Source organism: Massilia sp. CFBP9012 (assembly GCF_034045115.1).
GTDB lineage: Bacteria > Pseudomonadota > Gammaproteobacteria > Burkholderiales > Burkholderiaceae_D > Telluria.
The window spans coordinates 34,386-92,056 of record NZ_JAXCWM010000002.1 but is presented as its reverse complement, the minus strand read 5'-3'; the positions used below and the strand labels follow the sequence as shown (position 1 = coordinate 92,056).

Annotated in this window: 49 protein-coding genes (1 of these 49 only partly in view); 44 read left to right on the top strand and 5 right to left on the bottom strand. The window is 64.1% G+C overall.

Features of this window, described 5'->3' with window-relative positions; translation table 11 throughout:
* On the bottom strand, positions 1–266 hold the start of the coding sequence (locus SOM61_RS03070) for a cyanophycin synthetase (RefSeq protein ID WP_320472728.1). The gene continues 1,903 nt to the left of window position 1, outside the view; 266 of the gene's 2,169 nt are visible here — the first part of the coding sequence; its start codon is at positions 264–266; its stop codon lies beyond the left edge, outside the window.
* 295 nt (positions 267–561) lie between these two features.
* Here SOM61_RS03070 and SOM61_RS03065 point away from each other — a divergent pair, with 295 nt between their 5' ends.
* The 17 genes from SOM61_RS03065 to SOM61_RS02985 all read left to right on the top strand — a co-directional run bounded on the left by SOM61_RS03065 (position 562) and on the right by SOM61_RS02985 (position 25,902).
* Entirely contained in the window at positions 562–2,841 is a 2,280-nt protein-coding gene (locus SOM61_RS03065) for a cyanophycin metabolism-associated ABC transporter (protein WP_320472727.1), read from the top strand.
* 8 nt (positions 2,842–2,849) lie between these two features.
* Positions 2,850–3,329 (top strand): cyanophycin metabolism-associated DUF1854 family protein, encoded by a 480-nt coding sequence (locus SOM61_RS03060; RefSeq protein WP_320472726.1) that lies wholly within the window; start codon positions 2,850–2,852, stop codon positions 3,327–3,329.
* Between the two features lie 134 nt (positions 3,330–3,463).
* Positions 3,464–4,000, top strand: coding sequence for a pyridoxamine 5'-phosphate oxidase family protein (locus SOM61_RS03055; protein WP_320472725.1), 537 nt, complete (start codon positions 3,464–3,466; stop codon positions 3,998–4,000).
* Positions 4,001–4,022: 22 nt separating this feature from the next.
* Positions 4,023–5,270, top strand: a complete 1,248-nt coding sequence (locus SOM61_RS03050; RefSeq protein ID WP_320472724.1) for a glycosyltransferase — start codon at positions 4,023–4,025, stop codon at positions 5,268–5,270.
* 108 nt (positions 5,271–5,378) lie between these two features.
* Positions 5,379–7,913: an excinuclease ABC subunit UvrA gene (gene uvrA / locus SOM61_RS03045; protein ID WP_320472723.1), complete on the top strand. Its 2,535-nt coding sequence runs from the start codon at positions 5,379–5,381 to the stop codon at positions 7,911–7,913.
* Positions 7,914–8,087: 174 nt separating this feature from the next.
* Positions 8,088–11,576 carry a response regulator gene (locus SOM61_RS03040; protein ID WP_320472722.1) on the top strand — a complete coding sequence of 1,163 codons (3,489 nt, stop codon included), beginning with the start codon at positions 8,088–8,090 and terminating at the stop codon, positions 11,574–11,576.
* 35 nt (positions 11,577–11,611) lie between these two features.
* Positions 11,612–12,403, top strand: coding sequence for a CheR family methyltransferase (locus tag SOM61_RS03035; protein WP_320473062.1), 792 nt, complete (start codon positions 11,612–11,614; stop codon positions 12,401–12,403).
* On the top strand, positions 12,400–13,005 hold the full coding sequence (locus tag SOM61_RS03030) for a chemotaxis protein CheB (RefSeq protein WP_320472721.1): 606 nt from the start codon (positions 12,400–12,402) through the stop codon (positions 13,003–13,005). Before SOM61_RS03035 ends, SOM61_RS03030 begins: the two co-directional genes overlap by 4 nt.
* The gene (locus SOM61_RS03025; protein ID WP_320472720.1) at positions 13,002–14,213 is read left to right on the top strand and encodes a hybrid sensor histidine kinase/response regulator; all 1,212 of its coding nucleotides are present in this window, start codon (positions 13,002–13,004) and stop codon (positions 14,211–14,213) included. Before SOM61_RS03030 ends, SOM61_RS03025 begins: the two co-directional genes overlap by 4 nt.
* Positions 14,214–14,803: 590 nt before the next feature.
* On the top strand, positions 14,804–15,367 hold the full coding sequence (ahpC, locus tag SOM61_RS03020; RefSeq protein WP_123071406.1) for an alkyl hydroperoxide reductase subunit C: 564 nt from the start codon (positions 14,804–14,806) through the stop codon (positions 15,365–15,367).
* 108 nt (positions 15,368–15,475) lie between these two features.
* A complete protein-coding gene (ahpF, locus tag SOM61_RS03015; protein ID WP_320472719.1) occupies positions 15,476–17,044 on the top strand; it encodes an alkyl hydroperoxide reductase subunit F in 1,569 nt (522 codons plus the stop codon).
* A 474-nt stretch (positions 17,045–17,518) separates the two neighbouring features.
* The gene (locus tag SOM61_RS03010) at positions 17,519–19,231 is read left to right on the top strand and encodes a RecQ family ATP-dependent DNA helicase (RefSeq protein WP_320472718.1); all 1,713 of its coding nucleotides are present in this window, start codon (positions 17,519–17,521) and stop codon (positions 19,229–19,231) included.
* A gap of 9 nt (positions 19,232–19,240) precedes the next feature.
* Positions 19,241–20,278 (top strand): ligase-associated DNA damage response exonuclease, encoded by a 1,038-nt coding sequence (locus tag SOM61_RS03005; protein WP_320472717.1) that lies wholly within the window; start codon positions 19,241–19,243, stop codon positions 20,276–20,278.
* A complete protein-coding gene (locus SOM61_RS03000) occupies positions 20,271–21,905 on the top strand; it encodes an ATP-dependent DNA ligase (protein WP_320472716.1) in 1,635 nt (544 codons plus the stop codon). The genes SOM61_RS03005 and SOM61_RS03000 overlap by 8 nt, the downstream gene beginning before the upstream one ends.
* The gene (locus SOM61_RS02995; protein WP_320472715.1) at positions 21,902–24,373 is read left to right on the top strand and encodes a ligase-associated DNA damage response DEXH box helicase; all 2,472 of its coding nucleotides are present in this window, start codon (positions 21,902–21,904) and stop codon (positions 24,371–24,373) included. Before SOM61_RS03000 ends, SOM61_RS02995 begins: the two co-directional genes overlap by 4 nt.
* A complete protein-coding gene (gene pdeM, locus SOM61_RS02990) occupies positions 24,370–25,020 on the top strand; it encodes a ligase-associated DNA damage response endonuclease PdeM (protein WP_320472714.1) in 651 nt (216 codons plus the stop codon). The genes SOM61_RS02995 and pdeM overlap by 4 nt, the downstream gene beginning before the upstream one ends.
* A 120-nt stretch (positions 25,021–25,140) precedes the next feature.
* A complete protein-coding gene (locus SOM61_RS02985) occupies positions 25,141–25,902 on the top strand; it encodes a hypothetical protein (protein WP_320472713.1) in 762 nt (253 codons plus the stop codon).
* 220 nt (positions 25,903–26,122) lie between these two features.
* Here SOM61_RS02985 and SOM61_RS02980 read toward each other — a convergent pair whose 3' ends face one another.
* From SOM61_RS02980 to SOM61_RS02970, 3 genes are all read right to left on the bottom strand, one after another.
* Complete coding sequence (locus SOM61_RS02980; protein WP_320473061.1) at positions 26,123–26,917, bottom strand: Crp/Fnr family transcriptional regulator; 795 nt, start codon at positions 26,915–26,917, stop codon at positions 26,123–26,125.
* 421 nt (positions 26,918–27,338) lie between these two features.
* Complete coding sequence (locus SOM61_RS02975; protein ID WP_005662702.1) at positions 27,339–27,983, bottom strand: response regulator; 645 nt, start codon at positions 27,981–27,983, stop codon at positions 27,339–27,341.
* 91 nt (positions 27,984–28,074) lie between these two features.
* Positions 28,075–28,542, bottom strand: a complete 468-nt coding sequence (locus tag SOM61_RS02970; protein WP_320472712.1) for a universal stress protein — start codon at positions 28,540–28,542, stop codon at positions 28,075–28,077.
* A gap of 388 nt (positions 28,543–28,930) precedes the next feature.
* Here SOM61_RS02970 and SOM61_RS02965 point away from each other — a divergent pair, with 388 nt between their 5' ends.
* From SOM61_RS02965 to SOM61_RS02870, 20 genes are all read left to right on the top strand, one after another.
* A complete protein-coding gene (locus SOM61_RS02965) occupies positions 28,931–29,800 on the top strand; it encodes a protein phosphatase CheZ (protein WP_320472711.1) in 870 nt (289 codons plus the stop codon).
* Positions 29,800–31,704, top strand: coding sequence for a chemotaxis protein CheA (locus tag SOM61_RS02960; RefSeq protein ID WP_320472710.1), 1,905 nt, complete (start codon positions 29,800–29,802; stop codon positions 31,702–31,704). Before SOM61_RS02965 ends, SOM61_RS02960 begins: the two co-directional genes overlap by 1 nt.
* 235 nt (positions 31,705–31,939) lie before the next feature.
* Positions 31,940–33,340 carry a 3-isopropylmalate dehydratase large subunit gene (leuC, locus tag SOM61_RS02955; RefSeq protein ID WP_320472709.1) on the top strand — a complete coding sequence of 467 codons (1,401 nt, stop codon included), beginning with the start codon at positions 31,940–31,942 and terminating at the stop codon, positions 33,338–33,340.
* A gap of 43 nt (positions 33,341–33,383) precedes the next feature.
* Entirely contained in the window at positions 33,384–33,506 is a 123-nt protein-coding gene (locus SOM61_RS02950) for an entericidin A/B family lipoprotein (protein WP_147937122.1), read from the top strand.
* A gap of 96 nt (positions 33,507–33,602) precedes the next feature.
* Complete coding sequence (gene leuD / locus SOM61_RS02945; RefSeq protein WP_320472708.1) at positions 33,603–34,250, top strand: 3-isopropylmalate dehydratase small subunit; 648 nt, start codon at positions 33,603–33,605, stop codon at positions 34,248–34,250.
* Between the two features lie 17 nt (positions 34,251–34,267).
* Entirely contained in the window at positions 34,268–35,338 is a 1,071-nt protein-coding gene (leuB, locus tag SOM61_RS02940) for a 3-isopropylmalate dehydrogenase (protein WP_320472707.1), read from the top strand.
* A 26-nt stretch (positions 35,339–35,364) separates the two neighbouring features.
* Complete coding sequence (gene asd, locus SOM61_RS02935; protein ID WP_320473060.1) at positions 35,365–36,492, top strand: aspartate-semialdehyde dehydrogenase; 1,128 nt, start codon at positions 35,365–35,367, stop codon at positions 36,490–36,492.
* A 222-nt stretch (positions 36,493–36,714) separates the two neighbouring features.
* Positions 36,715–39,759, top strand: coding sequence for a motility hub landmark protein FimV (locus tag SOM61_RS02930; protein WP_320472706.1), 3,045 nt, complete (start codon positions 36,715–36,717; stop codon positions 39,757–39,759).
* Positions 39,756–40,556, top strand: a complete 801-nt coding sequence (gene truA / locus SOM61_RS02925) for a tRNA pseudouridine(38-40) synthase TruA (protein WP_320472705.1) — start codon at positions 39,756–39,758, stop codon at positions 40,554–40,556. Before SOM61_RS02930 ends, truA begins: the two co-directional genes overlap by 4 nt.
* 19 nt (positions 40,557–40,575) lie before the next feature.
* Positions 40,576–41,286, top strand: a complete 711-nt coding sequence (locus SOM61_RS02920) for a phosphoribosylanthranilate isomerase (protein WP_320472704.1) — start codon at positions 40,576–40,578, stop codon at positions 41,284–41,286.
* Positions 41,252–42,508, top strand: a complete 1,257-nt coding sequence (gene trpB / locus SOM61_RS02915; protein ID WP_320472703.1) for a tryptophan synthase subunit beta — start codon at positions 41,252–41,254, stop codon at positions 42,506–42,508. The genes SOM61_RS02920 and trpB overlap by 35 nt, the downstream gene beginning before the upstream one ends.
* Before the next feature lie 76 nt (positions 42,509–42,584).
* Positions 42,585–43,385, top strand: a complete 801-nt coding sequence (gene trpA / locus SOM61_RS02910; protein WP_320472702.1) for a tryptophan synthase subunit alpha — start codon at positions 42,585–42,587, stop codon at positions 43,383–43,385.
* Positions 43,386–43,662: 277 nt separating this feature from the next.
* Positions 43,663–43,935 (top strand): hypothetical protein, encoded by a 273-nt coding sequence (locus tag SOM61_RS02905; protein WP_320472701.1) that lies wholly within the window; start codon positions 43,663–43,665, stop codon positions 43,933–43,935.
* 345 nt (positions 43,936–44,280) lie between these two features.
* Positions 44,281–45,153, top strand: a complete 873-nt coding sequence (gene accD, locus SOM61_RS02900) for an acetyl-CoA carboxylase, carboxyltransferase subunit beta (protein WP_320472700.1) — start codon at positions 44,281–44,283, stop codon at positions 45,151–45,153.
* A gap of 79 nt (positions 45,154–45,232) precedes the next feature.
* Complete coding sequence (gene folC / locus SOM61_RS02895; protein WP_320472699.1) at positions 45,233–46,531, top strand: bifunctional tetrahydrofolate synthase/dihydrofolate synthase; 1,299 nt, start codon at positions 45,233–45,235, stop codon at positions 46,529–46,531.
* Between the two features lie 27 nt (positions 46,532–46,558).
* A complete protein-coding gene (locus tag SOM61_RS02890; RefSeq protein WP_320472698.1) occupies positions 46,559–47,539 on the top strand; it encodes an SPOR domain-containing protein in 981 nt (326 codons plus the stop codon).
* Between the two features lie 15 nt (positions 47,540–47,554).
* On the top strand, positions 47,555–48,043 hold the full coding sequence (locus SOM61_RS02885; RefSeq protein ID WP_147937134.1) for a CvpA family protein: 489 nt from the start codon (positions 47,555–47,557) through the stop codon (positions 48,041–48,043).
* A gap of 63 nt (positions 48,044–48,106) precedes the next feature.
* On the top strand, positions 48,107–49,633 hold the full coding sequence (gene purF / locus SOM61_RS02880) for an amidophosphoribosyltransferase (protein WP_320472697.1): 1,527 nt from the start codon (positions 48,107–48,109) through the stop codon (positions 49,631–49,633).
* Between the two features lie 3 nt (positions 49,634–49,636).
* Entirely contained in the window at positions 49,637–50,878 is a 1,242-nt protein-coding gene (locus tag SOM61_RS02875; protein WP_320472696.1) for a cystathionine gamma-synthase family protein, read from the top strand.
* 120 nt (positions 50,879–50,998) lie between these two features.
* Positions 50,999–51,715 (top strand): tetratricopeptide repeat protein, encoded by a 717-nt coding sequence (locus SOM61_RS02870; RefSeq protein WP_320472695.1) that lies wholly within the window; start codon positions 50,999–51,001, stop codon positions 51,713–51,715.
* 132 nt (positions 51,716–51,847) lie between these two features.
* Here SOM61_RS02870 and lexA read toward each other — a convergent pair whose 3' ends face one another.
* Entirely contained in the window at positions 51,848–52,477 is a 630-nt protein-coding gene (gene lexA / locus SOM61_RS02865) for a transcriptional repressor LexA (RefSeq protein ID WP_320472694.1), read from the bottom strand.
* Between the two features lie 283 nt (positions 52,478–52,760).
* Here lexA and rpsF point away from each other — a divergent pair, with 283 nt between their 5' ends.
* The 7 genes from rpsF to SOM61_RS02830 all read left to right on the top strand — a co-directional run bounded on the left by rpsF (position 52,761) and on the right by SOM61_RS02830 (position 57,534).
* Entirely contained in the window at positions 52,761–53,159 is a 399-nt protein-coding gene (gene rpsF, locus SOM61_RS02860; RefSeq protein ID WP_123070735.1) for a 30S ribosomal protein S6, read from the top strand.
* 42 nt (positions 53,160–53,201) lie between these two features.
* A complete protein-coding gene (priB, locus tag SOM61_RS02855; RefSeq protein WP_320472693.1) occupies positions 53,202–53,492 on the top strand; it encodes a primosomal replication protein N in 291 nt (96 codons plus the stop codon).
* Between the two features lie 29 nt (positions 53,493–53,521).
* Positions 53,522–53,812 carry a 30S ribosomal protein S18 gene (rpsR, locus tag SOM61_RS02850; protein ID WP_005666071.1) on the top strand — a complete coding sequence of 97 codons (291 nt, stop codon included), beginning with the start codon at positions 53,522–53,524 and terminating at the stop codon, positions 53,810–53,812.
* 31 nt (positions 53,813–53,843) lie between these two features.
* A complete protein-coding gene (gene rplI, locus SOM61_RS02845) occupies positions 53,844–54,296 on the top strand; it encodes a 50S ribosomal protein L9 (protein WP_320472692.1) in 453 nt (150 codons plus the stop codon).
* Between the two features lie 109 nt (positions 54,297–54,405).
* Complete coding sequence (locus SOM61_RS02840; protein ID WP_370660656.1) at positions 54,406–55,803, top strand: replicative DNA helicase; 1,398 nt, start codon at positions 54,406–54,408, stop codon at positions 55,801–55,803.
* A 70-nt stretch (positions 55,804–55,873) separates the two neighbouring features.
* On the top strand, positions 55,874–56,500 hold the full coding sequence (locus SOM61_RS02835) for a DUF47 domain-containing protein (protein WP_005666076.1): 627 nt from the start codon (positions 55,874–55,876) through the stop codon (positions 56,498–56,500).
* Between the two features lie 23 nt (positions 56,501–56,523).
* Complete coding sequence (locus SOM61_RS02830; protein WP_147937142.1) at positions 56,524–57,534, top strand: inorganic phosphate transporter; 1,011 nt, start codon at positions 56,524–56,526, stop codon at positions 57,532–57,534.
* Positions 57,535–57,671: the final 137 nt, after the last annotated feature.

Below are 57,671 nucleotides of genomic sequence, written 5' to 3'. Positions count from 1 at the left end.
ACGATGTGTTCGAGGATGTGGCCGGCCCAGGTGCCATCAACCAGGCGCTCCAGGAAGCCGCCGCGGTAGCCGACGCCGCAGTGGTGCTCGACCAGTCCGGGCAGCCAGGCGGTCAGGCGCTCGGTGAAGCCGGGAAGAAGGTTCGAAGGATAGTCTTCCAGCTCGCCGATGTCGAGCCAGGCCTCAAGGACCGGACGGTAGGTCCAGATATTCGGTCCGCGCAGATAGCTGATGCGCAGGAATTTGATGTCATTCTTCTTGGTCATGTAATCACTTTTGTCGCCGATCGCCTCTCTTGCGCTGGCGACTTGTCCTTGTCTGCCTGACTTCCAAAACGGTGCCGAAAGCGGCCGCGTACCGATCGACTCATGTACACTTGCCGGCCTGCTGCGCCGCAACATTCCTACTAACACGTTTCTCGTGTCATCCAAACGATACGCACAAACGTTCTAGCGCTCTGTGGAGCGTTTCACGCAACGGCGTAACGACGATCCTTGTGCATCGCCGAACCGGCGCCATGTCCACCCTTAGAGAACAAAAGCCTGTTATCGGGCGCAATACATGACAACTCAACAACCTGCTATTCCATCGTCGCTTGCGTTAGCCGCCAGTTCCGTACCTGAACGGTGGCAAAGTGACGTCGCGAAACAGCTTGCACCAGGGGAAAACGTTTTAAGCAGCGTGGAGGTTGACCTCGACGCGAAATTACATTTTTCAAAAGGCCTGGTGCTGGTGACGAATCGCCGCCTGCTGGCGCGCGCACCGGGCGAGACCGACTGGCGCGACTGGTCGCACCGCGCCGGCACTGAACTGCGCCACCATGACCACGCCGGCGTCGGCCACCTGGAGCTGATCGACGATGGCGGGCTGCTGTCCGCCTGGCGCTTTACTCTGGGCCAGAACCTGCACGCGATCCGCGTCGCCGACAATTTCCGCGACCAGGTCCAGAGCGTGGCCACGGGAGTCCCCGTACAAGCGCCGGACCAGCACACTTGTCCAAGTTGCAAGGCGCCGCTCGAACCGGACCAGGAAGATTGCCCGATTTGCGAGAAAGTGCTGCATACGCCGCCGTCGACCTGGACCCTGTTCCGCCTGTGGCGCTTCGCCCAGCCCTATAAAGGGCAATTGTTGCTGGGATTCTTGCTGATGCTGGGCTCGACCGGCGCGCACATGATTCCGCCGTACCTGACGATGCCGCTGCTGGACAATGTGCTGATTCCGTACCAGAACGGGCAGCAAATCGATACCAATCTGGTCTATATGTATATGGGCGGCCTGTTCGCGGCCGCGCTGCTGGCCTGGCTGCTCGGCTGGGCCAAGACCTATGTGCTGGCGCTGGCCTCCGAGCGCATCGGCGCCGACCTGCGCTCGACCACCTATGAACACCTGATGCGGCTGTCGCTGGAATTCTTCGGCGGCAAGCGCACCGGCGACCTGATGGCGCGGATCGGCAGCGGTTCGGACCGGATTTGCGTCTTCCTGTCGCTGCACCTGCTCGACTTCCTGTCGGACGTGCTGATGATCGTGATGACGGGCATTATCTTGTTCACGATTAATCCCTGGCTGGCGGTGGTGACCCTGCTGCCGCTGCCGTTCATTGCCTGGATGATCCACATCGTGCGCGACAAGCTGCGCACCGGCTTCGAAAAAATCGACCGCGTCTGGGGCGAGGTGACCAATGTGCTGGCTGACACCATTCCCGGCATCCGGGTGGTCAAGGCCTTTGCCCAGGAAAAGCGCGAGGCGGCCCGCTTCCGCGAAGCCAACAAGCACAACCTTGCCGTCAACGACAAGCTGAACCGGGTGTGGTCGCTGTTCTCGCCCACGGTGTCGTTCCTGACCGAACTGGGCCTGCTCGTGATCTGGTGCTTCGGCATCTGGCAGGTCTCGCGCGGCGACATCACGGTCGGTACCTTGTCGGCCTTCATCGCCTATAGCGGCCGCTTCTATGTGCGCCTGGATTCGATGAGCCGCATCGTGTCGGTGACGCAAAAATCGGCTTCGGCCGCCAAGCGCATCTTTGACATCCTCGACCACGTCTCGAGCGTGCCGGACCCGGTCAATCCGGTGAAAGTCGACAAGATCGAGGGCAATATCGAGCTGCGCGAGGTTGGTTTTCGTTACGGCAATCGCGCTGTCAACCGTGGCATTTCGCTCAAGATCAAGGCCGGCGAGATGGTCGGCCTGGTCGGCCACAGCGGTTCGGGCAAGAGCACGCTGGTCAACCTGATCTGCCGCTTCTACGACGTGGCCGAAGGCGCGATCCTGCTCGACGGCCAGGATATCCGCTCGTTTGCCGTGGCCGACTACCGCCGTAATATCGGCCTGGTGCTGCAGGAGCCTTTCCTGTTCTTCGGCACCATTGCCGACAACATCGCCTACGGCAAGCCGAACGCCACGCGCGAAGAGATCATCGCTTCGGCGCGCGCCGCCCATGCCCACGAATTCATCCTGCGCCTGCCGCAGGGCTACGATTCGATGGTCGGCGAGCGCGGCCAGGGCCTGTCGGGCGGCGAGCGCCAGCGCATCTCGATCGCGCGCGCCTTGTTGATCGATCCGCCGATCCTGATCCTGGACGAAGCGACCTCGTCGGTGGACTCGGAAACCGAAAAAGAAATCCAGAAGGCGCTCGACAATCTGGTGCAGGGCCGTACCACGATCGCCATCGCGCACCGCCTGTCGACCCTGCACCGGGCCGACCGCCTGGTGGTGCTGGACCGCGGCGTGGTGGTCGAGGAAGGCAATCACGACGAGCTGATGGCGCGCGAAGGCGCTTACCACCGACTCTACGAAGCGCAGGCGCGCAACGTGGACCAGGATCTGGACGACAAGGACGCATGATGACGCAAATGAGGAGCATTCAAACTATCCCCTTCCAGCTGCGCCGCGACAGCTTTGGCAAACTTATTATTACCCTGGAAAACGGCGAGGAATGGGTCGGCGTGACGCCGGTGCGTGCCTTCCCGATCCAGGCGCCGACCAAGGGCATTTCACTGGTGCGGGAAGGCGGCAAGGAGGTTGCCTGGATCGACGACCTGGCCGATATGCCGGACACCATCCGCACCCTGATCCGCGAGGAAATCGAGGGCCGCGAGTTTATTCCCGAAATCCTGGCCATCCTGGACGTGTCGAGCTTTGCCACGCCCTGCACCTGGACCGTGCAGACCGACCGAGGCGACACCGCCTTCGTGCTCAAGGTGGATGAAGACATCCGTCGCATCGGCGAAGCATCGCTGCTGATCGCGGACAACCACGGCATCAACTTCCTGGTGCGCGATATGTTCAAGATAGACAAGCACAGCCGCAAGATTCTGGACCGCTTCCTGTAAATCTCCTGTGAACCTGTGTTGAACCGGGCGCCGGGCAATTCGATTGCCCAGCGTTCGGCCCCCCACATACCGGCGGTAGCGATCCGATTACAGTCTTCTCATCGGCCACATGGCCATCCTCAGAGGAGAAGACTATGGATTCCATCAACCGCAACCAAGCCGAAGAAAACCGCCGCGACCTGGCCGGCGTCGATGCCATCGAGCGCATCAAGGACATGATCGACGACGCCGACTCGTGCTTCTTCTGCACCGGCGACGGTCAAGGCCCGAGCCGTGGCGTGCGCCCGATGAGCGTGCGCGAGACCGACGATGCCGGCGCCATCTGGTTCTTGAGCAGCATCGACAGCCACAAGAACCAGGAATTGCAGGCCAATCCAACCGTCAAGCTGTTTTTCCAGTCGGGTAAGCATTCCGGCTTCCTGGAGCTGGACGGCCACGCCGAGGTCTCGCAAGACAAGGGGCGCATCAAGCAGTTGTGGAACTCGATGCTCAAGACCTGGTTCACCGGGGGTGAGGACGATCCGCGCATCACCGTCATCAAGATCACGCCCAAGACCGGCTATTACTGGGACAACAAGCACGGCGATGCGGTGGCCGGCGTCAAGGTCGCGGTCGGCGCTGTGATCGGCAAAACGCTTGACGATTCGATCGAAGGTACACTGTCCTTCTAATTGAGAAAGGGGAGGCAGGCGGGTGCATTTCATCCTGGCGACGATCGGCTCGGCCGGCGACCTGTTTCCCTTCCTATGGATCGGCCGTGCACTGCGTGAGCGCGGCAACCGGGTCGATTTTCTCGGCCCGGAACAGCATGCGCAATACGTCGAGGCGGCCGGACTGGCCTTCCATGGCTTGCCGGCCGATATGGCTGTGCTCGACCATCCCGATCTGTGGCATGCCACCCGCGGCCTGGCCGTGGTGTGGGACGCGACGCGGCCGGCGATGGCGCAGCTGCCGCGGGTGGTCGAAGCGCTCGCCCGCAAACAGCCGAACGAGCGGCGCGTGCTGCTGGTCCATCCGCTGGCGCTGCCCGAGGCCGACCTGTGCCGCCACGCCTGTCCCGGCCTGAAGATCGCGGCGGCCTGGCTGGCGCCATCCAATCTGCCGACCGTGCACGACCCGCTGCTGCTTGGCCCCTGGCCGGTGCCGGCCTGGATGCCGCATGGTGCGCGCCGCTGGCTGTGGCGCGCATTGGCGGCGCGCTTCGTCGATCCGGTGGCCTTGCCCGGCCTGAACAGGGCGCGCGTGGTGCGCGGCTTGCCGCAGGTGGGCAGTATGGTCGACTACATTCCTTCCATTCCCGACCTGTCGCTGGCATTGTTCCCCGACTGGTTCGCCGCGCCGCCGCCGGATTGGCCGCGGCCGCTGTATCAGGCTGATTTCCCGCTCTACGACCCCGATCCGAATGCCGCACCGAGCTTTGAGCTGCGCGCCTTTCTCGATGGCGGCGCGGCGCCGGTCGTGTTCACGCCCGGCACTGGCAACCGCCAGGCACGTGCCTATTTCGAGGCGGCGTCGCAGGCGGTGACTGAACTCGGCCTGCGCGCGGTGTTCCTGACGCCGCACCTCGAACAGTTGCCGGCCACACTGGCCCCAAACATTTGCTGGCAGGAATACGTCCCGCTGAAGGCCTTGCTGCCCCACGTCGCGGCCCTGGTCCATCACGGCGGCATCGGCACCACGGCCGAAGCCCTGCGGGCCGGCACGCCGCAACTGGTGGTGCCGCTGGCGCACGACCAGTTCGACAACGCGGCGCGGGTGGTGGCGATGGGGGCCGGCGCCAGCCTGCATGCGGCGCGCGTCACGCCGGCGCGCATGACGACGGCCTTGCAAGAGGTGGTCGGAAACACGCAGGTCGCGGCGCGTAGCGCCGGGCTTGCCGCGCGGTTCGCCGGGCAGGGCGGCGTCGATGGGGTGTGTGCGCGCCTGGAAACCCTGGCTTGACTGCACTGTTGGCAAGCGCACCGACGTCTGGTGCCCGCAAGCGTCCAATGAGGCATTCTCGATAATGCCGGAGGGCAGATGCCCAGCAAAACTTCCAACAAGAAAAGCATGGCCAAAGACAGGGCCAAAAACATGGCCGAAGACGGTTACGTCCACGTGCGCGGCGCGCGCGAACACAATCTGAAAAACGTCGACCTCGACATCCCGCGCGGGCAGCTGGTGGTGTTCACCGGCGTCTCCGGCTCGGGTAAATCCTCGTTGGCCTTCGGCACCCTGTACGCCGAAGCCCAGCGGCGCTACCTGGAATCGGTCTCGCCCTATGCGCGCCGCCTGTTCCACCAGATGCCGGTGCCCGAGGTCGACGAGATCGAAGGCTTGCCGCCCGCCGTCGCCCTGCAGCAGCAGCGCGGCACGCCGACCGCGCGCTCCTCGGTCGGCAGCGTCAGCACCCTGAGCAATTCCCTGCGCATGCTGTACTCGCGCGCCGGCGATTATCCGAAAGGGCAGGAGCTGCTGTATGCCGAATCGTTCTCGCCCAACACCCCGCAAGGCGCCTGCCCGCGCTGCTCGGGCCTGGGCCGCATCTACGATGTGACTGAACACTCGATGGTGCCGGACGACAGCCTCACAATCCGCGAGCGGGCGATCGCCGCCTGGCCGCCAGCTTGGCACGGCCAGAATCTGCGCGACATCCTGGTCACCCTCGGCTACGATGTCGACACTCCGTGGCGCGAGCTGCCCAAGAAGGACCGTGACTGGATCCTGTACACGGACGAGAGCCCGACGGTGCCGGTGTATGCCGGCTTCACACCCAAGGAAACGAAAGCGGCCCTCAAGCGCAAGGAAACGCCCAGCTATCAAGGTACCTTCACCGGCGTGCGGCGCTACGTGATGCAGACCTTCGCCAATACCGAAAGCGCCTCGATGAAGAAGCGCGTGGCGCGCTATATGGTCAGCAGCGCCTGCCCGGAATGCGAAGGCAAGCGCCTGCGGCGCGAGTCGCTGTCGGTCACCTTTGCCGGCCACGACATCGCCGAGATCTCGCGCCTGCCGCTGGCGCGGCTGGCCGAACTGCTCCTGCCCTATGCGCAGGGCAAGGACAAGGATGAGGACAAGCGTCACCTGCACAACGAGCAGCTGATCGTACGCCGCCGCATCGCCGCCGACCTGGCCGCGCGCCTGGAGGTGCTGCTGGCGCTGGGCCTGGGCTACCTGGCGCTCGAACGCAGCACGCCGACCCTGTCGCCGGGCGAGTTGCAGCGCCTGCGCCTGGCCACGCAAGTGCGATCGAGCCTGTTCGGCGTGGTCTACGTGCTCGATGAACCGTCGAGCGGCCTGCATCCGGCCGACACCGAAGCCCTGCTCGACGCGCTGGCCCAGCTGAAGGCGGCCGGCAACTCGCTGTTCGTGGTCGAACACGCGCTGGACGTGATACGCCAGGCCGACTGGCTGGTCGACGTCGGCCCGCTGGCCGGCGAGCGCGGCGGCCAAGTGCTATATAGCGGCGTGCCGGAAGGGCTGCGCAAGATCGAGGCGTCGCAGACCCGGCGCTACCTGTTCGGCGAAGCGCCGTCGCCACAGCGCACGCCGCGTGAACCGGGCGGCTGGCTGAAGCTCGCGGGCGTCCACCGCAACAACCTGAAAGACCTGGAAGTCGCTTTCCCGCTCGGCGTGCTGACGAGCGTGACCGGCGTGTCGGGCTCCGGCAAATCGAGCCTGGTGAGCCAGGTGTTGGTCGAGCTCGTGAGCCAGGCCCTGGGGCAGGGCGGCGCGGCGCAGGATGAGCAGCCGGACGAGCCAGACCTTGAACGCGACGAGGAACTGCCTTTGGCCGGCCACATCGTGTCCGGCATGGAGGGCGTGCGGCGCCTGGTGCGGGTCGACCAGAAACCGATCGGCCGCACGCCGCGCTCGAACCTGGCGACCTACACCGGCCTGTTCGACCAGGTGAGAAAGCTGTTTGCCGCGACCAAGGATGCGAAGAAGCGCCGCTACGACGCCGGCCGCTTCTCGTTCAACGTCGCCAAGGGCCGCTGCGAGCATTGCGCCGGCGAGGGCTTCGTGATGGTCGAGCTGCTGTTCCTGCCCAGCGTCTACGCGCCATGCCCGACCTGCGAAGGAGCGCGCTACAACGCCGAGACGCTGGAGGTGACTTATCGGGGCAAGAACATCGCCGAAGTGCTGGGCATGACGGTGGGCGAGGCGATCGACTTCTTCAAGGACGAAGGCGCCGTCGAGCGCTCGCTGGAAGTGCTCAACGAGGTCGGCCTGGACTACCTGCGCCTGGGCCAGCCGGCCACCGAGCTGTCTGGCGGCGAGGCGCAGCGCATCAAGCTGGCCTCCGAACTGCAGCGCGCCACGCGCGGCGACGCGTTGTACGTACTGGACGAGCCGACCACCGGCCTGCACCCGGTCGACGCCGACCGCCTGATGGTGCAGCTGAACCGCCTGGTCGATGCCGGCAACACCGTGATCGTGGTCGAGCACACGATGCGGGTGGTGGCCGGCAGCGATTGGGTGATCGACGTCGGCCCTGGCGCCGGCGACGAAGGCGGTTCGGTGGTGGCGTCCGGCCTACCCCAGGATGTCGCGCGCAACAAGAAAAGTCGCACTGCACGCTACCTGGCGGCGCAGATGAATTAGTAAAAGTCAGAAAATCCGGAGCATCGAACAGTGCGCCGGATTTGGTTGCTTTTTGATAATATCGTTCCTTCGCCAGCCGGGACGTGCTTGCGCACGACCGTGCCACTTTGGTGTGCGCGCAATTTCACATTTGCGTTACACTTAGGATATTTTTTTTCTAACAGAACAACAGGCATGGCCGGTCCAACCATAGAAAACAGCGAGTTTCGCCGCATCCTCTCCCGCAATGTCGCGCTGCCGCTGGGCATGAGCATTGTTAGTGCGATTGTGTTTGTGGGCATCATCGCCTACCTGATCAATAGCCTGACCTGGGTCGAGCATTCCCAGAAGGTGATCGGGGGCGCCCATGAAATCCGCAAGCTGTCGGCCGAGATGGAATCGGGCATGCGCGGCTACCTGCTGGCGGGCGACGAGGAATTCCTGTCGCCCTACGTCCTGTCCAGGCAACGCATGTCGTCCAGCCTGGATGCGCTGGGCGACCTGGTCAAGGACAATATCGCCCAGACCGAACGGGTGACCCGGATCTCCCAGATCCAGAAGCAGTGGGAAGCCTTTGCTCAGGAGATGATCGACCGCCGCCGGGCCAATGACCTGAGCTATCTCGATGCCGTGAGAAGCGGCCGCGGCAAGTCGCTGACCGACGAGATGCGGCGCAACTTCGATCTGGTGCTGGCCTCCGAGATGCGCCTGCTGCAGGAGCGCAGCGACGGCGCGCGCAGCACCACCTTCTGGTCGGTGGCCGCCTTCCTGATCCTGTCCGCGGTCGTCGGCGGCAGCCTGGCCGCCTTCGGCCGGCGCCAGCTGGTGCGCCTGTCGGATACCTATAACGAGGTGCTGGGACACGAGGCCGAGCACAATGACAAGCTGCGCCACCAGGACTGGCTGCGCACCGGCCAGAACGAACTGAATGTTCGCAGCGCCGGCCAGATCAACCTGGAGCCGCTGGCCGATGCATTGTTGCCCTATGTCGTGAAGTACCTCGATGGTGCGGTCGGCGCCATGTACGTGCGCAGCGACGATGGCGCCATGCGCCGCATCGGCGCCTATGGCTTTACCCATACCGAGACCGAACGCGCCGAGATCATCGCGCCGGGCAGCACGCTGGCCAGCAAGGCCGCCGAGGAAAACCGCCTGATGGTGCTCGACCAGCTGCCGCCCGACTATATCAAGGTCAGTTCGAGCCTGGGCGACACGCCGCCGCGCGCGCTGATCATCGCGCCGTTCCATAACCACGGCAAGGTCAAGGGCGTGTTCGAGATCGCCTTCCTGCGTCCGGTGGAACAGCGCGACCGCGAGTTCCTGGGCTTTATCGCGCAGTCGGTGGGCGCCGCCATGGCCGCTGTGCTGTACCGTCAGCGCCTGCAGGACGCGCTGGAAGAAAGCCAGACCCTGAACGAGGAATTGCAGGTGCAGCAGGAAGAGCTGCGTACCGCCAACGAAGAGCTGGAAGAACAGTCGCGCGCGCTGGAAGAGTCGCAGTCGGCGCTGGAAAACCAGCAGGCCGAGCTGCGCACCACCAACGATCAGCTGGCCGAGCAGGCGCTGAACCTGGACATGAAGAACTCGGCCTTGCAATCGGCCCAGGAGCAGCTGCACCAGCGCGCAGTCGAACTCGAAAGCGCGAGCCGCTACAAGTCCGAATTCCTGGCCAATATGTCGCACGAGCTGCGCACGCCGCTGAACAGCTCCCTGATCCTGGCCAAGCTGTTGTCCGATAACAGCGGCGGCAACCTCTCCGACGAGCAGGTGCGCTTCGCCCAGACGATCTACTCGGCCGGCAACGACCTGCTGCAGCTGATCAACGACATCCTCGACATCTCGAAAGTAGAGGCGGGCAAGCTGGAGCTGGTGCCGGAAGACGTGCCGTTGCGGCGCGTGGTCGAGGGCCTGGCGCGCACCTTCGAGCCGCTGGCGCGCCAGAAGCAGCTCGAGTTCAAGATCGCCGTCGATCCGGGCGTGCCGGCCAGCCTGCACACCGACCGCCAGCGCATGGAGCAGATCCTCAAGAACCTGCTGTCGAATGCCGTGAAGTTCACCGAAATCGGCTCGGTCAGCTTTACCGTGTCGACCACGCCCGAGGGCGACATCGCCTTCCGCGTGCAGGACACCGGCATCGGCATCGCGGCCGACCAGCAGGACAAGATCTTCGACGCCTTCCACCAGGCCGACGGCACCACCAGCCGCCGCTTCGGCGGCACGGGCCTGGGCCTGTCGATCACGCGCGACCTGACCCGCCTGCTGGGCGGCAGCGTGGCCGTGTCGAGCGCGCCGAACGAAGGCAGCGTGTTCACCCTGGTGCTGCCGCGCGGGATCCCGGCAGTGCCGTCGCCGGCCGAACCGCCGGCGACGATGGCGCAGCTCCCGCATTACACGCCGGCGCCGGCCGCTCCCGCCATGCCGGCCGCGGCCAGCGCACCCGCTGCCAGCGCGGAACCGATCAACAGCTTCCCGGACGATCGCGACAAACCGGCCGGCGGCCGCCGCACCGTGCTGGTGGTGGAGGACGAGACGCCGTTCGCACGCATCCTGTACGACCTGGCGCACGAACTCGATTACCGCTGCCTGGTGGCGATGAGCGCCGACGAGGGCCTGGCGCTGGCCGTCAGCCAGCGTCCGGACGCCGTGCTGCTGGACGTGCGCCTGCCGGACCGCTCGGGCCTGACCGTGCTGCAGCAACTGAAGGACAATCCGTCGACCCGCCACATCCCGGTACACGTCATCTCGAGCATCGAGAACGGCGGCGAAGCCTTGCACCTGGGCGCCATCGGCTATGCGCTCAAGCCCACCAGCCGCGAAGAGCTGGAAGACGTGTTCCGCAAGCTGCAGGAAAAATCGAGCCAGAAGATCAAGCGCGTGCTGCTGGTCGAGGACGACGAGCGCCAGCGCGAGAGCGTGGTGGCCCTGATCGCCGACGACGACGTCGAGATCGCGGCCGTGGGCACCGCCAGCGAGGCCTTGACCCACCTGAAGAACGAAGTCTTCGACTGCATGATCATCGACCTCAAGCTGCCCGATATGCAGGGCGGCGAGCTGCTCGAGCGCATGTCGCATGAAGAGCTGTGCTCCTTCCCGCCGGTGATCGTGTACACCGGCCGCAACCTGACGCGCGACGAAGAGGCGGAACTGCTGCGCTATTCGCGCTCGATCATCATCAAGGGCGCGCGCTCGCCCGAGCGCCTGCTGGACGAAGTGACGCTGTTCCTGCACAAGGTGGAATCCGAGCTGTCGACCGAGCGCCAGAGCATGCTCAAGGCGGTGCGCGGACGCGACCGCGTGTTCGAAGGCCGCACCATCCTGCTGGTCGACGACGACGTGCGCAATGTGTTCGCATTGACGTCGGCGCTGGAGCAGCGCGGCGCGAAGGTCGAAGTCGGCCGCAACGGATTCGAAGCGATCGCGAAACTGGATGAAGTGCCGGGGATCGACCTGGTGCTGATGGATATCATGATGCCGGGCATGGATGGCCTGGAAGCGACGCGCCGCATCCGTCTAGATGCCCGCTTCGACCGCCTGCCGATCATCGCCATCACCGCCAAGGCCATGAAGGACGACCAGGAGCAGTGCCTGGCCGCCGGCGCCAACGATTACCTGGCCAAGCCGATTGACCTCTCCCGCCTGTACTCGCTGCTGCGGGTCTGGATGCCTACCCTGGAGCGAATTTGAGCCAACCCCCGAGCGACTTCGACATCGAGCTGCGGATGCTCGTCGAAGCCGTCTACCTGAAGTACAACTACGATTTCCGCGACTACACCGGCGCTTCGCAAAAGCGCCGGGTGCTGGTCGCCATGCGCGAGATGGAATGCGAGACGGTGTCGGAACTGCAGTCGAAGGTGCTGCATGAGCCGAACGGTTTCGCCCAGCTGCTGCAATACCTGACGATTCCCGTCACCGAGATGTTCCGCGACCCGGAGTACTTCCTGGCGGTGCGCGAGCAGGTGGCGCCTTTCCTCAAGACCTACCCGTCGCTCAAGATCTGGGTGGCCGGCTGCAGCACCGGCGAAGAGGTGTATTCGCTGGCCATTCTGCTCAAGGAAGAAGGGCTGCTCGAGCGCAGCATCATCTATGCGACCGACATCAATCCCGAGTCGCTGGACGCGGCCCGGCGCGGCGTGTTCCCGCTGGACCGCATGCGCCTGTATACCGAGAACTATCAGAAGTCGGGCGGAAAGGGCGCGTTTTCGGACTATTACACGGCCGCCTATGGCGGCGCGCTGTTCGAGCGCAGCCTGATGGAAAACGTGACCTTCGCCGACCACAGCCTGTCGACCGACAGCGTGTTCTCGGAAACCCATTTCGTCAGCTGCCGCAACGTGCTGATCTACTTTAACCGGCGCCTGCAAGACCGCGTGCTCGGCCTGTTCCACGACTCGCTGTGCCACCGCGGCTTTTTGGGCCTGGGCAGCAAGGAGAGCATCGACTTTTCCAGCTATGCCGAGCGCTTCGAGGCGCTGGCCAGGCGCGAGCGCCTGTTCCGCAAGGTGTCGCCATGACCCCCGCTCAGCAACTGGCCGCGGCCATGGGGTCGCGTCGGATCGAGATGGTCGTCATCGGCGGCTCCGCCGGCGGCGTCGACGCCCTGGTCGGCCTGGTGCCGGCGCTGCCGGCGGGGTTCGGGCCGGCCGTGACCTGCATCCTGCATGTGCCGCCGGACCGCGACAGCCGCCTGGCCGAGCTGTTCGCCATGCGCGCTGCGCTGCCGGTGCGCGAAGCGCAGGACAAGGAACCGATCCAGCCGGGAACCGTGTATTTCGCCGGTTCCGGCTACCACCTGTCGATAGAACAGGACCGCAGCTTTTCGCTCAGCTGCGAGCCGCCGGTGCAATTTGCCCGGCCGGCGATCGATATATTGATGGAGTCCGCCGCCGACGTGTATGGTCCGGCGTTGGCGGGTATACTGCTGACTGGCGCCAACTATGACGGCGCCGAAGGCATGTGCCGCATCCGCGAATGCGGTGGCCTCACCATCGTCCAAGACCCTGAAGAAGCACAAGCCCGGTCCATGCCCGAAGAGGCGATCCGGCGCTGCGCCCCGCACATGGTGCTGCCGCTGGCCGGCATCCGTACCGTGCTGCCCCTGTTGGAGACCCCATGAGCCCGGACCCAAGCAAGATTCTGATCGTCGACGACCTGCCGGAAAACCTGCAGGCGCTCGAGGCACTGCTGCGCCATGAGCAGCGCGCCATCTACCAGGCCGCGTCGGGCGAACAGGCGCTGGCGCTGCTGCTCGAGCACGAGTTCGCGCTGGCCATTCTCGACGTGCAGATGCCCGGGATGGACGGCTTCGAGCTGGCCGAGGTGATGCGCTCGACCACCCGCACCCGCCACATCCCGATCGTGTTCGTCTCGGCCGCCGGGCGCGAACTCGATTACGCCTTCAAGGGCTACGAGAGCGGGGCGGTCGACTTCATGTACAAGCCGCTCGACGCCGACGCGGTGCGCAGCAAGGTCAACGTCTTCGTGGCGCTCGACCAGCAGCGGCGCGAAACGCGGCGCCAGATGCTGGCGCTGGAACGGAGCCGGCACGAGCAGGAAGTGCTGCTGCGCGAGCTGAACCAGACCCAGCAGGAGCTGCAGCGCTCGCTCAAGATGCGCGACGAGTTCATGTCGCTGGTGGCGCACGAGTTGCGCACGCCGCTCAACACGCTGTTCCTGGAAACGCAGATGCGCAGCCTGCAGCTCAAGCGCGGCAACACGGCCGCCTTCGCGCCACAGCCGATGGAGGCGATGATCCAGCGCGACGAGCGCCAGATCAAGTCGATGATCCGGCTGATCGACGACATGCTCGACGTCTCGCGGATGCGCAGCGGCAAGCTGTCGATCCGCCCGGCCCAGGTCGAACTGATGAACCTGCTGGAGCGGGTGGTGAGCGACCTGTCGCTGCAGGCGGCCACCACCGGCAGCTCCCTGACCCTGCGCCCGCACGACGGCGTGACCGGCTGCTGGGACGAATTCCGCGTCGAGCAGGTGATCGTCAACCTCTTGACCAACGCCTTGCGCTATGGCTGCGGCCAGCCGGTCGAGGTCAGCGTCGAGCGCTCTGGCGACCTGGTGCGGATCGACGTGCGCGATCAGGGCAAGGGCATCGCGCCATCCGACCTGGAACGCATTTTCGAGCCCTACGAGCGCGGCGCCCGCAACGGCGAGCCGAAGGGCCTGGGCCTGGGCCTGTACATCTCGCGCCAGCTTGCCATCTCGCACGGCGGCGAGCTGCGCGTAACGAGCAAGCCTGGCGAAGGCTCGGTTTTCAGCCTGGTATTGCCGTGCACCGACGTCCCCATTTGCGCCGAAGCCGACGTCTGACCCCCACCACCCACCCCAGACCCCAATTAGGGTCAGAGTCGAATTGTTTGACAACTTTTGCGGATGAGCCGCTAATTCGACTCTGACCCTAGTTATCCGCCGAGCAATTGGCCAACAATTCGACTCTGACCCTAATTATTTTGGCCGCCAAAATGAGCGATTCTGCATGCGCAAGGCAATTGATCGGGCGAGGCGGTGGATGAGCACGCTATATCAGGCGGCCTCAAGCACAAAAACACCCCAAAATTAATTAGGGTCAGAGTCGAATTGTTTGACAACTTTTATGGCTGAGCCGTTAATTCGACTCTGACCCTCGCTGGCAGTAGGGCAATTGGCCAATAAATCTACTCTGACCCTAATTGTTGGGCTATTGCTTGGAAGGGGCTAGCGAGACGGCGGTTGCACCCGCTTGCCATTTGCGACACACTGTCCGGGTTTGTTCGAGACCCTTCTTTGCCCAGGACGGCAGAGCTGTACTTGACTGATAGCTAAAATCAATCAAGAATATCGAATCAATCAATTTCACAAACGACGAGCAGGGCGGTAAACTGCTTGTCATACGTTTCATCAACCCCCAAACAGGAGATTACATGTCCCTCATCAACACCCAGATCAAGCCGTTCAAAGCAACCGCTTACCACAACGGCAAGTTCATCGACCTGACCGAAGAGAACTTCAAGGGTACCTGGTCGGTGGTGATGTTCTACCCGGCCGACTTCACCTTCGTCTGCCCGACCGAACTGGAAGATCTGGCCGCATTCCAGCCGGAATTCGAAAAGCTGGGCGTCAATGTGTACGGCGTGTCGACCGACAGCCACTTTGCCCACAAGGCATGGCACGACACCTCGGAAGCGATCAAGAAAGTGAACTACCCACTGATCGGCGACCCAACCGGCGTCCTGTCGCGTAACTTCGAAGTCATGATCGAAGAAGAAGGCATGGCACTGCGCGGTACCTTCGTGATCAATCCAGAAGGCCAGATCAAGATCATGGAAGTGCACGACAACGGCATCGGCCGCGACGCGTCGGAACTGATGCGCAAAGTCAAGGCAGCCCAGTACGTCGCTTCGCACCCAGGCGAAGTCTGCCCAGCCAAGTGGACCGAAGGCGCAGAAACCCTGACCCCGTCGCTGGACCTGGTCGGCAAGATCTAAGCAGTAAGTTAGTAGTCAAGTAGCACCCGTGAACGGGCCGCTGCGGCGGCCCGTTTTACGCCCGGCCTGTATAGAAGTTAAGTCAAATAGAATCAAAGGAAAAACATCATGCTGGACGCAACCCTCAAGAAACAGTTGCAAGCCTATCTGGAAAAAGTGGTGCAGCCGATCGAGCTGGTTGCAGCGCTGGATGATTCGCCGAAATCGCGCGAAATGGACGAGCTGCTCAATGAGATCGCAGCCCTGTCCGACAAGATCACCGTTCGCCAGGAAGCCAACGAGCGCACCCCGTCGTTCGCCATCAACCGCGTCGGCACCGATATCGGCGTGCGCTTTGCCGGCATCCCGCTGGGCCACGAATTCACCTCGCTGGTGCTGGCCCTGCTGCACGTCGGCGGCCACACCATCAAGCTGGAACAATCCGTCATCGACCAGATCGCAGCCCTGGACGGCGACTACGTTTTCGAGACCTACATCTCGCTGTCGTGCCATAACTGCCCGGAAGTCGTGCAGGCACTGAACACGATGTCGGTCATCAACCCGCGCATCAAGGTCGTGACGATCGATGGCGGCGTCTTCAAGAAAGAAGTGGAAGACAAGCAGATCCTGGCCGTGCCGATGATGTTCCTGAACGGCCAGCATTTCGGCCAGGGCCGTACCAACGTCGAAGAGATCCTGTCGAAGATCGACGTCAAGGGCGGTGAGCGCAAGGCTGCCGAACTGAGCCAGAAAGACCCATTCGACGTGCTGATCGTCGGCGGCGGCCCCGCCGGCGCGGCAGCCGCGATCTACGCCGCCCGCAAAGGCATCCGTACCGGCGTGCTGGCCGACCGCTTCGGCGGCCAGGTGCTGGACACCCTCGCGATCGAAAACTTCGTGTCGCTCAAGGCCACCGACGGCCCCAAGTTCGCCGTCGCCCTGGAAGAACACGTCAAGGAATATGACGTCGACATCATGAACACCCAGCGCGCCAGCAAGCTGGTGGGCGGCAAGCTGATCGAGGTACATACCGAGACCGGCGCGGTGCTCAAGTCGAAGTCGGTGATTATCGCCACCGGCGCGCGCTGGCGCGAGATCAACGTGCCGGGCGAGAAAGAGTACAAGAACCACGGCGTGGCGTACTGCCCGCACTGCGACGGCCCGCTGTTCAAGGGCAAGCGCGTGTCGGTGATCGGCGGCGGCAACTCCGGCGTCGAGGCGGCGATCGACCTGGCGGGCATCGTCAAGGAAGTGACCCTGATCGAATACGGCAATGAGCTGCGCGCCGATGCGGTCCTGCAGCGCAAGCTGTACTCGCTGCCGAACGTCAAGGTGATCAAGTCGGCTCAGACCACCGAGATCCACGGCGACGGCAAGATCGTCAACGGCCTGAGCTACAAGCACCGCACCACCGGCGAGCTGCACAAGCTGGACCTGGAAGGCGTGTTCGTGCAGATCGGCCTGGTGCCGAACGCCGAATGGCTCAAGGGCACGATCGACCTGTCGGCGCATGGCGAGATCGAAGTCGACGCTCGCGGCCACACTTCGCTGCCGGGCGTGTTCGCCGCCGGCGACGTGACCACGGTGCCGTTCAAGCAGATCGTGATCGCCGTGGGCGAGGGCGCCAAGGCATCGCTGGCCGCCTTCGATCACCTGATCCGCCTGCCGGTCGAAGAGGAAGAGCAGAAAGCTGCTTGATGTGTCTGAAGCGGGCCACGCGGCCCGCTCAATCGAAGAAATAAACGCCGTCTTCCACTGGAAGGCGGCGTTTTTTTATGCGGTCGAAGTCAGGAAAACGATCAGTGGAACGAGAACAGCAACGCCGACGACAGCGCGCCGGACTCCAGGAGAAACCAGGTGGCCGCGCTGGCAAGGGCCAGGTGGACTGCGGTCCAGGTCATAGGGCGGCGGGACATGATGGTTCTCCTGAAGATGGCGGGGCTGTGATTGATAGTCACAATAGTAAATGTCTAGCTGGACACCCGGCATCGGTCAAATATCCGTCTAGTTGTAGGACTAAACCTTGTCGAGAATTTGTGTCGCACAATTGACACAGTCAGCTTAGCACCCTGCCCATAACGTGACGACCCCGCCAAAAGTTGACCTCCTACGCCTCTAGTAGGTGGCGTCCTATAGTCGAGTTGTCGCCGTACTAATAAAGTCGGCGTCATCATGACCCGACACGACCCCACCCTCATGCACCGCGGCCTGCTCGCCGTGCGCCGCAATACCATCCGACGCCTCCTGAACGCCGTGTTCGGCATTGCGCAGCTGCGCGAAGGCCAGCAGCGCGTAATCGACAGCGTACTCGACGGCAAGGACACCCTGGCCATCATGCCCACCGGCGGCGGCAAGTCGCTGTGCTACCAGATCCCGGCCAAGATGCTGGAGGGGATCACGGTCGTTGTCTCCCCGCTCATCTCCCTCATGAAGGACCAGCTCGAGAAGCTGGAAGAGATCGGCATCCGCTCGGTTCAGGTCAACAGCAGCCTGTGCGCCGAAGAAGAACACGCCGCGCTCGAAGCGATCGCCAGCGAATCGTGCGAGATCGTGTTCTGCACCCCAGAACGCCTGGTCTCGCCCGAATTCATCGCCGTGCTGCGCAAGGTCACGCTCGACATCGTCGTGATCGACGAGGCCCACTGCATCTCGCAATGGGGCCACGATTTCCGCCCGGCTTACATCGGACTGGCCGCCGCGATCGAGGCGATCGGCCGCCCGCCGGTGCTGGCGCTCACCGCCACCGCCACCGACGAGGTGATCGCCGACATCGGCAAGCAGCTGGGCCGCAAGCTGAACGTGATCAATACCGGCATCTACCGGCCCAACCTGCATTACCGCGTGCGGCAAGTCACCAGCGCCAAAGAGAAATTCCAGGAGGCGCTGCGCCTGGTGCAGGAGACACCGGGCGTGGGCATCGTGTATGCCGCCACCGTCAAGGTGGCCGAGGAGATGCTGGCCGTGCTCGAGGAAGCCGGCGAATCGGTCACGCTCTACCACGGCAAGCTGTCGTCCGCCGAACGAAAAATGAACCAGGACCTGTTCATGGAAGGCGAGCGGCGCGTGATGGTGGCCACCAATGCCTTCGGCATGGGCATCGACAAGAGCGATACGCGCTTCGTGATCCACCTGCAGATCCCGGCCAACCTCGAATCCTATTACCAGGAATCGGGCCGCGCCGGCCGCGACGGCCTGGACGCCGAATGCACGCTGCTGTTCCTGCAGGACGACAAGCGCATCCAGCAGTTCTTCCTGGTCAAGCACTACCCCGATGCGCAGGAGCTGCAACTGGTGCACGAAACCGTGCGCACCCTGGCCGAGGAAGGCGCCGTCACCGGCCATCGCCTCGAGGACGCGCTGGAAGACATCGCCGACGCCAATATCAAGGTCTGCCTCAAGCTGCTCAAGGACGCCAAGCTGGTGCGCCAGAACCGCAAGCTGGACTACCTGCCCAGCGCGGCCGAGCCGCGTCCGGGCGTGTACGCGCGCCTGGCCCAGGTGTATGTGCAGAAGCAGGAGCGCGACAAGGACGCGCTGGAGCAGATGGTCAGCTATGCCGTCAGCGGCTTTTGCCGCTGGAAGCTGCTGCTCGATTACTTCGGCGACCGGGCGCCCGGTTTTGAAAGCTGCTGCAAGTGCGATAACTGCCTGAACCCGCCGGCGCTGAGCCTCTCCGAAGACATCGTGATCCGCGACGACGAATTCGACCGCGAGCCGGCTGAAGAAGGGTCCAAGCCGAAGTTCGAGGTCGGCGCGCGCGCCAGGTCGGCCAAGTATGGCGATGGGGTAGTGGTCGCCATCGCCGGCGAGCAGGTGACGGTCGACTTCCCCGACGGGGAAAGCCGCAGCTTCATGGCCGATTTCCTCGATCAGGTAGCCACGTAAGGGATGCCGATGGGAGACATGGTCGTCGTCCGCAAGGAGGGGCTGTACTGCGTGCCGGGGGATTTCTATATCGACCCATGGCGGCCGGTGGCGCGCGCCGTGATCACCCATGCCCATGGCGACCACGCGCGCGTCGGCCACGGCCACTACCTGGCGGCGGCGCCCGGCATCGGCGTGCTCAAGTCGCGCCTGGGAGACATCTCGGTCGATGCGCTCGGGTATGGCGAAAAGATCGTCCACAACGGCGTGACGATCTCGCTACACCCGGCCGGCCATGTGCTGGGATCAAGCCAGGTGCGCATGGAATGCGGCGGCGAAGTATGGGTCGCATCGGGCGACTACAAGGTCGAACCGGATAAAACCTGCGCGCCGTTCGAGCCGGTGCGCTGCGACACCTTCATCACTGAATCGACCTTCGGCCTGCCGATCTACCGCTGGCAGCCTGAAGCCCAGCTGATGGAAGAGATCAATGCCTGGTGGCGCAAGAATGCGGACGAGGGACGCTGCAGCGTGGTGTTCGCCTATTCCTTCGGCAAGGCGCAGCGCATCCTGGCCGGACTCGATCCGTCGATCGGTCCGATTGTCTGCCATGGCTCGGTCGAGCCGCTCAACCGTGCCTACCGCGCGGAAGGCGTCGACATCCCGCCGACGGTGCTGGTCACCGATATCGAGAAGGCGGCGCTGCGGCGCGCGCTGGTGGTGGCGCCGCCGTCCGCAAGTGGCTCGACGTGGATGAAGCGCTTCGGCGACTACAGCGATTCCTTCGCCAGCGGCTGGATGCTGCTGCGCGGCGCACGGCGCCGGCGCGGCGTCGACCGCGGCTTCGTGCTGTCTGACCACGCCGACTGGCCGGGCCTGATGAGCGCCATCAAGGCAACCGAGGCCCAGCGCGTGATCGTCACCCACGGTTCGATCCCGACCCTGGTGCGATGGCTGTGCCAGAACGGGCTGGATGCGTCGGGCTTCGAGACCGAATACGGCGACGAGGAAGACGACGACGCAGTGGAGAAGCCATCGCCACCGGCAGCAGGAGACGCCAATGCGTGAATTCGCGCGCCTGTACGCCGACCTCGACGAGACCACGTCGACCACCCGCAAGCTCGATGCGCTGCAGGGCTACTTCGCCAATGCCGCTCCCGAGAACGCCGCCTGGGCGGTCTACTTCCTGGCCGGCGGCAAGCCACGCCAGGCGGTGCCGACCAAGCTGCTGCGCCAGTTCGCCATCGAATACGCGGCACTGGACGAATGGCTGTTCGACGAGTCCTATCATGCGGTGGGCGACTTCGCCGAGACCATCGCCCACATCCTGCCGCCGCCCACCGAACGTTCGGACGTGGGCCTCGCCGAGTGGATGGAACAACGCATCGGACCCTTGCGCGGCGCCGATCCCGGCCGCATCCGCGAAGCCTTGTTCACCTACTGGAACGAGCTCGATTGGCGCGAGCGCTTCCTGCTGGTGAAACTGATCGGCGGGGGCTTTCGGGTTGGCGTGTCGAAGCTGCTGGTGACGCGTGCGCTGGCCGCGATCGCCGCGGTCGACAGCAAGCTCATTGCCCAGCGCCTGATGGGCTGGACCGACGGCCGCGTGAAACCGACGGCGGCAGGCTTCCTTCAGCTAATCGCCGAGCAATCGGACGAAGAACACAAGCTGCGCGGCGGCCAACCTTATCCCTTCTTCCTGTCGCACCAGCTCAATGGCGACCCGGCCACCCTGGGCGAGCTGGATGACTGGCTGGTCGAGTGGAAGTACGACGGCATCCGCGCCCAACTGGTGCGGCGCGACGGCCAAAGCTTTTTGTGGTCGCGCGGCGAAGACCTGATCACCGAACGCTTTCCAGAGCTGGCGGCGGCGCGCCTGCCGGACGGGATGGTGCTCGATGGCGAGGTGCTGATCTGGCAGCCGGATTCCGACCTGCCTTCTCCTTTCGCCGACCTGCAAAAGCGCATCGGCCGCAAGACCTTGTCTGCCAAGCTGTTGGGCGAGCTGCCAGCCGTGCTGTGCTGCTACGACCTGCTGGAGCTGGACGGCGTCGACCTGCGCGGCCTGCCGCAGCATGAGCGGCGTGCGCTGCTCGAAGTAGAGGTCGCGAAGCTCGACCAGCCGCAGCTGCGCCTGTCGCCGCTGGTCCACGCCGACAGCTGGGACGAACTTGCCACACTGCGCGCCGGTTCGCGCGCGCGCAGCGTCGAGGGCATGATGCTCAAGTCGCGCACGGCGCAATATGGCGTCGGCCGCACCAAGGACGTCGGGACCTGGTGGAAGTGGAAGATCGACCCGTATGCCATCGACGCCGTGCTGCTGTACGCCCAGCCGGGCAGCGGCCGGCGCGCCTCGCTCTACACCGACTACACCTTTGCCGTGTGGGACGGGGCCGGAGCAGAGCGCAAGCTGGTGCCGTTCGCGAAAGCGTATTCCGGCCTGACCGACGCCGAGATCGCCCAAGTCGACAACGCGATCCGGCGCACGACCATCGAGAAATTCGGGCCGGTGCGTTCGGTCAAGCCGACCATGGTGTTCGAGATCGGCTTCGAGGGCATTGCGCTGTCGCCGCGCCACAAGGCGGGGATCGCGGTGCGCTTTCCGCGCATCCTGCGCCGGCGCACCGACAAGCCGGTGGAGGAAGCCGATACGCTCGACACGCTAAAGGGCTTGCTGGAGGCGGCCACCGCATGAGTCGTAATCCGGTAAGCACCCGCATCGACGCATGGTTGTCCAGCCGCGGCTGGACTGCCTTTCCATTCCAGCGTGCGGTATGGAAGGCCGCGCTGAAGGGCGAATCGGGCCTGCTGCATGCGAATACCGGCGCCGGCAAGACCTTTGCCGTCTGGTTCGCGGCCCTGCAACGCGCCGGCCTCGAGGCGGGGAGGGCCAAAGCGGGCCTGCGCGTGCTGTGGATCACGCCGATGCGCGCGCTGGCGGCCGACACTCAGCGCGCGCTCGAGGATTCGGTCGCCGAGCTGCTGCCCGAATGGCGCATCGGCGCCCGTACCGGCGACACCAAGCCGGCCGAGCGGGCGCGCCAGGCGCGCAGCATGCCGGCGGCGCTGGTGACGACGCCCGAGAGCCTGTCGCTCATGATCAGCAATGCCGCCGCTCTCGAACAGTTTCGCCATCTCGACATGGTCATCGTCGACGAGTGGCATGAACTGATGGGCAGCAAGCGCGGCGTGCAGGTGCAGCTGGCGCTGGCGAGATTGCGGCGCTGGCGTCCCGAACTGCTGGTATGGGGCGTGTCGGCCACGATGGGCAACCTCGACCTGGCGCGCCAGGTGCTGCTGGGAGGCGAGGAAGGCGCGGATTCGGGCGTCCTGGTCGAAGGCGACACGCGCAAGAAAATCGTGGTCGACAGCCTGATCCCCGAGAACGTCTCGCGCTTTCCCTGGGGCGGCCACCTGGGCCTGCAGATGCTGCAGCCGGTGATCAATGAAATCGAGGGGCACGAGGCGACCCTGGTGTTCACCAACACCCGCTCGCAGGCCGAGATCTGGTACCAGAACATCCTGGAGGCGCGGCCCGACTGGGCCGGCGTGATCGCGCTGCACCACGGCTCGCTCGACCGCGAGGTGCGCGAGTGGGTCGAGCTGGGCCTCAAGAGCGGCATATTGAAGGCGGTGATCTGCACCGCCAGCCTCGATCTTGGCGTGGACTTCCTGCCGGTCGAACGCGTGCTGCAGATCGGTAGCGCCAAGGGCGTGGCGCGGCTGCTGCAGCGCGCCGGCCGCAGCGGCCATGCGCCGGGCCGGGTCTCGCGCGTGACCCTGGTGCCGACCAATAGCCTGGAATTGCTGGAGGCGGCCGGCGCCAAGAAGGCGGTGGCGGCGCGCCGCATCGAAGGCCGCTACGTGCCGAATAAACCGTTCGACGTGCTGGTGCAGCACCTGGTGACGGTGGCGCTGGGCGGCGGCTTCCGTTCCGAAGAGCTGTATGAGGAAGTGCGGCAGGCCTGGTCCTACCGCCACCTGACGCCGGAAGAATGGCAGTGGGCGCTCGACTTCGTCGCGCGCGGCGGCCAGAGCCTGACCGTGTATCCCGAATACCGGCGCGTGCTGCCGGACGACGAGGGCGTGTATCGCGTGCCCGACAGCGCCATCGGCCGCCGGCACCGGATGGGCATCGGCACCATCATGTCGGACGCCACGATCCAAGTGAAGTTCATGACTGGCGGGCGCATCGGCAGCGTGGAAGAGTCGTTCATCTCACGCCTGAAGCCCGGCGACCGCTTCCTGTTCGGCGGGCGCATCCTGGAGTTCGTGCGGGTGCACGAGCTGACCGCTTTTGTAAAGCGCGCCAGCGGCACCCGCGGCGCGATCGCGCGCTGGCAGGGCGCCAAGATGCCGATGTCGAACGAGCTGGCCCACGCCGCGCTCGAAGAGCTGCGCCTGGCCGACGGGGGCGTGTTCGACGGCCCCGAGATGCGCGCCATCGAGCCTTTGATCGCGATTCAACAACGCTGGTCGGCGCTGCCAACGAGCGAAGTATTGGTGCTCGAGTCGATGAAGAGCCGCGAGGGTTACCACCTGTTCGTGTATCCGTTCGCGGGCCGTTCGGTGCATATGGGCCTGGCGTCCCTGATCGCCTTTCGCGTCGGCCGCGTGCAGCCGATCACGTTTTCGATCGCCATCAACGATTACGGTTTCGAGCTGATGGCGCCCGAGCCGGTCGACTGGGCGCGTATATTCGACGCGCCGACCGGCGCCGGCGTGGAGCTGTTCGATACCGACCGCCTGCTGGAAGACGTGATCGACAGCCTCAACGCGACCCAGCTGTCGCAGCAGCGCTTTCGCGAGGTGGCGCGGATCGCCGGCCTGGTGTTCTCGGGCTACCCGGGCCAGCCGAAGTCGAACCGCCAGTTGCAGGCCTCGTCTTCGCTGTTCTTCGAGGTGTTTCGCAAGCACGATGCCGGCAACCTGCTTCTGACCCAGGCGGGGCGCGAAGTGATGGAGCAGGAGCTCGAGCTGACGCGCCTGCGCGACACCCTCACCGAGCTGCACGCGCGGCGCGTCGCCTATCGCGAGATAAAACGTGCGACGCCATTCGGGTTTGCCCTGATGGTCGAACGCTTCCGCGAAAAGGTCAGCACCGAAAAACTCAATGACCGCGTGGCGCGCATGCTGCGCGAGCTCGAGAAGGCGGCGGCATGAGCGGCGTCATGGTGGAGGTGGCCGGCGAATCGCTCCTGCTGCTGCCGGAGAAGGCCATCTATTGGCCGCGCGAGCGGATGCTGATCATTGCCGACATCCACTTCGGCAAGGCGGCCGCCTTCCGCGCGCTCGGGGTGCCGGTGCCGCGCGGCACGACCTCTGAAAACCTGGCCGGCCTCGACGCCCTGGTGGCGGCGCACGACGTGCGCCAGGTCGCCTTCCTGGGAGACTTCTTGCATGCGCGCGCCGCCCACGCCAGCTCGACCCAGCTGGCGATGCTGGCCTGGCGCGGACGCCATCCCGATCTGGCCTTGATGCTGGTGCGCGGCAACCACGACCTGCACGCGGGCGACCCGGCGGCGGCGCTGGGAATGGGGCTGGTGGACGAGCCGCATGCGATCGGGCCGTTTGCCTTCTGCCACCATCCCGGCGTCGACGCGCCAGGCTATGGCCTGGCCGGCCACGTGCATCCGGTGTATGTGCTGGCGACCCGTTTCGATGCGCTGCGCCTGCCGTGTTTCGTCGTCGGTGAGCAGGGGTTGATCCTGCCATCCTTCGGCGCGTTTACCGGAGGCCACGCGGTCAAGCCTGGGCCGGGCGACCACATCTATGTGACGTCGGGCGACGCCGTCCACGCCGTCTGCTAACCCATGCTTGCCGTTGGTTCGTAACCGTACGGACCTTGCTTTTTCACCGGGGTACTGTCTACATGGATCGAAGGCGGCGTCATGCCGTCCCGCTAATTTGTAGGATATTGGGAGATTGCCATGAAAAAACGCATCCTGATGTGTTCCCTGGTGGCGGCCCTGGCCCCGGCCGGCATGCTGCTGGCGACGAGCAGCACGGCCCTGGCGCAGACGGCGCCGCAGAGCCGCACCGTGACGCCCGCCATCGAGGGCTTCCATGTCGAAAAAGTGCCGCGCCTGGAGCAGGGCGCCGCCTTGCATTTCCATGTGTATGGGACCCGGAACGCCACGGTGAACGTGACTATTGACGGCGCTACCCGCAGCGTCCAGATGCAGGAAACCGACCCCGGCCGCTACAGCGGCAGCTATGTGATCGGCAACCACGACCGCTTCCAGCCCGACAGCCCGGTGACCGCCGAGATGCGGCTGGGCAGCCAGATCGCGACCACCGTGTTGCGTGACGGCCTGGTGAGCGGGGCTGGGGCTGCGGCGTCGGCGCCGTCGCAAGAGTCGGTGCGGCAACTGGCATCGAAGGACGCTGGCGTCGCCAGCGCGGCCCCGGGCGCCGCGCCGCCGCCACCGCCGCGCACGACCGAGCGTCCACGTGTGGCGCGCTATTGCACCAGCTGTGCAGTCGTCGAGAAGGTCGAGATCGTGCGTGAGGCAACCGGGGGAGCACGGCCGCTGGCCAGCGACGTGCAGGCCGCCCAGCGTTACCGGGTAACCGTCCGCTTCGATACCACCGAAGCGACCCAGGCGATCGAGTACGACAACAATCCGGGATACCGCAAGGGCGATCGGGTACGTGTCAACGATGGGGTGTTGTCGCTGGATAAAGAATAGCGGCGGAGTCAAGAACGGCCCGCAGCAACACCACGTCATTGCTTCCACTGGCAGCAATGACTTCCCGCGCAGGCGGGAACCTAGGGTTGCAAGCGTTTCGATAACGCCAGCTTACTTAGGTTCCCGCCTGCGCGGGAACGACGGTCTTGGGGCTAACTTACGAAGGGTTTGGGGCTAACTAACGGCGGCTAGGGGCTAATTAGTACGTTGACGCTGACGATCAAACCGTTGCCAGCACCTGGTCATCACCAGGCTGATCGAGCTCGGCCTTCTGCTTGGCGGCGCCCTTGGTGCGCGAACGTGACGGTGGCAGGCGGCGCAGGGTCTTGAGTGCGTCGGCGTCCTTGATGCCGATGGTGCGCTGGTCGACGGTGATCAGGCCGATTTCGTTGAAAGCCGACAAGGTACGGCTGACGGTCTCGAGCGTGAGGCCGAGGTAGCTGCCGATCTCGTGGCGCGTCATGCGCAGGTTGAACAGCTTGCTGGAATAACCCATCGCGGCGAAGCGGTCGGCCAGCGAGACCAGGAAGCGGGCCACGCGCGCCTCGGCCGACAGGGCGCCGAGCATGCCGATCATGGTCTGCTCGCGCACCAGTTCGCGGCTCATCACGCCGTACATCATGTTCTCGAGTTCGCTGTGGACGCGGCCCAGTGCGGTCAGTTTCTTGAACGGCAGCAGGATCAGGTCGCAGTCGGACAGGGCCACGGCCTCGGAGGCATAGTGGCGGGTGTGGATGCCGTCGACGCCGAGCATATCGCCCTTCATGGGGAAGCTCAGCACCTGTTCGTTGCCGAACTCGTCGATCAGCACCGTCTTGAGGAAGCCCGAGTTGACGATGTACAGGGTGTCGAAGGCCTGGCCGATCGTGTGCACGCGCTGGCCAGTCTTGAACTGCACGTGCTGGAACAGCAATTCTTCGGAGCTCACCGACACGCTGGTAGGAATACGGAGCAGGTCGCACACTTCTTTCAGGTTGGACCAGAGGCGACCCTGGCGCTGCCGTCCCGCTTCCATCGGGGAATGCAGGGTAGGCTGGGTAACGTTGCGTTGATCTGACGGTGGCTGGGACTGCATGCTCATCTCCGGTAAGGGAATTCAGGTTTCACGCGATCCCGGCGGCACGGCAGCGTGCGGTAGCGCGTCTGCCATGCCATGGTTTTATATGGCTGACGCCGTGACTTGGATCGCAAGCAAGTCGAAACGCTGAATTCAGTATGCCAACACGAGTCCGGCACGAATATCAGCGTTGCCTGAATATGTAGGTAGGACAGATGGTGCAGTCGTAGGAAAACTCCTACCACCAAGAACGCTGCACGAATGGCGGAAAGTGGCAGAGTGGAAACAGAAGGGGTGTGACGCGGTGGCGGAGCCAGCCGGGGAAATGGGGCGTGCGCCGCACGAAAACGACGCGCGGCGGTCAAAGAAAATCAGTGCATCACGCCTTCAGTGGCGACAACAGGCGGTGTGCGACGGCATATTGCACCATCTCGGACAGCGAGCTCATGCCCATTTTCTGCATGATGCGGGTCTTGTGGGTGCTGACGGTTTTCACCGACAGGTGCAGGCCGTTGGCGATCTCGGTGATCGACTTGCCGCTCACCAGGAGCGAAAACACCTCGAATTCGCGGTCTGACAACTGCTTGTGCAGCAGTTGCTCGCTTGGCGCCATGATGTTCAGCGCCAGTTGCTCGGCCACTTCGGTACTGATGTAGGGCCGCCCCGAGGCAACCTTGCGGATCGCCCCCACCAGTTGCGTGCCCGCGCTTTCCTTGGTGAGATAGCCCTGGGCGCCGGCCCGGATTGCGCGCACCGCGTACTGCTCTTCCTCGTGCATGGTGAGGATCAGGATGGCCAGCTTGGGCGCCTCGCTGCGCACCTGCCGGATCAGGTCGACGCCGCTGCGGCCGGGCATGGACAGGTCGAGCAGCAGCAGGTCGAAGCCGCCCTGGCGTACCAGCGACAATACTTCGAAGCCATTGGTGGCTTCGCCCACGATGTCGACTTCCTCGGCGCCGTCCAGGATGCGCTTGAGGCCCTCGCGCATGATCGTGTGGTCATCGGCGATGACGATTCTTACCATTATCGATTCCCTCGAACCTGAAGCGGTTTCCTACCCTGGATCAGCAAAAAATCTATTGTAGCTGTAAATACATGAACGCGTGGTGGCGGGGTCAAGAAGCCGCCGGTTCGGCGATCAGGCGGTGCACCAGCACCGGCTTGGTCGTGTGCGACAAGACCTTGTTGGTGACGCTGCCCAGCAGTAGCTGGTTCCAGCCGCTGCGGCCGTGCGAGCCCATGAAGATCAGGTCGCAGCCTTCCTGCTCGGCGACATCGACGATCTTGAGCGCCGCCGAATCGGAAAACGCCGTCATGCACTGGCACTGGAGGAGAGCGCTGGCGCAGGAGCGCGTGATCCTGCCCATGTATTCCTCGCCCATGCGCCGCATCTGGGCGATGTATTCCTCTTCGCTGGGGTAGGCGGGCGGGATGATTTCGACGTACACGGGATACTGGTACTCGGGGGCGACGAACAGGGCCAGCACCTCGGCGCCCATCTGTTGCGCGAATTTGACGCCGGCGCAGGCGGTGTGCTGCGACACGGCCGAACCGTCGGTGGTGATCAGGATCTTGCGGTACATTGTGGTTCCTCCCACTTGGCCACGCACATTCAGACAACTCAGTGCAGGATGGCGATTTCTGAGACGCAAACAGTTGAGTTCCATCAAATGAACGCAACCTGCCGCGATGCGACACTAAACCTGGAAAACTGACCTGCGATTACAAAATACAACACCGACCTTATGAAAAGCATCAGGAACCCCCGCTTTTAATTGTCGCGGAATTAAGTTTCCTTGTCCATTTTGTTGCATTGCCCTCTCTGAGATTTACCTGCGGCAACCACGCTGCTACACTCGCTTTAATTACTCCACCGAAACTTAACCGGCCGAGCCGGCCCGGTGGACGCAGCAGAACCCCCCGGATTGCAGAGCTGATTGCTCATTTATACATTATGGAGAAGCAGGGATTATGACCGACGCCGCTGACGATTTCGACGCACTATTCGAGGAAGTGGCGGCGCAGCGCACCAGCGCACCGCCCGGCCCCTCCGCAGCGACCGAGCCGGCCCCGGCCGCCGCCAGCAACGACGAGGACGACCTGGAATCCTTGTTCGACCAAGTATCCGCCACCGCTGCCCCGGCCGTCGCCGCCGTGGCTGCCACCGCTGTCGTGGCGACTGTCGCGCCGGCGGCGCCCGCAGCCTCACCGGCCGAGGAAGGCCACGAAGGCGGCATGTTCGAACGCCTGGGCGGCATCGTCCGCCTGTTGCACGACTCGCTGCGCGAGCTGGGCTACGACAAGGCGCTGACCGAGGCGTCGTCGCAGATCGTCGACGCCCAGGACCGCCTGGAATACGTCGCCACGCTGACCGAACAGGCCGCCAACAAGGTGCTCAACACCCTGGACGAGGGCATGCCGGCGCAAGACCAGCTGCAAAAGCAGGCCAAGGACATGGAAACCCGCTGGGCCGACCTGTTCGAAGGCAGGATGAGCCTGGATGAATTCAAGGCCCTGGCCGGCGATTCGCGCCAGTTCGCGGCGCGCGTCAATGAAGCGACCGAAGCCGAGCGTGCACGTCTGCTCGAGATCATGATGGCCCAGGACTTCCAGGACATCACCGGCCAGCTGATCAAGAAAGTCGTCAAGATCACGCAGACCGTCGAGAGCGAACTGGCCCAGCTGCTGCGCGACAACGCGCCTCCTGACGTCAAGGAAAAGCTGGCCAAGAAAGAACAGGAGCAGCCTGCGCCCGTGCAACTGATGCAGGGCCCATCGGTGCCGGATGCGGCGCTGAACCAGGACAATGTTGACGATCTACTTGCCGATCTGGGATTCTAATGGACGATATGCTGAAGGATTTCGTCGTCGAGGCGATGGATCTGGCGGTAAACGTAGAAGAGCACCTGCTGCGCCTCGAACGCGACCCCGAGAATAAGGAAACGCTGAATGCGGTGTTCCGGTCGTTCCACACGATCAAGGGCGGCGCCGGCTTCATGGGCCTGCCCGCGCTGGTGGCGGCCTGCCACCTGACCGAGAACCTGTTCGACGCGCTGCGCACCGGCGCCGCGCCGGTGACGCCGCTGGCGATCGAAGCGGCGCTGCAGGCTTCGGGCTTCGTGGCCGACCAGCTCGGTGACCTGAACAACGGCACGCCGCCGGAAGGCCTGGCGCAGATGCCGGGCGACCTCGAGCGCATCCTGATGGACGCGATCGAAGGCAAGGACAATGCGCCGGCGCCTGCCGCCGCCGCGCCGGCCGCTCCCGTCCCGGTCGCGCCGATCGCACCGGCCGTGGTTGCGGCCCCGGCTGCGGCCGATGCAGATGGCCTCGATTGGGCCGGCATGTATAACGCCGTGGTGCCGGCGGCGAACGCCATCGGCGCCAACGCCGATGTTGCTGCTGCGCCGCTCACTGTCGCGGCCGTGGCTGCGGCGCCCGCACCGGCTGCTGCCGCGTCCGCACCGGCAGCCGCTGCACCCGCTGCACCTGCCGCTGGCGGAAAGAACTGGGACGGCGTCGAGCGCCGCAACGACAACAAGCCTGCCGTTGCCGCACCGGCCAAGGACGAGAGCATCCGTATCGACGCAGTCAAGCTCGACGCGCTGCTCGAAGTGGCCGGCGAATCGGTGCAGGCCGCCAACCAGGCCGCGGTGCTGCTGGAGCGCCTGCAGCAGTTCAAGTTCGAAGGCCAGGCCGCGGTGCTGATCGCGACCCTGACCGAGACCCTGGAGCGCGCTTCGCGCTACTCGGCCGAGCTGCAGCGCGCCACGCTCGCGACCCGCATGCAGCCAGTGGGCCGCCTGTTCCAGAAATTCCCGCGCCTGGTGCGCGAGCTGGCGAAAGACCTCGGCAAGGACGTCGAGCTGACCATCGAAGGCGCCGAGACCGAAGTCGACCGCGTGGTGGTGGACAGCCTGTACGATCCGCTGGTGCACATGCTGAGGAACGCCCTGGACCACGGTATCGAGGCGCCCGAAGCGCGCGTCGCCGCCGGCAAGCCGGCCAAGGCGTACATCCTGCTGAAAGCCTGGCAGGAAGCGAACAGCGTCATGATCGTGCTGCAGGACGACGGCAAGGGCATGGACCCGGTCGTCCTGCGCAAGAAGGCGGTCGACAAGGGCCTGATCGGCGAGAACGGCGCCCAGAGCGACGAAGACGCTTATCAACTCGTGTTCCTGCCGGGCTTCTCGACCAAGGAAGTCGCTTCCTCGGTGTCGGGCCGCGGCGTCGGCATGGATGTCGTGAAAACGGCGGTCGAGAAGAACCGCGGCGCAATCCGCATCGAATCCTCGCTGGGCAAGGGCACGCGCTTCGCGATCCGCCTGCCGATCGAGCTGTCGATCGTGCCGACCATGCTGGTGTCGACCTCGGGTGCGCAACTGGCGCTGCCGATGGCCGTCGTCGAGCGCGTGGTCGAGCTGCCGGACGATTTCGCCTGCGTCGGCGGCGCCCCGGTGCTGAAAGACCAGGGCCGCCCACTGCCGGTGCGTTCGCTGGCGCTGGCGCTGGGTTACGAGGCCGCGTCCGAGAAGGTCGGCATCGTCATCAACGCGCCGCAGCCTTACATCCTGGCGATGGAAGCGGTGGACGGCACGGCCGACCTGGTGATCAAGCCGATGACCGCGCTGACGGTCGAAGGCATCACCGGCACCGCGCGCTCGGCCGAGGGCGAGCTGGTGCTGGTGGTTGGCCTGTCGTTCCTGATGGATGGATGCAGGAGCAGCGTACGCCTGGCTGCATAAAAACCAACGCTTTTCGCCGCTTGCGCCAAAAGCGCAGACAAAAGCCTGTGTTTGTGACACAGGCTTTTTTTATTTGCATCGAGCAAACCCCTTGCAAATATTATTTGCTGCGTGGTAAGGTCGTTGGCATAAACGTGCGCCGCCCCGGCTTGGTGCGGCACTGCACAATTATGGCATAATCGAAAACCCGGTCTCGACAGGCCGTGCACCATCTCACCGCAACACTGGATCGACCATGCAAAAAACGCTCTACGACAAACTCTGGGATTCCCATGTCGTGCGTGCCGACGCCGATGGCACCACAGTCCTCTATATCGACCGCCACCTGGTACACGAAGTGACCAGCCCGCAAGCCTTCGACGGCCTGCGCGAAGCGGGCCGTGGACTATGGCGCGTGTCCGCGAACCTGGCCGTGGCCGACCACAATGTGCCGACCACCGACCGCGCGCAAGGCATCGCCGATCCGACCTCGCGCCTGCAGGTCGAGACGCTCGACGCCAACACCAAGGCCTTCGGCCTGACGTATTTCGACATGAACGACAAGCGCCAGGGCATCGTGCACGTGATCGGGCCCGAGCAAGGCGCGACCCTGCCGGGCATGACCGTCGTCTGCGGCGATTCGCACACCTCGACCCACGGCGCCTTCGGCTGCCTGGCGCATGGCATCGGCACCTCGGAAGTCGAGCACGTGCTGGCCACGCAAACCCTGCTGGCCAAGAAATCGAAATCGATGCTGGTCAAGGTCGAGGGCACGCTGAACCCCGGCGTGACCGCCAAGGACATCGTGCTGGCCGTGATCGGCCGCATCGGCACCGCCGGCGGCACCGGTTACGCCATCGAATTCGGTGGCTCGACCATCCGCGCGCTGTCGATGGAAGGCCGCATGACGGTCTGTAATATGGCGATCGAAGCGGGCGCGCGCGCCGGCATGGTGGCGGTCGACGACACCACGATCGCCTACGTCAAGGACCGTCCGCTGTCGCCCAAGGGCGCGCAGTGGGAGCAAGCCGTCGCCTACTGGCGCACCCTGCACACGGATGGCGGCGCGGCCTTCGACACTGTCGTCGAACTGGACGCGAAAGACATCCAGCCGCAGGTCACCTGGGGCACCTCGCCCGAGATGGTTACCGCGATCGACGGTCGCGTGCCCGATCCGCAAAACGAACTCGATCCGGTGCGCCGCGGCGCGATCGAAAAGGCGCTGGCCTATATGGACCTGGCGCCGAATACCCCGATCGATGAAATCGCGATCGACAAGGTGTTCATCGGCTCGTGCACCAATTCGCGCATCGAAGACCTGCGCGCCGCCGCCGAGGTGGTGCGCGGACGGCATCGCGCCGCCAACGTCAAGCTGGCCATGGTGGTGCCGGGTTCGGGCCTGGTCAAGGAACAGGCCGAGCGCGAAGGGCTGGACCGCATCTTCGTCGATGCCGGCTTCGAATGGCGCGAGCCGGGCTGCTCGATGTGCCTGGCGATGAACGCCGACCGGCTGGAGCCGGGCGAGCGCTGCGCCTCGACCTCGAACCGCAACTTCGAAGGCCGCCAGGGACAGGGCGGACGCACTCACCTGGTGTCGCCGGCGATGGCGGCGGCGGCGGGGATCGCGGGCCGCTTTGTCGACGTACGTGCGCTCTGATGCGTTAATAGGACACGACCGTATATCAGGTAACAGGAAGATCATGAAAAAAGCACTCGCACTGTCCCTCATCACCGTTCTGCTGGCCGGCTGCAACACCATCTCGGGCATTGGCCGCGATGTGTCGAAAGTGGGGCAGGTCGTCACCAGCGCCGGCGGAAGGTAAATAACTAAGATCCCCGCCTGCGCGGGGATAAACTTGGGTCCCCGCCTGCGCGGGGATGACATTGATTGGTCCCCGCGCAGCGGGGATGAGGGAAACATGGATAAATTTACCGTACACCAGGGCCTGGTGGCGCCGCTCGACCGCAACAACGTCGACACCGACGCCATCATCCCGAAGCAGTTCCTCAAATCGATCCGCCGCACCGGCTTCGGTCCGAACCTGTTCGACGAATGGCGCTACCTGGATCACGGCGAGCCGGGCCAGGATTGCAGCACCCGTCCGCTCAATCCGGACTTCGTGCTGAACCAGCCGCGCTACGCCGGCGCCTCGATCCTGCTCACTCGCAAGAACTTCGGCTGCGGTTCCTCGCGCGAGCACGCGCCGTGGGCGCTGCAGCAGTATGGCTTCCGCGCCGTGGTCGCGCCGAGCTTCGCCGACATCTTCTTCAACAACTGCTTCAAGATCGGCCTGCTGCCGATCGCGCTGTCCGAAGAAGAAGTCGAAACGTTGTTCCAGGCGGTCGAAGCCAACCCGGGCTTCGAGCTCACGATCGACCTCGAGAACAAGCGCATCGGCACCCAGGACGGCAGCCTGTCGTACAGCTTCGAGATCGACGACTTCCGCAAATACTGCCTGCTCAACGGCCTGGACGACATCGGCCTGACCCTGCGTCACGCGGACGAGATCCGCGCCTTCGAGCAACGTCACGTCGCGGCCCAGCCGTGGCTCGCCAACACCATCTGAACAAAGAAAGCAGCTCAATGAAGATCGCGATCCTGCCGGGTGACGGCATCGGCCCGGAGATCACCGCGCAAGCAGTGAAGGTATTGAACGCCCTCGGCGAATCGTTCGAGATGGAAAGCGCGGAAGTCGGCGGCGCCGGCTATGCGGCCCACGGCCATCCGCTGCCCGAAGGCACACTGAAACTGGCGAAACAGGCCGATGCGGTGCTGTTCGGCGCCGTCGGCGATTACCAGTACGATTCGCTCGAGCGCGCCCTGCGTCCCGAGCAAGCCATCCTTGGCCTGCGCCGCGAGTTGAACCTGTTCGCCAACCTGCGTCCGGCGATCCTGTATCCCGAGCTGGCCGGCGCCTCGACGCTCAAGCCAGAAGTGGTCTCGGGCCTGGATATCCTGATCATCCGCGAACTGACGGGCGACATTTATTTTGGCAAGCCGCGCGGCGTGCGCGAGTGCCCGGACGGCCCGTTCAAGGGCCAGCGCGAAGGCTTCGACACCATGCGCTATGCCGAAGGCGAGATCCGCCGCATCGCCCATGTCGCCTTCCAGGCGGCGAGGAAGCGAGGGCAACGAGTGACCAGCGTCGACAAGGCCAATGTGCTGGAAACCTTCCAGTTCTGGCGCGACATCGTCACCGACGTGCACAAGGAATACCAGGACGTCGCACTCGAACACATGTATGTCGATAACGCGGCGATGCAGCTGGTGCGGGCGCCGAAGAAGTTCGACGTGATCGTTACTGGTAATATGTTCGGCGATATCCTGTCGGATGCGGCCGCGATGCTCACCGGTTCGATCGGCATGCTGCCGTCGGCCTCGCTCGACGCCAATAACAAAGGCTTGTACGAACCGTCGCACGGTTCGGCGCCCGACATCGCGGGGCAGGGCGTGGCCAATCCATTGGCGACGATCCTGTCGGCGGCAATGATGCTGCGCTTCTCGCTCGGCCTGACCGAACAGGCGGACCGCATCGAGAACGCCGTCAAGCGCGTGCTGGCGCAAGGGCTGCGTACGCCGGATATTTTCGAAGCAGGTTCCACCAAGGTGGGCACCGAAGAGATGGGCAACGCGGTGGTCGCGGCGCTCGCATAAAGTTTAGTTAACCCTGAGAGAAGATGATGAAATTAGTTGGTCTGGTAGGTTGGCGCGGCATGGTCGGCTCGGTTCTCATGCAGCGCATGCAAGAGGAAGGCGATTTCGACCACATCGAGCCGGTGTTCTTCACCACCTCGAATCCGGGCGGCGCCGCGCCTTCGATGGCGAAGAACGAAACCATCCTGAAAAGCGCGCTAGATGTTACCGAACTGTCGAAATGCGAGATCATCATCTCCTGCCAGGGCGGCGACTACACGAGCGAGGTGTTCCCGCAACTGCGCGCGGCCGGTTGGAACGGCTACTGGATCGACGCCGCGTCGACCCTGCGCATGAACGATGACGCCGTCATCGTGCTCGACCCGGTCAACCGTTCGGTAATCGACGCCGCGCTGGCGAAAGGCGTGAAGAATTACATCGGCGGCAACTGCACCGTGTCGTGCATGCTGATCGGCCTGGGCGGTCTGTTCGAACAAGGCCTGGTCGAGTGGATGACCTCCATGACCTACCAGGCGGCATCGGGCGGCGGCGCCCAGCACATGCGCGAACTGCTGACCCAGTTCGGCACCATCAATAGCTCCGTGAAATCGCTGCTCGACGATCCGGCATCGGCCATCCTCGAGATCGACCGCACCGTGCTCGCGACCCAGCATGGCCTGTCGGCCGACGAAACGAAGCAGTTCGGCGTGCCGCTGGCCGGCAACCTGATCCCGTGGATCGACAAGGACCTGGGCAACGGCCAGTCGAAAGAAGAGTGGAAGGCCGGCGCCGAGACCAACAAGATCCTGGGCCGCGGTGCGGGCTTCGACAGCAAAGCCATTCCAGTCGACGGCCTGTGCGTGCGCATCGGCGCCATGCGTTGCCACTCGCAGGCGCTGACCATCAAGCTCACCCGCGATGTGCCGCTGGACGAGATCAACGACATCATCGCCAAGCACAACCAGTGGGTGAAGGTGGTGCCGAACACGCGCGAAGCGTCGATGCGCGACCTGTCGCCGGCGGCCGTCACCGGCGGCCTGGGCATCCCGGTCGGCCGCCTGCGCAAGATGTCGATGGGCGACGATTACCTGTCGGCCTTCACGGTCGGCGACCAGCTGCTGTGGGGCGCGGCCGAACCGCTGCGCCGTATGCTGCGCATCGTGCTCGAGCGTTAATCCAATCTGTTGCCTCACTGGCAACTGACATGCAGTCTGCATAATGAATGCCCCGTCTACGGGGCATTCGCTTTGAAGAAGGTGCATACTCCGGTCGTCCGGGTGCGTCGAGACCTTGCGTGCTCCAGAGCATGATGTTATGTTGAGACTCCGGGAAACCGCCTTTCCCTCGGCCAACTCATTTCGCTGCTAACTATGCATTCTTCGCACCAATCTCCGCTCGTGGCAACCGCGCTGAAATCGATCACCGCCGCCGTGGCCAGTGCAGTGTTCCTGACTTCCGCCGCCCATGCTGCCGGGTTGGGGAAATTGACGGTGTTGTCGGCGCTTGGCCAGCCGCTGCGCGCCGAGATCGAGCTGACGGCCGGCGCCGGCGAAGACCCGGCAAGCATGGCGGTCAAGCTGGCTTCGCCCGAAGCCTTCCGCGCAGCGAACATCGAATTCAACCCGGCCCTGCTGTCGCTGCGCTTCGCGGTCGACGAGCGGGCCGGACGCCAGGTGATCCGGGTCAGCTCGACCCAGCCTCTTAATGAGCCCTTCGTCGACATGCTGCTGGAGCTGACCTGGAATAACGGTCGCCTGGTGCGCGAATACACCTTCCTGCTCGACCCGGCCGAACTGCGCACGACCCAGCCGGCCCAGGTGGCGGCGGCGCCGCAAACCCGCCAGGCCGCGCCGAGCGCTGCATCGCGACCGGCTCCTGCGGCTGCCGCGCGAAGTGAAGCACAAAGTGAAGCACCGAATGAAGCAAGGATTGCCGCCGCCCGCCGCGGCGCCGAACGCCAGGCGCGCGAAGCCCAGGCGCGCGAAGCGCAGGACAGCTACCGCGTGCGCCGCGGCGATACGCTCAGCGGCATCGCGCTCGACGTCAAGCCGGCCGACATCTCGCTCGACATGATGCTGGTCGCGCTGTACCGCGCCAATCCCGACGCCTTCATCGGCAACAATATGAACCGCCTGAAGTCGGGCCAGATCCTGAGCATCCCGGACGCCGATTCGCTGCGCGGCGGCGCCAGCCAGGGCGAGGCGCGCGGCGTGGTCGTGGCCCATGCGGCCGACTTCGACGCCTACCGCAACAAGCTGGCCGGCCAGGTCGCCAGCAGCGCGCCGAGCGCCACGCCGCAGGGCGGCCAGAGCGCCAGCGGCCGCGTCACCGCCCGCGTCGAGCAGCAGCCGACCGCCGTCAGCGAAGCGCAGGACAAGCTGCAGCTGTCCAAGGCCACGCCCGGCGCGGCCGGCGCGCCGGCCGACGGCACTGCCAGCGTCGAAGACACGGTGGCCAAGGAACGCGAACTGGCGCAGGCCGAAGCGCGCGTGAAGGAACTCGAGCGCAACGTCAACGAACTCGAAAACCTGATGACGGTGCCGAGCCGCGCCGGCGCCGAGGCCGAGCAGGCCGCTGCCGCCGCTGCTGCCACTGCTGCCGCCGAGAAGCCGGTGGCCAAGCCCGCGCCGCGCCCGCGTCCGGCAAGGCCGGCCCCGCCGCCGGAGAAAAGCCTGGTCGACACCATCCTGGACAATATGCTCTACATCGGCGCCGGCGCGCTGGTGCTGCTGCTGGCCGCGCTCGGCATCTCCCAGCGCCGCAAGCGCAAGGACGCCGACCTCAAGCCGGTGCCGGCCGAACCCTCGGTGCTGGGCGTGCCCGGCGCCAGCGCCCATTCGCTGTTCGCCGAAACCGGCGGCCAGAGCGTGGACACGAATAACAGCGTGTTCAACTCCAGCTTCGCGCCATCGGCCAGCCAGCTCGACACCAACGAGGTCGACCCGGTCGCCGAAGCCGATGTCTATATCGCCTATGGCCGCGACGCCCAGGCCGAAGAAATTTTGAAGGACGCGCTGCGCGTCCATCCGGAACGCCATCCGGTGCGCCTCAAGCTGCTCGAGATCTACGCCACCCGCAAGGACGTGCGCGCCTTCGAAGCCCAGGCGCGCGAGCTGCATGCCTTCACCGGCGGCCAGGGCGACGAATGGGCCCAGGCCGCGGCGCTGGGCCTGACCCTTGACCCGGCCAATGCGCTGTATGCGAACGCCGCCCCGGCGTCGACCCCGGCGCCATCGCCGCAGGAACGCAACCAGCAGGCGATCCTGTCGCAGCAGTTCGAAGACGCCTTCCGTGGCGGCCCGTCGGTGGACGCGGGTGCGGCCGCCGGCGCTGCTGCTGGCGTCGCAGCTGGTGCCACCGCGGTGGCCCTGGCCAAGGACGACGAGGACCGCACGGCCGCGCCACAGGCCGAATCCGCGCCAGAGGCCCGCAACGACGACAACACGCTCGACTTTGACCTCGGCGGCCTGACGTTCGAGCCGGTGACGAATACCGACACGGCGCCGCCTGCGGCAAGCCGTCCGGATCCGGATGCAACCGCCGTACCCGACCTCGAATTCGACATGGCGCCGTTCGCGCCACCAGGCAGCGCGGCGGCGGCCGAGCAGGGCAAGGGCACGCCGGACGCGAACGACCTCGATTTCGACATGGACTTCGACACCCCTGCGACCGCCCAGCCGGCGGCACGCGCCGTGACGGTCGACGATGACGACGACTTCACGCTCGACCTGACGCCGCAGGCGCAAGTGCAGGCAACCCCGGTCGACATGGCCGGCTTGGCCAAGGACTTCGAGGGCTTGCCGCCGCTGCCGGGCAGCACCCCGCGGCCGACCGTGGCGCAGGCCGATCCGCTGCACGATCTCGATACCATGGATTTTTCCGCGCCCACCACACCGGTGACGCCGTCGTTCGACGAGACGCCTGCGCGTCCTGCCGCCGCGGCAAGCGCATCGGAAGATCCGCTGTTCGACCTGGACAGCATGGACTTCGGTACGCCGGACGAGCCGCGCGCGGCAGGCGGCGCCGAACCGAAGGACTTCGGTGCGCGCGTGGACGATCCGTTCGACGCCTTCGACTTGCCCGAGACCCCGGCTCCGGTGCCGGCGCCGCAGGAAGTCTCGGCACGCGATGCCTTCGAACCTGCTTCGACGCCGGCCGGCGACAAGGCCGCGCCATCGTTCGACCTGGCGGACTTCGACCTCGACCTGCCGTCATCCGACGCCGCTACCGCGCAGCCGCTGGATGCGGCCGGTGCAGCCGCCGAGGCGCCGGGCCAGATGTCGCCCGAGCACATGGAGATGGAGACCAAGCTCGATCTCGCCATCGCCTACCAGGAGATCGGCGACAAGGAAGGCGCGCGCGAGCTGCTGGACGAAGTCATCAAGGGCGGCAATAGCGAGCAGGTTGGCAAGGCCAGCGCGATGAGGGAACTGCTGGCGTGACCCGTATCGCTTTGGGTGTCCAGTACATCGGCACCGGTTGGAACGGCTACCAGAAACAGCCGGAACGAAACACCGTCCAGGACCGTCTCGAAATCGCGCTGGAGAAGTTCGCCTGCGTTACTTTGAGCACGACGTGCGCCGGCCGTACCGACGCCGGCGTGCACGCCATCGAGCAGGTCATCCATTTCGATACCGACCTGAATCGTCCGGTCCAGTCCTGGGTGCGCGGCGTGAACGCCTTCCTGCCCGAGTCGATCGTGGTGCGCTGGGCCGCCGCGGTCGACGCGCAAGAAGGGGAGCAGGAATTCCACGCCCGCTTCTCGGCCCGTTCGCGCACCTACCACTACGTGCTCTACAACCACCCGAATCCGTCGGCGCTGCTGGCCAAGCGGGCAGGGTGGGTGTTCCGTCCGCTCGACGTCGAGCGCATGCGCGAAGGCGCGCGGCACCTGATCGGCACCCATGACTTTTCGAGCTTCCGCGCCAGCAGCTGCCAGGCCAATACGCCGGTGAAGGAGATGCACGAGCTGAGCATCGCGCGCCATGGCGACATCATCGTGTTCACCCTGCGCGCCAGCGCCTTCCTGCACCATATGGTGCGCAATATCGTCGGCTCGCTGGTGTACATCGGCACCGGACGCAATGAGCCGGAGTGGATGCGCGAGGTGCTCGAAGCCCGTTCGCGCGACGTCGCCGCGCCGACCTTCATGCCGGACGGCCTGTATTTCGCCAAGATCGAGTACGATCCGAAGTGGAAGCTGCCGCAGGAGGCCAGTGCGCCCCTGCCGTGGCTGTGATCGATTTCCAGGACTAGCCATGCGACGCACCCGTATCAAGATCTGCGGCATCACCCGCGAGCAGGACCTGCGCGCGGCGGTCGAGCAAGGCGCCGACGCGCTCGGCTTCGTGTTCTATCCGAAGAGCCCGCGCTACGTCACGCCGGCGCGCGCGGCCGAGCTGTGCGCGCTCCTGCCGCCGTTCGTGAGCGGCGTGGCGCTGTTCGTGAACCCGACGCTGGACGAGGTGCGCGCTGTGGCAGGCAGCATGCCGCTGGGGCTCATCCAGTTCCATGGCGACGAAACGGCAGAGGAGTGCGCCGCCATCGCGGCTGCCGTGCAGCGGCCTTTCGTGCGCGCCTACCGCATCAAGCCTGACACACCGCCTGCGGCTTTGCTAGAATGTGAATCTGCATACCGCGCCGCCAGTCCGTGGTTCTCGGGCCTGTTGCTCGATACCTGGGTAGACGCTTACGGCGGCGCAGGAAAGGTCTTCGATTGGTCTCTAATTCCAAAAGAGCTCGCGCCTCGGGTCGTTTTGAGTGGTGGGTTGAGCGTACACAACGTCCTTGAGGCGACCGAACGTGTTCGTCCCTTCGCCGTCGACATCAGCAGTGGTGTCGAGGAAGCGAAGGGGATCAAGGACGCCCGCAAGATCGCCGCCTTCGTCGCGGCGGTGCGGGCAGCCGATGCCACCATCGATAGCGAGTCGCACCATGACCACGAAAGACATCATCACGGCCCAGCTTAATGCTGCGCCGTTGTTCAAGACCCCGGATTACGCCCTGCCCGATGCGGTCGGGCACTTCGGCCCCTATGGCGGCAGCTTCGTCGCCGAAACCCTGTCGCACGCGCTGGCCGAGCTGAACGAAGCCTATGCGAAGTATGCGCAGGATCCTGAATTTCTCGAGGAATTCCGCTACGAGCTGGCGCACTTCGTCGGCCGTCCGTCGCCGGTGTACCACGCGCGGCGCTGGTCCGAGATGGCCGGCGGCGCCCAGGTCTATTTCAAGCGCGAAGACCTGAACCACACGGGCGCGCACAAGATCAATAACGTGATCGGCCAGGCCCTGCTGGCGCGGCGCATGGGCAAGCAGCGCATCATCGCCGAAACCGGCGCCGGCCAGCACGGCGTGGCCACCGCCACCATCTGCGCGCGTTTCGGCCTGGAGTGCGTGGTGTACATGGGCGCCGAGGACGTCAAGCGCCAGGCGCAGAACGTGTACCGCATGAAGCTCCTGGGAGCGACCGTGGTGCCGGTGGAATCGGGCTCCAAGACCCTGAAGGACGCGCTCAACGAGGCGATGCGCGACTGGGTCACGAATATCGAAAACACCTTCTACATCATCGGCACGGTGGCGGGCCCGCACCCGTATCCGATGATGGTGCGCGACTTCCAGTCGGTGATCGGCGAGGAATGCCGCGTGCAGATGCCGGCCATGACGGGACGCCAGCCCGACTACGTGGTCGCCTGCATCGGCGGCGGCTCGAACGCGATGGGCATTTTTTACCCGTATATCGGCGAGCCGGGCGTGCAGCTGATCGGCGTCGAGGCGGCCGGCGAGGGGCTCGATTCGGGCAAGCACGCGGCCTCGCTGACGGCCGGCATCCCGGGTGTCCTGCACGGCAACCGCACGTATCTGCTGCAGGACGAGAACGGACAGATCATCGAGACGCATTCGGTGTCGGCCGGCCTGGATTATCCGGGCGTCGGTCCGGAGCACGCCTGGCTGAAGGATTCGGCGCGCGCGCAATACGTGTCGATCACCGATGAAGAGGCGCTGCAGACCTTCCACGACTGCTGCCGCATCGAGGGAATCATCCCGGCGCTGGAGTCGTCGCATGCGATCGCCTATGGCGTGAAGCTGGCGGCGACCCTGCCGAAGGACAAGATCATCCTGGTCAACCTGTCAGGTCGCGGCGACAAGGACATGCACACGGTGGCGCAGCGGATGGGGCTGGATTTCGGCTGAAATCCGGGTTCATCCGGCTCCAGCCGCACATCGGCTGGAGCGCCGCACCATCCGTGACTCTTTAAAAGGAAACAGCATGTCCCGCATCGAACCCACTTTTACCGCACTCAAGGCGCAGAACAAGACCGCACTGGTGACCTTCATCACCGCCGGCGACCCCGGCCCCGAACTGACCGTCCCGCTGATGCACGCCCTGGTGGCGGGCGGCGCCGATGTCCTGGAACTGGGCGTGCCGTTCTCGGATCCGATGGCCGAGGGCCCGGTGATCCAGCGCGCCTGCGAGCGTGCGCTCAAGTTCAATGTCGGCCTGAAGGACGTCTTCGCCTTCGTGCGCGAATTCCGCCAGACCAACGCCAGCACCCCCGTCGTGCTGATGGGCTACGCCAACCCGATCGAGCGCATCGGCCAGGGTGAATTCATCCGCTGCGCGAAAGAAGCGGGCGCCGATGGCGCCATCGTCGTCGACTATCCGCCGGAAGAATGCGCCGACTTCGCTACTGCCATGCGCGACAACGGCCTCGACCTGATCTTCCTGCTGGCCCCGACCTCGACCACCGAACGGGTGAAGCAGGTAGCCCAGCATGGCGGCGGCTTCAGCTACTACGTCTCGCTGAAAGGCGTGACGGGCTCCGGCACCATCGACACCGACGACGTGGCGCGCCGCGTAAGCGCGATCCGTGAACACGTGAAGCTGCCGATCGGCGTCGGTTTCGGCATCCGCGACGGCGCGACCGCCAGGGCGGTGGCGCAAGTGGCGGACGCAGTCGTGATCGGCAGCCGCATCATCCAGGAAATCGAAGCGCATCCGTCAAGCGAGGCCGTCGAAGCAGTCCGCACCTTCACCTCAGGCATCCGCACCGCCCTCGACGCACGCTAAGCCATAATTAGGGTCAGAGTCGAATTATTGAGCAATTTCTTCGCTCAATGTTGTCATTTAATTCGACACTGACCCTCTTTGAGATTTCACCGCAGACATTACCCAAAAATTAGGGTCAGAGTCGAATTGTTTGATAACTTTTCGCCGGGCTGAGCCTCGAAAAGCACCCACTCGACGAATTGTTGCTTTATCGCAATCTATCTATTGCCCTGAAGCGATTCGTCATCGAATTTCTCAAAGTAAATTGGACCTCCAGTCTCGTCCCAGGAGGTTCTCGATGAAAATCCGTATCAAGCAAGTCGACGTATCGCAGTGCGCCAAGATGATCGCCGCGCTATATTTCATATTCTCGCTTCCGCTCATTCTGCTGTTCATGCTCCTGGCGCCACTGCTGAGGCAGACCCCGGCCGGCCTTGGCGCAGTCATCCTGTTCCCCTTCCTGTATGCCTTCGTCAGTTATCTTGGCGGCGTGCTATGTTTTTGGATTTATAACCTTGTCGCGCAACGTATCGGCGGATTCGAATACACGGCAGCCGAAGTCGCATCCTAGGTAACGGAAAATCCAACGCATTTGGTCGTTCAAATATATACCTGGCGTAATAGCCCAATAATTCGACTCTGACCCTAATTGTTGGGCTATTGATTGATGTCTAGTAGGGCGTGACTCTGTCCCTAATATGAGTGAAAGGGATTTGTATTAGAAAAAGAAAGACGGGGGTCAGAGTTGATTTATTGGGCAACTCCGAAAGTTGTCAAACAATTCGACTCTGACCCTACTTTGCGGGTGGGAGGGTCGGGATGTCAAACAGGCAATTGGCAGCTTGCTACGATTCGACAAGCCGGGCCTGAGCGGCTACACTACGCCACCTGAAAGATTTGCCGCAAAGGAGAGAATATGAGTTGGTTGGAAAAGTTGCTGCCCCCTCGGATCCAGCGCTCCGATGCCGCTAACCGCAAGACCATGCCGGAAGGCCTGTGGGTCAAGTGCCCGTCGTGCGAGTCGGTGCTGTACCGCGCGGACATCGAGTCCAATCTGCACGTGTGCCCGAAGTGCAGCCACCATATGCGCATCCGCGCCCGCGATCGCCTCGATGCGCTGCTCGATGAAGGCGGCCGCTACGATATCGGCCAGGAGACCCTGCCGGTCGATACGCTGAAGTTCAAGGACAGCAAGAAGTATCCGGATCGCCTGAAGTCGGCCATGGAAGCCACCGGCGAGACCGATGCGCTGATCGTGCAGGGCGGTTCCATCATGAGCCTGCCGGTGGTCGTTGCCGCCTTTGAATTCGAATTCATGGGCGGCTCGATGGGTTCCGTCGTCGGCGAGCGTTTCGTGCGCGGCGCGCAAATTGCGCTCGAGCAGAAGGTGCCGTTCATTTGCATCACCGCCACCGGTGGTGCCCGCATGCAGGAAGGCTTGCTGTCGCTGATGCAGATGGCCAAGACCACTGCCATGCTGACCAAGCTGTCCGAAAAGAAGCTGCCGTTCATTAGCGTGCTGACCGATCCGACCATGGGTGGCGTCTCGGCCTCGTTCGCCTTCATGGGCGACGTCGTCATCGCCGAACCGAAGGCCCTGATCGGCTTCGCCGGCCCGCGTGTGATCGAAAACACCGTGCGTGAGAAATTGCCAGAAGGTTTCCAACGCGCGGAGTTCCTGGTCACCAAGGGCGCCGTCGACATGATCGTCGACCGCCGCAAGATGCGCGAAGAAATCGCGCGCCTGCTGGCCCTGCTGCAAAACCAGGCGACCGAAGTCCTGGCCTGATAGACACAAGGGCGACTTCGGTCGCCCTTTCAGCTTGTGCGCCCGTCCAGGGCAGCCGAGCACATCGATCGTATCCACCATGTCCCCACTTCCCACTACCTTGCCCGATTGGCTGGCCCTGCTCGAGTCGCGCCATGCCGAAACCCATATCGACATGGGCCTGGACCGCGTCCGCGCCGTCAAGGAGCGTATGGGGCTGGCCTTCGATTGCCCGGTGATCATGGTCGCCGGCACCAATGGCAAGGGTTCCACGTGCGCGATGCTCGAATCGGTGCTGCTGCAGTCCGGCTACCGCGTCGGCCTCTACATCAAGCCGCACTTCCTCGACTTCAACGAGCGCGCCCGCATCAATGGCGAGATGGCATCAGATGAGGCGCTCGTGGGCGCCTTCAACGACGTCGAGGCCGCCCGCGCCGGCATCGACCTGACGTATTTCGAATTCACCACCCTGGCCATCGCCCACCTGATCTCGAAGAGCGGCGTCGACGTCGCCATCCTCGAAGTCGGCCTGGGCGGACGCCTGGATGCGGTCAACGTCATCGACGCCGACGTCTCCATTGTCACCAGCATCGACATCGACCATACGTCCTACCTCGGTGACACGCGGGAAAAAATCGGCTTCGAGAAGGCCGGTATCTTCCGCCCGGGCAAGCCGGCGATCTGCAGCGACCCGGTGCCGCCGCAATCGCTGATCGACCACGCCGAACAGATCGGCGCCGACCTGTGGCTGCTCGGCCGCGACTTCAATTACCAGGGCGACCAGCAGCAGTGGAGCTATGGCGGTCGCAGCCAGCGCCGTAACTCGCTGGCCTATCCGGCCCTGCGCGGCGCCAACCAGCTGCTCAACGCCTCGGCCGCGCTGGCCGCGCTCGAGGTGCTGCGCATGCAGCTGCCGTGCGGCGCCCAGGAAACCCGCGCCGGCCTGGCCATGGTCGAACTGCCGGGCCGTTTCCAGGTGCTGCCGGGCCGTCCGACCCAGGTGCTGGACGTCGCCCACAATCCCCATGCCTCGGCCACCCTGGCCCAGAACCTGGGCAATATGGGATTCCACCGCTTTACCTATGCCGTGTTCGGCATCATGGAAGACAAGGACATCGACGCCGTCATCGCGCCAATGGCCGGTCTGGTCGATCACTGGTGCGTGACCAAGCTCGATTCGCCGCGCTCGGCGGAGCCCGAAGCGCTGGCCGACAAGCTGCGCGAATTGCGGCCGGCCGGCGCCAAGGACGACGATTTTTCTGTGAATAATTTCGCATCGCCGGCCGAGGCCTATGCGAATGCGCTGAGCCGGGCAGGGGAGAATGATAGAATTGTGGTCTTTGGCTCTTTCTACACGGTTGCAGGCGTCATGGCGGCCCGTAAATCGAGTCTTCACTGACCTTCTTCACGCTATTACCTGAACCACATGGGCTTGTTCTCGTTCGGCAATAAAAACAAGCAAGAAACTGTCCAGGACAGTGGGCACTTCGTCAAGGACGACGATTGCGCCTATACCGAGCGCGCCCGTTCCAAGCGCGCAAGCTCCGCTGGCGAGGCGGGACGCCGCAGCAGCCGTGGCGACCCGATCCTGCCCGAGAAAAAGCGCGCCCGCCGCCGCCTGGTCGGCGCCATCGCGCTGGTGCTGGCGGCCGTCGTCGCGCTGCCGATGCTGCTCGATTCCGAACCCAAGCCGCTCGCCACCGACATCGCCATCCACATCCCGGACAAGGACAAGGCGGCCCCGCTGCCCGTGCCGTCCGAGCAGGTGGCGGCGTCGGCCAGCGTCGACAGCGACGAAGAGATCGTCGAGCCAGACTCGGCGCCCCCGGCCGCCGGCTCCGCGGCCTCGGCGTCGGCCCCTGCGGCCAGTGCCCGAGCAAGTAGCGCACCCGTGACGGCCCCTGTAGCCGGCGATCCGCCGCCGATGCGCATGCTGGAACCGACTGAGCCGCCGAAGCCGGAGCCGAAGCCCGAACCGGTCAAGCCGAAGCCCGAGCCGATCAAGCCCGAACCCAAGCCCGAACCCAAACGGGAACCGACGCCCGAGAAGAAACCCGAGCCCGCGAAAAAACCGGCCGAGACGCATCCGAAGGCCGAGCAGGTCGCCAAGCCCGCGCCGAAGGACGACGCCGCGCGCGCCATGGCCATCCTGGAAGGCAAGCCGGCCGAGCCGCAGAAGGCGCAGGGCCCGGCGCCGCGCTTCGTGGTGCAGGTCGCCGCCCTGGGCAGCCAGGAAAAGGTCACGGAATTGCAGGACCGCCTGCGCGGCGCCGGAATCGCATCGTTCACCCAGAAGTCGGGCGAACTGATCCGTGTGCGGATCGGTCCGTTCAGCAAGGAAGAAGCCGAGAAAACGCGCGCCAAGCTGGGCGGCATCGGCCTGTCCGGCACCATGGTGCCGCTCTGACATTGTCCTAAAAGCGTGACGATTTTCGATTACCTGGTGCTGTTCGTGCTGATCGCCTCCGTTGTCATCAGCACCTTGCGCGGCCTGGTCAAGGAAATCCTGTCGCTGGTGGGCTGGATCGTCGCCTTCGTGGTGGCCAATGCCTATGGCGCCGGGCTCGCACCCTTGCTGCCGGAAGTGATTCCCGGCGACACAGCGCGCCTGATCGTGGCCTTCATCGCGCTGTTCCTGGGCGTGCGTATCCTGATGGGCCTGCTGTCGCTGGCGATCGGGGCCCTGGTGGAAGCCACCGGCCTCTCGCTGGCGGACCGCGGCCTTGGCGGCTTGTTTGGATTGGCGCGCGGCATTGTAATCGTGCTGGCCGGCGTCATATTGTGTGGGATGACGGACATTCCGAAGCAGGCATTCTGGCAACAGGCGCTGTTGTCGCCGATCGCCGAGACCGGCGCCCGTACCGTCAAGCCCTTCCTTCCCGCTGCCATGGCGCAGCACGTGAATTTTTGACCAGCATTCCTCAGTCGTAGAACTTTTTCTGTAATCAAGCACTCAAGCTTTTAGGAGCACACCATGTGTGGCATCGTCGGCGTCGTCTCTCACTCTCCCGTCAACCAGTTGCTGTATGACGCATTGCTGCTGCTGCAGCACCGCGGCCAGGACGCGGCGGGTATCGCGACCAATCACAGCAGCATGTTCTCGATGTTCAAGGCCAACGGCCTGGTCCGGGATGTGTTCCGCACCCGTAATATGCGTTCGCTGCAGGGCAATACCGGTATCGGCCACTGCCGCTACCCCACCGCCGGTTCGTCGAGCGAAGAAGAGGCGCAGCCGTTCTACGTCAACGCACCGTTCGGCATCACGCTGGCCCACAACGGCAACCTGACCAACCAGGCAGTGCTGAAGGACGAGCTGTTCCGCAACGACCGCCGCCACATCAACACCGATTCCGACTCCGAAGTGCTGCTCAATGTGCTGGCGCACGAAATCCAGGAAGCGGCCGACGGCTACTCGCTCGACGCCGACGCCGTGTTCAAGGCGGTCGCCGCCGTGCACCGCCGCGTGCGCGGCGCCTACGCCGTGGTGGCGCAGATCGCCGGCCACGGCCTGCTGGCCTTCCGTGACCCGTTCGGCATCCGTCCACTGTGCCTGGGCATCAACGAGACCGAGCAGGGCAATGAATACCTGGTGGCCAGCGAATCGGTCGCCCTGGAAGGCCTGGGCTTCCGCTTCGTGCGCGACATCGCGCCGGGCGAGGCGGTCTTCATCGACGAAAACAACCAGCTGCACGAGCGCCAGTGCGCCGTGAATCCATCGCTCAATCCCTGCGCCTTCGAATTCGTCTACCTGGCGCGTCCCGATTCCGTGATCGACGGCGCCTCGGTGTATGCCACCCGCCTGCGCATGGGTGAATACCTGGCCGATAAGGTCAGCCGCGAAATCCCGGTCGACGAGATCGACGTGGTGATGCCGATCCCCGATTCCTCGCGTCCGGCCGCGATCCAGCTGGCCTTGAAACTGGGCGTCGAATACCGCGAAGGCTTCATCAAGAACCGCTACATCGGCCGCACCTTCATCATGCCGGGCCAGGGCATGCGCAAGAAATCGGTGCGCCAGAAACTGAACGCGATCAGCTCCGAGTTCAAGGACAAGAACGTGCTGCTGGTCGATGATTCGATCGTGCGCGGCACCACCAGCCGCGAGATCGTGCAGATGGCGCGCGAAGCCGGCGCCCGCAAAGTCTTCTTCGCTTCGGCCGCGCCACCGGTGCTGTACCCGAACGTGTACGGCATCGACATGCCGACCCGCGACGAACTGATCGCCCACGGCCGCACGACCGAAGAAGTGTGCCGCGAGATCACGGCCGACCGCGTGGTGTACCAGGACGTCGACGCACTCAAGCGCGCGATCTCGGACGTCAATCCTGAGCTCAAGAACTTCGAGGCATCGTGCTTCGACGGCGTCTATGTCACCGGCGACGTGACCCCGGAATATCTTGATCGCCAGGAATCGGCGCGCCACGCCCCGTCGAGCAAGGACGGCAACGAGGACAAGGTGCGCACCCAGCTCAACCTGAACCCGCCGGTGGCCGCCGAGTAAGCCATGTCGGATAACAAGCGCTACGGCTTCACCACCACCATCCTGCACAACGATCGTCGCAAGACGATCGAGCAGGGTTCGCTGCACAAGCCGGTGCACACCTCGGTCGCCTTCGGTTATGCCGACGCGCGCCAGCTGGCGTCGGTGTTCCAGGGCAAGGAGCCGGGCTTTCGCTACGGCCGCCAGGGCAACCCGACGGTGTCGGCCCTGGAAGACAAGATCAGCAAGATGGAAGACGGCGTCGCCACCCTGTGCTTCGGCACCGGCATGGCGGCGATCGGCGCGCTGTTCCAGGCATTGTTGAAAGCCGGCGACCACATCGTGTCGTCGAGCTTCCTGTTCGGGAACACCAACAGCCTGTGGCAGACGGTGGCGGGGCAGGGCGTCGACGTCGCTTTCGTCGATGCCACCGACGTGGCCCAGGTCGAAGCGGCCTTGACCCCGAACACCCGCCTGGTGTTCGTCGAGACCATCGCCAATCCGCGCACGCAAGTGGCGGACCTGGCCCGCATCGGCGAACTGTGCCGTGCACGCGGCATCCTGTACGTGGTCGACAACACGATGACCACGCCCTGGCTGTTCCGTCCGAAAGACGTGCATGCCGGGCTGGTGGTCAATTCGCTGACCAAGTCGATCGGCGGCCACGGCATCGCACTGGGCGGCGCGCTGACCGATACCGGCCTGTTCGACTGGGCCGCGTATCCGAACATCGCCCAGAACTTCAGGAAGCAGGCGTCAGGTGCGCAAGGCATGGCCCAGCTGCGGGCCAAGGCGCTGCGCGACTTCGGCGCCGCGCTGGGGCCGGAAGCGGCGCACCACATCGCGGTCGGCGCCGAGACGCTGGCCCTGCGCATGGAGCGTACCTGCGCCAATGCGCTGGCCCTGGCGACGATGCTCGAAGCCGACGAGCGCGTCGCTGCGGTGCATTATCCGGGCCTGGCCTCGCACCCGCAGCACGCGATCGTCGATGCGCTGTTCCGCTCCGGCGGCTCGCTGTTGAGCTTCGAGCTGAAACAAGACATCGACCCGTTCGACTACCTGAACCGCCTCAAACTGGCGATCCCGGCCTCGAACCTGGGCGACAACCGCACTCTCGTGATTCCGGTGGCGCACACGATCTTCTTCGAAATGGGTCCCGAGCGGCGCGCCAGCATGGGCATCGCGGAAGGCTTGATCCGGGTGTCGGTGGGCATCGAGGACACCGATGACCTGGTCGGCGACTTCCGCCAGGCGCTGGATGCGTAAAGCGGGGTAAAACTGTCCTGACAGGGCCGGCAATTGCCGGCCCTGTCATTTTTGCGGTTGAGTCAAGCTGTAAAACACGGCTATCATGGACTTTTACCAGCCCAGCCTTACGGTATGCCCATGAAACGATTCCTGTCCTGCCTGTCCCTCGCGGTGTCTGTCGCGTTCAGTGGCGCCGCCTTCGCCGGCGAGCTCGAGGATGCCAATGCCCTGTTCGAGAAAAAAGACTTTGCGGGCGCGCTCAAGCTGTACACCAAGCTGGCCAATGCCGGCAACCCACAAGCCCAGCAGCAGCTGGGCCAGATGTACTGGTATGGCGAGGCCGGCGCGGTCGACGAGGCCAAGGCAAAGGAGTTGTTTGAAAAGTCGGCCGCCAAGGGCAACAAGGTGGCCGCCGACTCGCTCGTGATCATGCAGCAGCGCGTCGAACGCCGCGCCGAGATCGATTACTGGATCAAGGGCTACGATGGCGCCGAGCTGCAGGCCGGCGAGTACCGCTGCCCGTCGCCGCGCATCCCGCCGGTGTCGAAGGTGAATGACGAGATCGAGCGCGTGAACAAGGCCGTGACCGGCTGGCAGGATTGCTACAACAAGATGGTGACCAACCTGAACACGCAATCGCCGCTGACCAAGCGCATCCCGCCCGACATCGCCAAGCTGATGAACAAGCAGGAAACCGACGCCTCGACCGCCTACCTGGAGCAGGTGCGCCAGAACATCGCCGAGGGAGCGAAAGTCAATTCGAAGATGGTATTGGCCGATTTCGCCGCATGGCGCAGCGCGACCGAAGCGTATGTGGACCAGCACAATGCGGTGGTCAACAAGGCCAAGCAGTAAAGACTGCCTATAAACGTCGTTCCCGCGAAGGCGGGAACCCAAGTTGCTCGCGCTAACGCTGCGTCAGATCGTATTGGCAACGCACATGACTTGGGTTCCCGCCTGCGCGGGAACGACGGATCGACGGCTATATCAGTTCCAGCTGCGCATCAACCCCACCGCCAGACCCTCGAGCGCGAACTCTTCGTCGGGCGTGACTTCGATGATCTTGAAGTCGGGGTTCTCGGGCAGCAGTTCGACCAGGTCGCCCGTCTTGCGGTAGCGCTTGACGGTGACTTCTTCGCCCAGGCGGGCGACGACGATCTGGCCGTTCTTGGCGCTGTCGATCTTCTTGACCGCCAAAAAGTCGCCATCCATGATGCCGGCGTCGCGCATCGACCAGCCTTTTACCTTGAGTAAAAAGTCGGGCCGCGCCGCGAACATCGCGGTGTCGACGTTATAGGTCGCTTCGACGTGCTCTTGCGCGAGGATCGGATTGCCGGCGGCGACGCGGCCGACCAGCGGCAGCGACATCAGGGAGGGCGGCGGCATAGGGATCTGCTCGACGCTGGCGCCGACCAGGCGGATGCCGCGCGAGGTGCCCGGCGAAATCTCGATCGCACCCTTGCGCGCCAGGGCTTGCAGGTGTTCTTCGGCCGCATTGGCCGAGCGGAAGCCCAGTTCGGCCGCGATTTCGGCCCGGGTCGGAGGGAAACCCGTGTTCTCGATCGCTTCCTTGATCAGGTTAAGGATCTGTTCTTGCCTTGCAGTGAGCTTGAGCATAAATATCTTGCGAAACGGGTTGGTAGAGATAGACTGTATTTTTGTACAGTATTCTGCTATACGCAAGGGATATACACGAAAAAGCGCAAAAAAAGCGCACGCAACACGGAAAATACGCTTCCTGCAAGGGTAATTGTCGAGTGAGAGTGGCGCGCGGACGAAGCGCTTGACAGCCAGGTTCCCATTTTGCCCATTTCACGCTATACTAGCTGGCTGTTCCCTTCCCACACTCGTCTTGACGCCGAGGTGGGCATTTATGTAAAACGTCCTCAAGGAGTATTGCATGCGTCATTATGAAATCGTTTTTATCGTCCACCCGGACCAGAGCGAGCAAGTCCCGGCGATGATCGAGCGTTACAAGACCACGGTGACCAGCCGCGGCGGTAACATCCATCGCGTCGAAGACTGGGGCCGCCGTCAAATGGCTTACCAGATCCAGAAGCTGCCAAAAGCACACTACATCTGCCTGAACATCGAATGCGACAACGAGACCCTGGTCGAGCTGGAAACCGCATTCAAGTTCAATGATGCCGTTCTGCGTCATCTGACCGTCAAGATGAAGAAAGCAGAAACCGCACCGTCGCCGATGATGAAATCGGTGCAGCGCGAAGACGCAGCCAAGAGCCACCGTGCAGAAGCCGCTGCTCCTGCAGCCGCTGCTCCAGCTGCTGCCGCTGCCTAAGTTTTTCCCAGGAATTTCGTAGAACCATAGCAGTCGAATCGGGTGAACCAGCTCCAGCTCGTGGCGACCATCGCCGAGCGTGATGTCCTGCGCTACACCCCGGCCGGCGTGCCGATCGTTTCAGCCGTCTTGCTGCACAGTTCGCAGCAAAGAGAGGCCGGGATCGACAGGCTGGTCGAGTTCGAAGTCCCCGCGTTCGCCGCGGGCGAGATTTCGGGCAGGTTCGGCAGCGCCGAACTCGGCGCCAGCTACCGGTTCGATGGATTCCTTGCACGGAAAAACCGCAACAGCAAAGCCCTGGTGTTTCACATCATTGATTTCAGTGCCGCTTAACCGGCAATTTAGATATACAGGAGCCTCAAATGGCATTCGGTAAAAAGTTCGACAAAAACAAAGCTAAAGAAAAACTCAAGCGCAAACAGCAGAATCCGCTGTTCAAGCGCAAGAAATTCTGCCGCTTCACCGCCGCTGGTGTTGAGCAGGTTGACTACAAAGACGTCGACACCCTGAAGGACTTCGTCCAGGAAAACGGCAAGATCATGCCAGCACGTCTGACCGGCACCAAGGCGCACTACCAGCGTCAGGTCGACACCGCCATCAAGCGCGCCCGCTACCTGGCGCTGCTGCCGTACACCGACCTGCACCACGGTTAATCGGTTACGTCAGCTATCCTGGAGATAAAACATGCAAATCATTCTGTTGGAAAAAGTTCTCAACGTCGGCAACCTGGGCGACGTCGTCAAAGTCAAGGACGGTTACGCACGTAACTTCCTGATCCCACAAAAGATGGCTCGCCGCGCTACCGCCGGCGCCGTCGCCGAGTTCGAAGCCAAGCGCGCCGAACTGGAAAAAGCAGCCGCCGAGAAACTGGCAGCCGCCCAAGCCCAAGGCGACAAGCTGAGCGGCCTGACCGTCACCATCGGCCAGAAGGCCGGCGTCGACGGCCGTCTGTTCGGTTCGGTCACCAACGCTGACATCGCTGAAGCGCTGAGCAAGCAAGGTTTCCCGGTCGAAAAAGCTGCCGTTCGCCTGCCGACCGGCCCGCTGAAGACCACCGGCGAATTCCCGGTTGCAGTCGCACTGCACACCGACGTCGTGTCGGAAATCACCATCGCTGTCGTGGGCGAAGCTGCCTAAGCGAATGCTGAACTGAAGTAAAAGCAGTACACAAAAAAGCCGGGTTCTCCCGGCTTTTTTGCTTTTGAAACTCACCAATTATGACAGCCGTGTGACAGGAGAAGGTATAATGCCGCCCATGAACGCAGCACCCTCAGACCCGCAGATCGAAGCCCTGCGCATCCCCCCGCATTCCATCGAAGCAGAGCAGTCCGTCATCGGCGGCCTGCTGCGCGATAATGCCGCCTGGGACCGCATCGCCGACTTCATGCATGCGGAAGACTTCTACCGTTACGATCACCGCATCATCTTCGAACAGATGGTCCGCCTGATCAACGCCGGCAAGCCGGCCGACGTGATCACGGTCTACGAAGCCTGCAACCAGCTCGGCAAGGCCGAGGAGGTGGGTGGCCTGCAATACCTGAACGCGATGGCGCAGAACACGCCGTCGGCCGCCAATATCCGCCGCTACGCCGAGATCGTGCGCGACCGCGGCATCCTGCGCCAGCTGATCACCGTCGCCGACGAGATTTCCGGCAATGCCTTCAATCCGCAGGGCAAGGAAGTCAAGCAGATGCTCGACGAGGCCGAGTCGCGGATCTTCGCCATCGCCGAGCAGGGCGCCCGCGGCGCCCAGGGCTGGCTGGCGGTGCAGCCGCTGCTGACCCAGGTGGTCGAGCGCATCGACGAACTGTACTCGCGCGAGAACCAGGGCGAGATCACCGGCGTGCCGACCGGCTTCATCGACCTCGACCGCATGACGTCCGGCCTGCAGCCGGGCGACCTCGTCATCGTCGCTGGCCGCCCGTCGATGGGCAAGACCGCGTTCTCGGTGAACATCGGCGAGAACGTCGCGATCGAGGCCGGCCTGCCGGTCGCCGTGTTCTCGATGGAGATGGGCGGCACCCAGCTGGCCATGCGTATGCTCGGCTCGGTCGGCCAGCTCGACCAGCACCGCCTGCGTACCGGCCGCCTGAACGACGAGGACTGGCCGCGCCTGACGCACGCCATCCAGAAGATGAACGATGCGCAGCTGTACATCGACGAAACCCCCGCATTGAACCCGATCGAGATGCGCGCACGCGCGCGCCGCCTGGCGCGCCAGTGCGGCAAGCTCGGGCTCATCATCGTCGACTACCTGCAGCTGATGCAGGGTTCGAAGCCGGGCGACAACCGCGCGTCCGAGATCTCCGAGATCTCGCGTTCGCTGAAAGGCCTGGCCAAGGAGCTGCAGTGCCCCGTGATCGCGCTGTCGCAGCTGAACCGCTCGCTGGAACAACGCCCCAATAAACGTCCCGTGATGTCCGACTTGCGCGAATCCGGCGCTATCGAGCAGGATGCGGACGTGATCATCTTCCTGTACCGCGACGAAGTCTACAACCCGGATTCGCCCGACAAGGGCACTGCCGAGATCATCATCGGCAAGCAGCGTAACGGTCCGATTGGGGCGATTCGCCTCACCTGGATTGGCCAATACACCAAGTTTGGCAACTACAGCGGTAACCTCGCCGTTTATCAGGGCGATTAAACCGATATACAGTGTCGTCATCTGTCCACGACGGCGGCATGACCCAGAGAGAACTCCACGGAGAAAAATAATGTTTGGACGTTTCCTGCCCAAAGAGGGCAATTTCTTTGAACTGTTCAACCAACACGCGGCCTTGTGCGTGAAGGGTGCGCACGAGATGGTTGGCCTGATGACCAACTTCGATGACCTGGAAACCCGTACCCACGCGGTCGAGACCATCGAGAAGCAGGCCGACAAGATCACCTACGCCACGGTCGACCTGCTGCACAAGACCTTCATCACCCCGCTCGACCGCGACGACATCCACAAGCTGATCACGCGCATGGACGACATCCTGGACATGATGGAAGACGCGGCCCAGACCGTGTCGCTGTACGACCTGCACGCGGTCACGCCGGAAGCCAAGCGCCTGGCCGAGCTGTGCCTGTCGTGCTGCCTGAAGGTGCAGGAAGCCGTCTCGATGCTGCACGATATGGACAATGCGCCGAAGATCGTCGCCATCTGCGAAGAGATCGACCGCTTCGAGTCGGACGCCGACCACGTGATGCGCGCCGCCATGTCCAAGCTGTTCCGCGACGAACCGGACGTGCGCAACCTGATCAAGATGAAAGCGATCTACGAGATCCTGGAAACCGTTACCGACCGCTGCGAAGACGTGGCCAACATCATCGAAGGCATCATCGTCGAGAACGCGTAAGCGCCTTCGAACCGGTAACGATTATGGAAACTCTACATATCAGCATTTACGTGCTGGGCATGCTGGTCGTCCTGGCGCTGATCTTCGACTTCATGAACGGCTTCCACGACTCGGCGAACTCGATCGCCACCGTCGTGTCGACCGGCGTCCTGAAGCCGCAGCACGCCGTGGCGATGGCCGCCTTCTTCAACTTCATCGCGATCTTCGTGGTCAACATGAAGGTGGCGCAAACCATCGGCAAGGGTACCATCGACCCGAACATCGTCGATCACTATGTCATCTTCGGCGCCCTGGTCGGGGCGATCTCCTGGAACCTGATCACCTGGTACTACGGCATCCCGTCCTCGTCCTCGCATGCCCTGATCGGCGGCCTGGTCGGCGCGGCGGTCGCGAAAGCCGGTACCGGTTCGCTGATCTCCGGCGGCTTGCTCAAGACCGTGGCCTTCATCGTGGTGGCGCCGCTGCTGGGCTTCGCGCTGGGGTCGATCATCATGCTGATCGTGGCCTGGGTGTTCGTCAAGGCGACACCGCGCAAGGTCGACGGCCTGTTCCGTAAACTGCAACTGGTCTCGGCCGCGGCCTACTCGCTGGGCCACGGCGGCAATGACGCACAAAAGACCATGGGTATCATCTGGATGCTGCTGATCGCCGCCGGCTACGTCAATGCCGCCGACGCCCATCCACCGGCCTGGGTCATCATCTCGTGCTATGCCGCGATCGCCTTCGGTACGCTGTTCGGCGGCTGGCGCATCGTCAAGACCATGGGCCAGAAGATCACCAAGCTCAAACCGGTGGGCGGCTTCTGCGCCGAGACCGGCGGCGCCATGACCCTCCTGATGTCGAGCGCGTTCGGTATTCCGGTGTCGACCACGCACACCATCACCGGCGCCATCGTCGGCGTGGGCGCCTCGCAAAAGGCCTCGGCCGTGCGCTGGGGCGTGGCGGGCAATATCGTCTGGGCCTGGATCTTTACCATTCCGGCGTCGGCCTTCATGGCGGCAGTGGCGTGGTGGATCGGTACCCACATCATGTAAGAAGCGCTGGGCGCGGCGTGACCCGTTCCCTGCAGCTCTGAGACGTCGTTCCCGCGGAGGCGCACTGGTGTCCGGAATATTTATACGCAAAGTATGCATCGTCATCCCCGCGAAGGCGGGGATCCAAGTGAAATCAC

Excerpts from the sequence above, each read along its gene's own strand:
- SOM61_RS03000 (WP_320472716.1), top strand. The coding sequence starts at position 20,271 with ATGCGTGAATTCGCGCGCCTGTACGCCGACCTCGACGAGACCACGTCG.
- SOM61_RS02830 (WP_147937142.1), top strand. The coding sequence starts at position 56,524 with ATGGAAACTCTACATATCAGCATTTACGTGCTGGGCATGCTGGTCGTC.
- trpA (WP_320472702.1), top strand. The coding sequence starts at position 42,585 with ATGTCCCGCATCGAACCCACTTTTACCGCACTCAAGGCGCAGAACAAG.
- leuB (WP_320472707.1), top strand. The coding sequence starts at position 34,268 with ATGAAGATCGCGATCCTGCCGGGTGACGGCATCGGCCCGGAGATCACC.
- SOM61_RS03040 (WP_320472722.1), top strand. The coding sequence starts at position 8,088 with ATGGCCGGTCCAACCATAGAAAACAGCGAGTTTCGCCGCATCCTCTCC.
- pdeM (WP_320472714.1), top strand. The coding sequence starts at position 24,370 with ATGAGCGGCGTCATGGTGGAGGTGGCCGGCGAATCGCTCCTGCTGCTG.
- SOM61_RS02920 (WP_320472704.1), top strand. The coding sequence starts at position 40,576 with ATGCGACGCACCCGTATCAAGATCTGCGGCATCACCCGCGAGCAGGAC.
- leuD (WP_320472708.1), top strand. The coding sequence starts at position 33,603 with ATGGATAAATTTACCGTACACCAGGGCCTGGTGGCGCCGCTCGACCGC.
- SOM61_RS03065 (WP_320472727.1), top strand. The coding sequence starts at position 562 with ATGACAACTCAACAACCTGCTATTCCATCGTCGCTTGCGTTAGCCGCC.
- rpsR (WP_005666071.1), top strand. The coding sequence starts at position 53,522 with ATGGCATTCGGTAAAAAGTTCGACAAAAACAAAGCTAAAGAAAAACTC.
- leuC (WP_320472709.1), top strand. The coding sequence starts at position 31,940 with ATGCAAAAAACGCTCTACGACAAACTCTGGGATTCCCATGTCGTGCGT.
- ahpC (WP_123071406.1), top strand. The coding sequence starts at position 14,804 with ATGTCCCTCATCAACACCCAGATCAAGCCGTTCAAAGCAACCGCTTAC.
- SOM61_RS03025 (WP_320472720.1), top strand. The coding sequence starts at position 13,002 with ATGAGCCCGGACCCAAGCAAGATTCTGATCGTCGACGACCTGCCGGAA.
- SOM61_RS02950 (WP_147937122.1), top strand. The coding sequence starts at position 33,384 with ATGAAAAAAGCACTCGCACTGTCCCTCATCACCGTTCTGCTGGCCGGC.
- SOM61_RS02835 (WP_005666076.1), top strand. The coding sequence starts at position 55,874 with ATGTTTGGACGTTTCCTGCCCAAAGAGGGCAATTTCTTTGAACTGTTC.
- SOM61_RS02965 (WP_320472711.1), top strand. The coding sequence starts at position 28,931 with ATGACCGACGCCGCTGACGATTTCGACGCACTATTCGAGGAAGTGGCG.
- SOM61_RS03055 (WP_320472725.1), top strand. The coding sequence starts at position 3,464 with ATGGATTCCATCAACCGCAACCAAGCCGAAGAAAACCGCCGCGACCTG.
- SOM61_RS02840 (WP_370660656.1), top strand. The coding sequence starts at position 54,406 with ATGCCGCCCATGAACGCAGCACCCTCAGACCCGCAGATCGAAGCCCTG.
- rpsF (WP_123070735.1), top strand. The coding sequence starts at position 52,761 with ATGCGTCATTATGAAATCGTTTTTATCGTCCACCCGGACCAGAGCGAG.
- SOM61_RS03005 (WP_320472717.1), top strand. The coding sequence starts at position 19,241 with ATGGGAGACATGGTCGTCGTCCGCAAGGAGGGGCTGTACTGCGTGCCG.
- SOM61_RS03010 (WP_320472718.1), top strand. The coding sequence starts at position 17,519 with ATGACCCGACACGACCCCACCCTCATGCACCGCGGCCTGCTCGCCGTG.
- folC (WP_320472699.1), top strand. The coding sequence starts at position 45,233 with ATGTCCCCACTTCCCACTACCTTGCCCGATTGGCTGGCCCTGCTCGAG.
- SOM61_RS02905 (WP_320472701.1), top strand. The coding sequence starts at position 43,663 with ATGAAAATCCGTATCAAGCAAGTCGACGTATCGCAGTGCGCCAAGATG.
- SOM61_RS02875 (WP_320472696.1), top strand. The coding sequence starts at position 49,637 with ATGTCGGATAACAAGCGCTACGGCTTCACCACCACCATCCTGCACAAC.
- accD (WP_320472700.1), top strand. The coding sequence starts at position 44,281 with ATGAGTTGGTTGGAAAAGTTGCTGCCCCCTCGGATCCAGCGCTCCGAT.
- trpB (WP_320472703.1), top strand. The coding sequence starts at position 41,252 with ATGACCACGAAAGACATCATCACGGCCCAGCTTAATGCTGCGCCGTTG.
- SOM61_RS02985 (WP_320472713.1), top strand. The coding sequence starts at position 25,141 with ATGAAAAAACGCATCCTGATGTGTTCCCTGGTGGCGGCCCTGGCCCCG.
- SOM61_RS02960 (WP_320472710.1), top strand. The coding sequence starts at position 29,800 with ATGGACGATATGCTGAAGGATTTCGTCGTCGAGGCGATGGATCTGGCG.
- SOM61_RS03060 (WP_320472726.1), top strand. The coding sequence starts at position 2,850 with ATGAGGAGCATTCAAACTATCCCCTTCCAGCTGCGCCGCGACAGCTTT.
- uvrA (WP_320472723.1), top strand. The coding sequence starts at position 5,379 with ATGGCCAAAGACAGGGCCAAAAACATGGCCGAAGACGGTTACGTCCAC.
- SOM61_RS02980 (WP_320473061.1), bottom strand. The coding sequence starts at position 26,917 with ATGGAAGCGGGACGGCAGCGCCAGGGTCGCCTCTGGTCCAACCTGAAA.
- SOM61_RS02995 (WP_320472715.1), top strand. The coding sequence starts at position 21,902 with ATGAGTCGTAATCCGGTAAGCACCCGCATCGACGCATGGTTGTCCAGC.
- SOM61_RS02870 (WP_320472695.1), top strand. The coding sequence starts at position 50,999 with ATGAAACGATTCCTGTCCTGCCTGTCCCTCGCGGTGTCTGTCGCGTTC.
- asd (WP_320473060.1), top strand. The coding sequence starts at position 35,365 with ATGAAATTAGTTGGTCTGGTAGGTTGGCGCGGCATGGTCGGCTCGGTT.
- purF (WP_320472697.1), top strand. The coding sequence starts at position 48,107 with ATGTGTGGCATCGTCGGCGTCGTCTCTCACTCTCCCGTCAACCAGTTG.
- rplI (WP_320472692.1), top strand. The coding sequence starts at position 53,844 with ATGCAAATCATTCTGTTGGAAAAAGTTCTCAACGTCGGCAACCTGGGC.
- ahpF (WP_320472719.1), top strand. The coding sequence starts at position 15,476 with ATGCTGGACGCAACCCTCAAGAAACAGTTGCAAGCCTATCTGGAAAAA.
- SOM61_RS02890 (WP_320472698.1), top strand. The coding sequence starts at position 46,559 with ATGGGCTTGTTCTCGTTCGGCAATAAAAACAAGCAAGAAACTGTCCAG.
- SOM61_RS02975 (WP_005662702.1), bottom strand. The coding sequence starts at position 27,983 with ATGGTAAGAATCGTCATCGCCGATGACCACACGATCATGCGCGAGGGC.
- SOM61_RS02970 (WP_320472712.1), bottom strand. The coding sequence starts at position 28,542 with ATGTACCGCAAGATCCTGATCACCACCGACGGTTCGGCCGTGTCGCAG.
- SOM61_RS03035 (WP_320473062.1), top strand. The coding sequence starts at position 11,612 with ATGCTCGTCGAAGCCGTCTACCTGAAGTACAACTACGATTTCCGCGAC.
- SOM61_RS03030 (WP_320472721.1), top strand. The coding sequence starts at position 12,400 with ATGACCCCCGCTCAGCAACTGGCCGCGGCCATGGGGTCGCGTCGGATC.
- lexA (WP_320472694.1), bottom strand. The coding sequence starts at position 52,477 with ATGCTCAAGCTCACTGCAAGGCAAGAACAGATCCTTAACCTGATCAAG.